At 72.0% G+C, this 57671-nt stretch carries 50 protein-coding genes and 1 tRNA gene (1 of these 51 running past the window's edge); 40 read left to right on the plus strand and 11 right to left on the minus strand.

Annotated elements, in window-relative coordinates; genetic code table 11:
- On the minus strand, positions 1-645 hold a 645-nt coding region (locus tag H7A73_RS12460; protein WP_259362872.1), incomplete at its 3' end, for a glycosyl hydrolase family 18 protein.
- A 264-nt stretch (positions 646-909) separates the two neighbouring features.
- On the opposite strand from H7A73_RS12460, the gene H7A73_RS12465 reads away from it, so the two are divergent.
- Entirely contained in the window at positions 910-1077 is a 168-nt protein-coding gene (locus H7A73_RS12465) for a hypothetical protein (RefSeq protein ID WP_182066246.1), read from the plus strand.
- A 376-nt stretch (positions 1078-1453) separates the two neighbouring features.
- A complete protein-coding gene (locus H7A73_RS12470; protein WP_220456614.1) occupies positions 1454-2035 on the plus strand; it encodes a helix-turn-helix transcriptional regulator in 582 nt (193 codons plus the stop codon).
- A gap of 13 nt (positions 2036-2048) precedes the next feature.
- Here H7A73_RS12470 and H7A73_RS12475 read toward each other — a convergent pair whose 3' ends face one another.
- The 3 genes from H7A73_RS12475 to xylA form a co-directional block, all read right to left on the minus strand.
- A complete protein-coding gene (locus tag H7A73_RS12475) occupies positions 2049-3038 on the minus strand; it encodes an acetylxylan esterase (RefSeq protein WP_182066247.1) in 990 nt (329 codons plus the stop codon).
- 82 nt (positions 3039-3120) lie between these two features.
- Positions 3121-4578, minus strand: coding sequence for a xylulokinase (gene xylB, locus H7A73_RS12480; protein WP_182066288.1), 1458 nt, complete (start codon positions 4576-4578; stop codon positions 3121-3123).
- Between the two features lie 80 nt (positions 4579-4658).
- Positions 4659-5852, minus strand: a complete 1194-nt coding sequence (xylA, locus tag H7A73_RS12485) for a xylose isomerase (RefSeq protein WP_182066248.1) — start codon at positions 5850-5852, stop codon at positions 4659-4661.
- A gap of 97 nt (positions 5853-5949) precedes the next feature.
- Here xylA and H7A73_RS12490 point away from each other — a divergent pair, with 97 nt between their 5' ends.
- The 10 genes from H7A73_RS12490 (at position 5950) to H7A73_RS12535 (ending at position 17514) form a co-directional block, all read left to right on the plus strand.
- Positions 5950-7146, plus strand: a complete 1197-nt coding sequence (locus H7A73_RS12490) for a Gfo/Idh/MocA family protein (protein ID WP_259362874.1) — start codon at positions 5950-5952, stop codon at positions 7144-7146.
- Entirely contained in the window at positions 7143-7850 is a 708-nt protein-coding gene (locus H7A73_RS12495) for a ThuA domain-containing protein (protein WP_182066249.1), read from the plus strand. The genes H7A73_RS12490 and H7A73_RS12495 overlap by 4 nt, the downstream gene beginning before the upstream one ends.
- The gene (locus tag H7A73_RS12500) at positions 7847-8947 is read left to right on the plus strand and encodes a Gfo/Idh/MocA family protein (protein WP_411469315.1); all 1101 of its coding nucleotides are present in this window, start codon (positions 7847-7849) and stop codon (positions 8945-8947) included. Before H7A73_RS12495 ends, H7A73_RS12500 begins: the two co-directional genes overlap by 4 nt.
- Positions 8948-8981: 34 nt before the next feature.
- Positions 8982-10031, plus strand: a complete 1050-nt coding sequence (locus H7A73_RS12505; protein WP_182066251.1) for a sugar phosphate isomerase/epimerase family protein — start codon at positions 8982-8984, stop codon at positions 10029-10031.
- 123 nt (positions 10032-10154) lie between these two features.
- Positions 10155-11441 (plus strand): ROK family transcriptional regulator, encoded by a 1287-nt coding sequence (locus H7A73_RS12510; protein ID WP_182066252.1) that lies wholly within the window; start codon positions 10155-10157, stop codon positions 11439-11441.
- Positions 11438-12469 (plus strand): NAD(P)-dependent alcohol dehydrogenase, encoded by a 1032-nt coding sequence (locus H7A73_RS12515; protein ID WP_111088870.1) that lies wholly within the window; start codon positions 11438-11440, stop codon positions 12467-12469. Before H7A73_RS12510 ends, H7A73_RS12515 begins: the two co-directional genes overlap by 4 nt.
- Before the next feature lie 212 nt (positions 12470-12681).
- Positions 12682-14064: an MFS transporter gene (locus H7A73_RS12520; RefSeq protein WP_182066253.1), complete on the plus strand. Its 1383-nt coding sequence runs from the start codon at positions 12682-12684 to the stop codon at positions 14062-14064.
- 129 nt (positions 14065-14193) lie between these two features.
- Positions 14194-15621: a bifunctional UDP-N-acetylglucosamine diphosphorylase/glucosamine-1-phosphate N-acetyltransferase GlmU gene (gene glmU / locus H7A73_RS12525; RefSeq protein ID WP_182066254.1), complete on the plus strand. Its 1428-nt coding sequence runs from the start codon at positions 14194-14196 to the stop codon at positions 15619-15621.
- A 61-nt stretch (positions 15622-15682) separates the two neighbouring features.
- The gene (locus tag H7A73_RS12530; protein WP_182066255.1) at positions 15683-16660 is read left to right on the plus strand and encodes a ribose-phosphate diphosphokinase; all 978 of its coding nucleotides are present in this window, start codon (positions 15683-15685) and stop codon (positions 16658-16660) included.
- Between the two features lie 74 nt (positions 16661-16734).
- A complete protein-coding gene (locus H7A73_RS12535) occupies positions 16735-17514 on the plus strand; it encodes a putative protein N(5)-glutamine methyltransferase (protein ID WP_310648860.1) in 780 nt (259 codons plus the stop codon).
- A 156-nt stretch (positions 17515-17670) separates the two neighbouring features.
- Here the strand turns inward: H7A73_RS12535 and H7A73_RS12540 are convergent, their stop codons facing one another.
- Positions 17671-19305, minus strand: a complete 1635-nt coding sequence (locus tag H7A73_RS12540) for a molybdopterin-dependent oxidoreductase (RefSeq protein WP_182066257.1) — start codon at positions 19303-19305, stop codon at positions 17671-17673.
- Positions 19306-19477: 172 nt separating this feature from the next.
- On the opposite strand from H7A73_RS12540, the gene H7A73_RS12545 reads away from it, so the two are divergent.
- Positions 19478-20152, plus strand: coding sequence for a hypothetical protein (locus H7A73_RS12545; RefSeq protein WP_182066258.1), 675 nt, complete (start codon positions 19478-19480; stop codon positions 20150-20152).
- A 76-nt stretch (positions 20153-20228) separates the two neighbouring features.
- Here H7A73_RS12545 and gndA read toward each other — a convergent pair whose 3' ends face one another.
- A complete protein-coding gene (gndA, locus tag H7A73_RS12550) occupies positions 20229-21686 on the minus strand; it encodes an NADP-dependent phosphogluconate dehydrogenase (protein ID WP_182066259.1) in 1458 nt (485 codons plus the stop codon).
- 112 nt (positions 21687-21798) lie between these two features.
- Between gndA and H7A73_RS12555 the strand changes: the two genes are divergently transcribed.
- The 3 genes from H7A73_RS12555 (at position 21799) to H7A73_RS12565 (ending at position 23086) form a co-directional block, all read left to right on the plus strand.
- On the plus strand, positions 21799-22332 hold the full coding sequence (locus H7A73_RS12555; RefSeq protein ID WP_182066260.1) for a gluconokinase: 534 nt from the start codon (positions 21799-21801) through the stop codon (positions 22330-22332).
- 122 nt (positions 22333-22454) lie between these two features.
- Positions 22455-22712 carry a ribbon-helix-helix protein, CopG family gene (locus H7A73_RS12560; protein ID WP_250892243.1) on the plus strand — a complete coding sequence of 86 codons (258 nt, stop codon included), beginning with the start codon at positions 22455-22457 and terminating at the stop codon, positions 22710-22712.
- A complete protein-coding gene (locus tag H7A73_RS12565; protein WP_182066261.1) occupies positions 22709-23086 on the plus strand; it encodes a type II toxin-antitoxin system death-on-curing family toxin in 378 nt (125 codons plus the stop codon). The genes H7A73_RS12560 and H7A73_RS12565 overlap by 4 nt, the downstream gene beginning before the upstream one ends.
- Before the next feature lie 30 nt (positions 23087-23116).
- On the opposite strand, the gene H7A73_RS12570 is transcribed toward H7A73_RS12565, so the two are convergent.
- The 3 genes from H7A73_RS12570 to H7A73_RS12580 form a co-directional block, all read right to left on the minus strand.
- Positions 23117-23716 (minus strand): class I SAM-dependent methyltransferase, encoded by a 600-nt coding sequence (locus tag H7A73_RS12570; protein WP_182066262.1) that lies wholly within the window; start codon positions 23714-23716, stop codon positions 23117-23119.
- Between the two features lie 127 nt (positions 23717-23843).
- On the minus strand, positions 23844-25283 hold the full coding sequence (uxaC, locus tag H7A73_RS12575) for a glucuronate isomerase (RefSeq protein WP_182066263.1): 1440 nt from the start codon (positions 25281-25283) through the stop codon (positions 23844-23846).
- Between the two features lie 61 nt (positions 25284-25344).
- Positions 25345-26442 (minus strand): LacI family DNA-binding transcriptional regulator, encoded by a 1098-nt coding sequence (locus H7A73_RS12580; RefSeq protein WP_182066264.1) that lies wholly within the window; start codon positions 26440-26442, stop codon positions 25345-25347.
- Positions 26443-26562: 120 nt separating this feature from the next.
- On the opposite strand from H7A73_RS12580, the gene H7A73_RS12585 reads away from it, so the two are divergent.
- From H7A73_RS12585 to mfd, 16 genes are all read left to right on the plus strand, one after another.
- Positions 26563-27918, plus strand: a complete 1356-nt coding sequence (locus tag H7A73_RS12585; RefSeq protein WP_182066265.1) for an ABC transporter substrate-binding protein — start codon at positions 26563-26565, stop codon at positions 27916-27918.
- Positions 27918-28940 (plus strand): carbohydrate ABC transporter permease, encoded by a 1023-nt coding sequence (locus tag H7A73_RS12590; RefSeq protein ID WP_182066266.1) that lies wholly within the window; start codon positions 27918-27920, stop codon positions 28938-28940. The genes H7A73_RS12585 and H7A73_RS12590 overlap by 1 nt, the downstream gene beginning before the upstream one ends.
- A complete protein-coding gene (locus H7A73_RS12595; RefSeq protein ID WP_206647628.1) occupies positions 28937-29896 on the plus strand; it encodes a carbohydrate ABC transporter permease in 960 nt (319 codons plus the stop codon). The genes H7A73_RS12590 and H7A73_RS12595 overlap by 4 nt, the downstream gene beginning before the upstream one ends.
- A 73-nt stretch (positions 29897-29969) precedes the next feature.
- Entirely contained in the window at positions 29970-30809 is an 840-nt protein-coding gene (locus H7A73_RS12600) for a sugar phosphate isomerase/epimerase family protein (RefSeq protein ID WP_182066267.1), read from the plus strand.
- Entirely contained in the window at positions 30806-32017 is a 1212-nt protein-coding gene (locus H7A73_RS12605; protein WP_182066268.1) for a Gfo/Idh/MocA family oxidoreductase, read from the plus strand. The genes H7A73_RS12600 and H7A73_RS12605 overlap by 4 nt, the downstream gene beginning before the upstream one ends.
- Positions 32014-32901 (plus strand): sugar phosphate isomerase/epimerase family protein, encoded by an 888-nt coding sequence (locus H7A73_RS12610; protein WP_182066269.1) that lies wholly within the window; start codon positions 32014-32016, stop codon positions 32899-32901. Before H7A73_RS12605 ends, H7A73_RS12610 begins: the two co-directional genes overlap by 4 nt.
- Complete coding sequence (locus H7A73_RS12615; RefSeq protein ID WP_182066270.1) at positions 32898-34181, plus strand: mannitol dehydrogenase family protein; 1284 nt, start codon at positions 32898-32900, stop codon at positions 34179-34181. The genes H7A73_RS12610 and H7A73_RS12615 overlap by 4 nt, the downstream gene beginning before the upstream one ends.
- Complete coding sequence (manD, locus tag H7A73_RS12620) at positions 34178-35530, plus strand: D-mannonate dehydratase ManD (protein WP_259362876.1); 1353 nt, start codon at positions 34178-34180, stop codon at positions 35528-35530. Before H7A73_RS12615 ends, manD begins: the two co-directional genes overlap by 4 nt.
- A 62-nt stretch (positions 35531-35592) precedes the next feature.
- Positions 35593-36513, plus strand: a complete 921-nt coding sequence (locus tag H7A73_RS12625; RefSeq protein ID WP_182066271.1) for a hypothetical protein — start codon at positions 35593-35595, stop codon at positions 36511-36513.
- Positions 36514-36597: 84 nt separating this feature from the next.
- The gene (locus H7A73_RS12630) at positions 36598-37872 is read left to right on the plus strand and encodes a sensor histidine kinase (protein WP_182066272.1); all 1275 of its coding nucleotides are present in this window, start codon (positions 36598-36600) and stop codon (positions 37870-37872) included.
- Entirely contained in the window at positions 37869-38525 is a 657-nt protein-coding gene (locus tag H7A73_RS12635; protein ID WP_182066273.1) for a response regulator transcription factor, read from the plus strand. Before H7A73_RS12630 ends, H7A73_RS12635 begins: the two co-directional genes overlap by 4 nt.
- Positions 38526-38533: 8 nt before the next feature.
- Positions 38534-39508 carry a hypothetical protein gene (locus H7A73_RS12640; protein ID WP_182066274.1) on the plus strand — a complete coding sequence of 325 codons (975 nt, stop codon included), beginning with the start codon at positions 38534-38536 and terminating at the stop codon, positions 39506-39508.
- A 330-nt stretch (positions 39509-39838) separates the two neighbouring features.
- Entirely contained in the window at positions 39839-40468 is a 630-nt protein-coding gene (locus H7A73_RS12645) for a 50S ribosomal protein L25/general stress protein Ctc (RefSeq protein ID WP_182066275.1), read from the plus strand.
- Positions 40469-40497: 29 nt separating this feature from the next.
- Positions 40498-41082 (plus strand): aminoacyl-tRNA hydrolase, encoded by a 585-nt coding sequence (gene pth / locus H7A73_RS12650; RefSeq protein WP_182066276.1) that lies wholly within the window; start codon positions 40498-40500, stop codon positions 41080-41082.
- A 156-nt stretch (positions 41083-41238) separates the two neighbouring features.
- Positions 41239-42663, plus strand: coding sequence for an SMP-30/gluconolactonase/LRE family protein (locus H7A73_RS12655; RefSeq protein ID WP_182066277.1), 1425 nt, complete (start codon positions 41239-41241; stop codon positions 42661-42663).
- Between the two features lie 86 nt (positions 42664-42749).
- Positions 42750-46358 (plus strand): transcription-repair coupling factor, encoded by a 3609-nt coding sequence (mfd, locus tag H7A73_RS12660; RefSeq protein ID WP_182066278.1) that lies wholly within the window; start codon positions 42750-42752, stop codon positions 46356-46358.
- Between the two features lie 159 nt (positions 46359-46517).
- Here the strand turns inward: mfd and nhaA are convergent, their stop codons facing one another.
- A complete protein-coding gene (nhaA, locus tag H7A73_RS12665; RefSeq protein WP_182066279.1) occupies positions 46518-47696 on the minus strand; it encodes a Na+/H+ antiporter NhaA in 1179 nt (392 codons plus the stop codon).
- 90 nt (positions 47697-47786) lie between these two features.
- Here nhaA and H7A73_RS12670 point away from each other — a divergent pair, with 90 nt between their 5' ends.
- From H7A73_RS12670 to H7A73_RS12705, 8 genes are all read left to right on the plus strand, one after another.
- Positions 47787-48482, plus strand: coding sequence for a MazG family protein (locus H7A73_RS12670; protein WP_182066280.1), 696 nt, complete (start codon positions 47787-47789; stop codon positions 48480-48482).
- Between the two features lie 303 nt (positions 48483-48785).
- Positions 48786-50030, plus strand: coding sequence for a histidine--tRNA ligase (gene hisS / locus H7A73_RS12675; protein ID WP_182066281.1), 1245 nt, complete (start codon positions 48786-48788; stop codon positions 50028-50030).
- A gap of 123 nt (positions 50031-50153) precedes the next feature.
- Positions 50154-51437, plus strand: coding sequence for a phosphopyruvate hydratase (eno, locus tag H7A73_RS12680; protein ID WP_027464494.1), 1284 nt, complete (start codon positions 50154-50156; stop codon positions 51435-51437).
- A gap of 361 nt (positions 51438-51798) precedes the next feature.
- Entirely contained in the window at positions 51799-52332 is a 534-nt protein-coding gene (locus tag H7A73_RS12685) for an FtsB family cell division protein (RefSeq protein ID WP_182066282.1), read from the plus strand.
- A 76-nt stretch (positions 52333-52408) separates the two neighbouring features.
- Positions 52409-52957, plus strand: a complete 549-nt coding sequence (locus H7A73_RS12690; protein ID WP_182066283.1) for a DUF501 domain-containing protein — start codon at positions 52409-52411, stop codon at positions 52955-52957.
- Positions 52958-52997: 40 nt separating this feature from the next.
- Positions 52998-54473: an NAD(P)/FAD-dependent oxidoreductase gene (locus H7A73_RS12695; RefSeq protein ID WP_182066284.1), complete on the plus strand. Its 1476-nt coding sequence runs from the start codon at positions 52998-53000 to the stop codon at positions 54471-54473.
- Between the two features lie 71 nt (positions 54474-54544).
- Positions 54545-54618: transfer RNA gene (locus tag H7A73_RS12700), tRNA-Leu, on the plus strand.
- A gap of 33 nt (positions 54619-54651) precedes the next feature.
- Positions 54652-55992, plus strand: coding sequence for a threonine/serine exporter family protein (locus H7A73_RS12705; protein ID WP_027464496.1), 1341 nt, complete (start codon positions 54652-54654; stop codon positions 55990-55992).
- Positions 55993-56059: 67 nt separating this feature from the next.
- On the opposite strand, the gene H7A73_RS12710 is transcribed toward H7A73_RS12705, so the two are convergent.
- A protein-coding gene (locus H7A73_RS12710) for a class I adenylate-forming enzyme family protein (RefSeq protein ID WP_182066285.1) crosses the window boundary here: on the minus strand, positions 56060-57671 show its 3' portion. The gene runs 74 nt beyond the window's last position; the window shows 1612 of its 1686 coding nt (coding positions 75-1686); the start codon falls outside the window, past its right edge; its stop codon occupies positions 56060-56062.

Genomic DNA, 57671 nt, shown 5'->3' on the forward strand with positions numbered 1-57671 from the left:
GTGCTGGTCGTACGCCATGAGCGTCAGGTGGTCGAGCGGGGCACGGAGGGCTCGCACGTCGTAGCCGAGACGGGCGTACCCGGCGGCGGTGGTCGACGCGGACAGGGCGATGTCGAGCCGGACGTCGTCGCCGACGGCTGCCCGGAGCTCCCGGGCGAAGGCGGTGAGACCGGGCTTCTCGGCCGGGGTCAGCGCCTCGAGGTCGATCATGACCGAGTCCCAGCCGCCCGTTGCCACGTCGGCGGCGAGCGAACGGACGACCCGGGCGCGGTTCGCGGGCGAGGTGAGCAGTTTCCGCGCGATCGGCTCGCTGAAGTCCCCGTCGGCCTCGGAGTAGTTGCTCACGAGCAGCTGCGCGGTGAGGCCGTTCGCGTGGGCCCGGTTGCGCTGGGCCTTGGCGGCGCGCGACGGGGCGGTGACCTTCGGCCCCGTCCTGTTCAGCAGCAGCCCGTCGACGCCGACCACGTCCATCGCGGCAGCGTTCGCGTCCACCAGTGCCGTGTCGGCGTTCTCTGGCTGGAAGCCGGTCACGTCGAACCCGTCGGCCCGGGCGGCGGTCGGGGCCGTGCAGCCGGCGAGCGCGAGTCCTGCGGTGAGCGCGGCTGCGAGCAGTACCGTCCAGCGGGCACGGTGGTCGGGAGTCATGCGGAGGGTCCGTCCTGTCGTTCGGGGTGGCCGTGCTGCCGTCGGGATCGTAGCCGTGCCTGGCCCGTACGCGGAGGGTACGAGGCGGTCGGGCGGATCGGCTTCCGACGCCACGACGCCGCCGGTATCCGGGGTGCGCGGATGTGGATCGCACCCGTTCGGGGGCCATTGTGGACCCCGGTGAGGGCGCTTATCGTCCGAGACGTACTCACACTGTCCCCCTCCGAACAGGGTCGGAGGCCCGGGGACAGATCGGAGGATCTGATGAGTGGTTACGAGCGTGCACCGGGGGTCACCCCGGTCCACATCACCTCCTACCGGGCGCGGGCACGCGCCGCCCGACGCGGGTGGATCGTGCAGTCCGAGGACGACGTCGACCGCGAGCGGTTCACCTTCGCGGACCTCCGTGTCCGGCGTGGGTCGGGTCGATGAGCAGCGACACCGTCCCGCGGGTCGCCGTCGGCCACGCGCTCCGGACGGCCGAGCGGTGCGGCCAGACCCCCGGGGACGCCGTCCGGACGGTGCGTGCCGTGTACGGCGGTCGCGACGTCCGGTTCGCGCCCACCGACCGGTTCGCGTTCCGGCACCGGACGGTGCGCCACCACAACGTCGCGCTGCTCTCGTCGGCGGTCTCGACGGCCGCCGCCGCCTCGTTCACGCCGGACGGCACGCCGGTGCTGGCGTGGTCGACCGCGGGCTGCCTCCGGGTCGACGACGATGCGCCCACCCGGCCCGGCCTGCCGGTGCTCCTGCCGACGGACCGGCCGTTCACGCTGCTCGTGCCGGCGGGACCGTCCAGGTGCTGCGGGTGGGAAGGGGATTCCTCGACGCCGTCGACGGCGTCGTGTTCGACCACCGCTTCGCCGGCCGACTGCGATCACGCCCGACCGAGGCCGAGGTGCCCCACCTGGTCGCCCGCATCGACGCGGTCGCGGTCAACGCGTTGCACCCCGACCGCAATCCGGGCGGTCACCTGTCGGCGCAGGTGCTGCTGGCCGAGTCCGTCCTGCGGGCCTACGGCGGGGCGGACGCCGAATCCGACGCCCGGCCGCTGCCCCGGACGGTGAACACCGTGCAGCTCGCGCAGGCCTGGCTCGCGGAGCACTGCGACCGGCCGCTCCAGCTCGCGGACGTCTGCGGTGCCATCGGGGTCAGCTCCCGCACGCTCCAGGAGAACTTCGTGCAGCACGTCGGCGTGAGCCCCATGACGTACCTGCTGCAGGTCCGCCTGGACCGGGTGCGGATCGCACTGCAACTCGCCGACTGTGCGCAGACGACGGTGGCCGAGGTCGCGCACCGGTGGGGCTTCCGCCACATGGGGCGGTTCTCGAGCACGTACCACCAGCGCTTCGACGAGTACCCGAAGGAGACGCTCCGGACGAGCGCCTGACACCCGACGCCCGTCAGCGCAAGCGGTCGGCCAGGAACGCCGCCTGACGCTCCCAGTGCCGGAACCCGCCACCCTCGTGCCCGTTGTACGGGTACACGACGATCTCGCGGTCGGTGGAGCCGAGGGCGTTGAACGCGGCGAAGGTCGTGCGTGGCGGTACGACGTCGTCCATCAGCGCGACCGAGAACAGCGCGGGAGCGGTGATGCCGGGGGCGTGGTTCACGCCGTCGAGGTACGCAGCGGTCGCCCACACGGTGTCGGCAGCGTCGCGGTGGACGGCGAGGTACTGCGCGAGCTCCAGGTACGGCCCACCCACCGCGACGTCGGTGCCGTTCCGCCAGTCGGCCAGGAACGCCACGTCGGGCAGCACCGCCGCGACCGGTCCGACGTGCGCCTCGACCAGGGACGCCGCGGCGATCGTGATGCCGCCGCCCTGGCTGCCGCCGGTCAGGGCGATGCGCTCCGGGTCGACCCCTGGCAGCGTGCGCACCGCCTCGACGAGCCGCACGGCGTCGGTGTAGACGCGGCGGTAGTAGTGGTCGGCGGGCGAGCCGATGCCGTTCGTCATCCAGCCGCTGGCGTGCGGTGCGGAGCCGTGCGGGTCCGGGGTGTCGCCGCCGGCCCACCCGGAGCCCTGGCCGCGGGTGTCCATCACGACGTGCACGTACCCGGCGAGGGCCCAGTGCACGCGCTCGCCCGGGCGACCACGGCCGCCGCCGTAGCCGAGGAACTCGACGACGACCGGTAGTGCGCCCGGGTCGTCCGACACCGGACGGTTGACCCAGGCGCGCACCGGATCGCCGGCGAACCCGGGGAACGTCAGGTCCTCGACGACGAGACCGGTCACCGGGGTCTCGGCCGGCACGAGGGTCGTCTCGACCCCCTCGCCCGCGGTTCGGGCGGCGACGATCGTGTCCGCCCAGAAGGCGTCGAAGTCGGCGGGACGACGGACGTCCGAGCGGTGGGCGCGGAGCGCGTCGAGGGGCAGGTCGGTCAGTGGCATGGGGGTCCTCCGGGGACGATGATGCCCCCGGTGCCCTGGTGGAGGGCGCCGGGGGCGGGGAGTGTCGGATCCGGTGCGTCGGTCAGCGCGCCGCGGCGCGGTACTGCTCGAGCACCTCGGGGTGCGGGTCGGACGGCACGGCGGTCGTCGCGGTGTCCCACGTCGGCAGTGCGCCGGTGAGCGCCCACGCGGCCTGCTTCGCAGCACCCGCGGCGACGTACTCGCCGGGCTCCGGCACCAGGACGTCACGGCCGAACACCTGCGCGGCGACGGTACGGACCGCCGGGTTCCGAGCAGCGCCGCCGATGAGCAGCAGCCGCTCGACGGTCACCCCGGTGCCCTGCACCGCGGCCAGTCCGTCGGCCAGGGCGCAGAGCATCCCCTCGACGGCCGCCCGGGCCAGGTGCGCCCGGTCGGTGGTCGCCGGCGTCATGCCGAGCAGCGATGCGGTCGCGTCCGGCCGGTTGGGCGTGCGCTCGCCGACGAAGTACGGCACCAGGACCAGGCCGTCGGCCCCGGCCGGTGCCTGCAGCGCCAGCTCGCCGAGCTCGCCGTGGTCGACGCCGAGCAGGCCGCCGATCACCTCGAGCACGCGGGCCGCGTTGAGCGTCGTCACGATCGGGAGGCGCGACCCGGTCCCGTCGGCGAAGCCCGCCACGGTCCCGCTCGGGTCACGCACCTCGGCGTCGCTGACCCCGAAGACCGTGCCGCTCGTGCCGAGGGACACCGCGACGTCACCCGGGCCGAGACCCAGGCCGAGCGCTGCCCCGGCGTTGTCGCCGAGTCCGGCGCCGACGACGAGGCCCGACCGCGCGACCGCGCCGCCGGGTAGCTCGACGTCGGTGGACAGGGTGCCCATCGCCTCGTCGGCAGCGACCACGCGGGGCACGACCACGGCGTCGTCGTCGCCCGTCGACGCCGGACGCATCGGCCGCCCGAGCGCGAGCTCGAACAGCTCCGGGTCGTACTCGCGGCGCACCGGGTCCCAGTACCCCGTGCCGCTGGCGTCGGATGCGTCCGTCGCCAGGGCGTCGAGGTCGGGGCCGAGCGGGCTCTCGCCCGCCGGGCCGTGGCCGCGGAGCCGCCACGACAGCCAGTCGTGGGGCAGCGCCACGGCCGCGACGCGGGCGGCGTTCTCGGGCTCCGCGTCGCGGAGCCACCGCAGCTTGGTCCCGGTGAACGACGCGACCGGCACCAGCCCCGTCCGGGCGACCCACGCCTCCCGGCCGAGCTCCTCGACCATCTGCGCGGCCGCATCCGCACTGCGGACGTCGTTCCACAGCAGCGCGTCGCGGACCACGCGGCCGTCGGCGTCGAGCGCCACCATGCCGTGCTGCTGCCCGGCGATGGCGACGGCACCGACGTCGTCGAGGCCGCCGGCGTCGGCGACGGCGGCACCGAGGGCGTCCCACCAGTGGCGGGGGTCGACCGACGTGCCGTCCGGGTGGGACGCGCGTCCCTCGCGGACGACCGCACCGGTCGCTGCGTCACGGATGGTGACCTTGCAGGACTGGGTCGACGAGTCGACCCCGGCGACCAGCTGGCGCTCGCCCGTGTTCTCAGCCCCTTCGGCGGCAGGCCGCCTCAGCGCGTGGAATGCAGCCGCTGGCGCGTCTGCGGTCAATTCCGCGCGCCCATCAGGTGCTCGATCGCGAGCTGCTGCAGGCGGACGAAGCCGAAGCCCTTGCCACCGAAGTAGGCGTCGGCATCGAAGTCCTCGTAGGCCGAGCGGTCGGCGAGGAACGCGTCGTACGACTCGCCGTCGTTCAGCGTCGGCGTCGACAGCTCGCCGACCTTCGAGGCCTCGAGCGCTGCCTGCACCTCGGGGTCGGCGCGGAACGCCTGCGCACGCTCCTTGAGGAGCAGGTACATGCGCATGTTGGCGGACGCGGAGTCCCAGACGCCGGTGATGTCCTCGGTGCGGCTCGGCTTGTAGTCGAAGTGGCGGGGGCCGTCGTAGGCCGGGCCGCCCTGCGGTGCGCCGTGCTCGAGCAGGTCGACGAGCGAGAACGCGTTCTGCAGGTCGCCGTGACCGAACACCAGGTCCTGGTCGTACTTGATGCCGCGCTGGCCGTTCAGGTCGATGTGGAAGAGCTTGCCCTGGTAGAGCGCCTGGGCGATGCCCGCCGTGAAGTTCAGGCCCGCCATCTGCTCGTGGCCGACCTCGGGGTTGATGCCGAACAGCTCCGGACGCTCGAGCGTCTCGGTGAAGGCGATCGCGTGGCCGAGGGTCGGCAGCAGGATGTCGCCGCGGGGCTCGTTCGGCTTCGGCTCGATGGCGAAGCGGATGCCGTAGCCCTTGTCGGTGACGTACTGGGCGAGCAGGTTGACGGCCTCGCGGTAGCGCTCGAGCGCGGCCTGCACGTCCTTCGCGCTGTCGTACTCGGAGCCCTCGCGGCCGCCCCACATCACGAACGTCGACGCGCCGAGCTCGGCGGCGAGGTCGATGTTGCGCAGGACCTTGCGGAGCGCGAAGCGGCGGACCTGCCGGTCGTTCGAGGTGAAGCCGCCGTCCTTGAACACGGGAGCGGAGAACAGGTTCGTCGTGACCATGGGCACGACGATCCCGGTCGACTCGAGCGCACCCTTGAGGCGGTCGATCTGGGTCTGGCGCTCGGCGTCGGTGGAACCGAACGCGAACAGGTCGTCGTCGTGGAAGGTCAGGCCGTAGGCCCCGAGCTCGTCGAGCTTCTCGACCGCCTCGACCACGTCGAGGGCGGGTCGGGTCGGCCCGCCGAAGGGGTCTGAGCCGTTGTAGCCGATGGTCCAGAGACCGAAGGAGAACTTGTCTGCACGGGTGGGCGTCGTTGCCATGGTGGTCACCGTTCGTCGTCGAAACAAAATGTTGCCGCGCCCAACATAAGCGGTAGTGTTGGCTGTGGCAAGCACGTGATCGCAAAGGAGCGAGCGGATGGCAAGTGAGTCGACGGTGCAGCAACGACTGCGGGTCGCGATGGTGGGGCACGGCTTCATGGGAGCCGCACACTCACAGGCGTGGCGGACCGCCCCCAGGTTCTTCGACCTCGGCGCCGAGCCGGAGATGGCGGTGATCGTCGGGCGTGATCCCGGACGCACCGAGGCTGCCCGTCAGCAGTACGGCTGGCAGGCGGCGTCCACCGACTGGCGTGCCGTCGTCGCCGATCCGGACATCGACGTCGTCGACGTCGTGTCCCCTGGCTCCTCGCACGTCGAGATCGCGATCGCTGCGCTCCAGGCCGGCAAGCACGTCCTGTGCGAGAAGCCGCTCGCGAACACCGTCGCCGAGGCCGAGGCGATGACCGCCGCCGCCGACGCCGCCCGTGCACAGGGTGTCCGGGCGATGGTCGGGTTCAGCTACCGCCGGGTGCCGGCCATCGCGTTCGCGCGGCAGCTGGTGCAGGCCGGCCGGATCGGCACCGTGCGCCAGGTCCGCGCGCTCTACCTGCAGGACTGGTTGGCGGACGAGGACGGCCCGATGACCTGGCGCCTCGACAAGTCGCTCGCTGGCTCCGGTGCGCTCGGGGACATCGGCGCGCACGCCATCGACCTGGTCGAGCACGTCACCGGTGCATCGCTCGCCACCGTCTCCGGCACGCTCGAGACCTTCGTGACGGAGCGTCCGCTGATGGCCGAGGGGGTCGGGCTCTCCGGTACCGCGTCGAGCGAGCGCGGGCAGGTCACCGTCGACGACGCCGCGTTCTTCACCGCCCGCCTGGGTGGTGGCGCGGCCGACGGTGCGATCGGCACGTTCGAGGCCACGCGCTACGCGACCGGGCGGAAGAACGGTCTGACGCTCGAGATCAGCGGGTCCGAGGGCGCGATCCAGTTCGACCTCGAGGCGATGAACGAGCTCCGGCTGTACGAGTCGAACGCCCCGGCGGGGGAGCAGGGGTTCCGCCGGATCCTGGTCACCGAACCCGAGCACCCCTACACGGCCGCGTGGTGGCCGACCGGGCACCTCATCGGGTACGAGCACACCTTCAGCCACCAGGTGAAGGACTTCGTCGACGCGATCGTCGCCGGCACCGACCCGTCGCCGTCGTTCGCCGACGGCCTGCACGTGCAGCGGGTCCTCGACGCGGTCGAGCGCAGCGCCGCCGCCGGCAGCACCTGGACGGCGACCTCGTGAGCGCCGCCGACGGCACACGCCAGGCCCTGGTGGTCCGCGGCGGGTGGGACGGCCACCAGCCCGTCGAGACCACTGACCTGTTCGTGCCGTTCCTGCAGGACAGCGGCTTCGCGGTCCGGGTGTCCGACTCGACGGCCGTCTACGCCGACGAGTCCGTCATGGACGAGGTCGACCTGATCGTCCAGGTCGTCACGATGTCGACCATCGCCGACGACGAGTTCGCCGGGCTGCAGCGCGCCGTGCTGGGCGGTGCGGGCCTGGCCGGGTGGCACGGCGGCATCGCCGACGCGTTCCGGAACACCGCCGACTACCTGCACATGATCGGCGGCCAGTTCGCGCACCACGCGGGCAAGCACCCCGACGAACGGGTCGGCGAGCAGTCGGACAACTACATCCCCTACACCGTGCACATCACCGACCTCGGGCACGAGCACCCGATCACGCAGGGCATCGAGGACTTCGACCTCGTCACCGAGCAGTACTGGGTGCTCAGCGACGAGTACAACGACGTGCTGGCGACCACGACGCAGGAGGCCCGGGACTTCGACGCCTGGAACCGGCCGGTCACCGCGCCCGCGATCTGGACCAGGCAGTGGGGCGAGGGACGGGTGTTCGTCTCGGCTCCGGGTCACCGGCTCGAGGTCGTCGAGTCGCAACCGCTCCGCACCATCATCGAACGGGGACTCCTGTGGGCAGCACGGTGAACGAACGAGCACTGCGGGTCGGCGTCGTCGGCGTCGGGGTCATCAGCCAGCAGTACTTCGAGCACTTCCCGGCGCTGTCCGGGCTGTCGCTCGTGGCGGTCGCCGACCTCGACGTCGCCCGCGCCCAGCAGGTCGGTGCGGCACAGGGCGTTCGCGGCACCACCGTGGACGACCTGCTCGCCGCCGACGACGTCGACGTGGTGCTCAACCTGACGATCCCGGCCGCGCACGCCGACGTCGCCACCCGCGCGATCGCCGCGGGCAAGCACGTCTACGGCGAGAAGCCACTCGCGATGTCGACCGACGAGGCCGCACCGGTGCTCGAAGCCGCCCGCGCCGCAGGCCTGCGCGTCGGCAGCGCCCCGGACACCGTCCTCGGCACCGGCATCCAGACCGCGCGGGCCGCCCTGGACGACGGCGCGATCGGCACCCCGGTCGGTGCCGCCGTCGCCTGGAGCGCACCCGGGCACGAGCTCTGGCACCCCGCCCCGGCGTTCTACTACCAGCCGGGCGGCGGACCGCTCCTCGACATGGGGCCGTACTACCTGACCAGCCTCGTCACGTTCTTCGGGCCGGTCGTCCGGGTCAGCGGCAGCGCCACCCGCTCCACCCGCGAACGGACGATCGCGACCGGGCCGAACGCCGGCACGTCGATCCCGGTCGACATCGACACGCACGTCGTGGCGATCCTCGAGCACGAGAGCGGCGTGGTCTCCACCGTCACCGTCTCGTTCGAGGTCTGGGCCACCCGCGCCCCGCTGTTCGAGGTGTACGGCACCGCCGGCACCCTCGGCGTCCCGGACCCGAACCGGTTCTCGGACACCGTGTCGATCGCCACCGCCGACGACCGCTCGTGGCGGGACCTGCCGGTCGCCGCCGGGTACGCCGACGCCGGCCGCGGCTACGGCCTCGCCGACATGGCACACGCGATCGCGACGGACCGGCCGCACCGAGCCTCCGGCGACCTCGCGTTCCACGTGCTCGAGGTCATGGAGGCGGTCTCCGCCGCCGCCCGAGACCACACGGTCGTCGACGTGCACTCACGCGTCGAGCGACCCGCCACCGTCGCCGCCGGGTCCGCACCCGGATCCTGGTGACGGAACCCGACCACCGCGAAGAAGGACGACGACGATGACGACGACGGACGCGAGCGACACGACGGAGACGACCCGGGCCTCCAGGCCGGTCACCCTGTTCACCGGACAGTGGGCCGACCTGCCCTTCGAGGAGGTCGCCCGGCTCGCCGGGGGATGGGGCTACGACGGGCTGGAGATCGCCTGCTGGGGTGACCACCTGGACGTCCGGCGCGCCGCGACGGACCCTTCGTACGTCGCCGAGCGCAGGGCGATCCTGGAACGCAACGGGCTGCAGGTCTGGACGATCGCGAACCACCTGGTCGGCCAGGCCGTGTGCGACGACCCCATCGACCAGCGGCACGAGGACATCGTCCCGCCGCACGTGTGGGGCGACGGTGACCCCGAGGGCGTGCGGCAGCGTGCGGCCGAGGAACTGCAGTGGACCGCCCGTGCCGCCGCGGCGCTCGGTGTCGACACCGTCACCGGCTTCTCCGGCTCGTCGATCTGGAAGACCGTCGCCGGGTTCCCGCCCGTGCCCCCGGGGATGATCGACGCCGGGTACCAGGACTTCCACGACCGCTGGTCACCGATCCTCGACGTCTTCGAGGAGGTCGGGGTCCGGTTCGCGCTCGAGGTGCACCCGTCCGAGATCGCCTACGACTACTGGACCGCTCGTCGGGCGTTGGACGTCTTCGCGGACCGGCCGGCGTTCGGGTTCAACTTCGACCCGTCGCACTTCGTCTGGCAGGACCTCGACCCGGCCGCGTTCCTGCTCGACTTCGCCGACCGGGTGTACCACGTGCACTGCAAGGAGTCGGTGAAGCAGCTCGACGGGCGCAACGGTCGACTGGGCTCACACCTGCCGTGGGGCGACCCCCGGCGCGGATGGGACTTCGTCACCGCCGGCCACGGGGACGTGCCGTGGGAGCGGGTGTTCCGCGTGCTCAACCACATCGGTTACGCCGGCCCGACCAGCGTCGAGTGGGAGGACGCCGGCATGGACCGGCTCGTCGGCGGGCCCGAGGCGCTGGCGTTCGTCCGGCGGCTCGGTGCCATCGCGCCGCCGGACGCCGCGTTCGACGCCGCGTTCTCGCGGTCGCGCTGACCGGGCCGTCGCGGTCGCCGAGGTCTCGCGCTGCGCGACCGTCCACGGGCCGGCCGGTGCGAGACTCGTCGCGCAGCCCGGAACCCCACCCACGACCCCACCCACCACCACCGAGGAGGATCCATGGCACGGCAGCCCACGGCCACACCGGGCAACGCCGCGCGCGTCCTCCGGCTCGTCCACGAGGACGGCCCCGTCACCCGCGCCGAGCTCACCCGGCGCACCGGCCTGAACCGCTCGACCATCCTCGCGCTCGTCGGGGAACTCGTCGACGCCGGTCTCGCGCACGAGGAGACCCCCGCCGCGGGAACCCCCGGTGCCGGTGTCGGACGGCCGAGCGGGGTCGTCCGGGCGTCCGGCGACGTCCTCGCCGCCGCGGTCACGGTCGAGATCGACGCCGTCGGTGTCGCCCTCGTCGGCCTCGACGGCACCGTCCGCGACCGGCTTGTCGAGCCGCAGACCACCGTGCCCACCGCGGCGCAGGCGATCGACGCCGTCGCCCGGGTCCTCGCAGCACTCCTCGCCCGCACCGGACCGGCGGTCCGGGTCGTCGGGGTCGGCGTCGCCGTGCCCGGCATCGTCCGGGTCGAGGACGGCACCGTGCGCGACGCCCCGCACCTGGGATGGCGCGACGAACCCCTCGCCGCACCGCTCGCAGAACGCCTGGGTCTGCCGGTCCGGGCCGCGAACGACGCCAACCTCGGCGCCTGGGCGGAACGGCTCTACGGCAGCGCGCGCGGCGTCGACGACCTCGTGTACCTGAACGGTGGCGCGAGCGGCATCGGCGGCGGGATCGTCAGCGCCGGCCGGCCCTTCAGTGGCGCCGACGGGTACGCGGGCGAGCTCGGGCACACCTTCGTCGCGGCGAACGGGATCCGCTGCCACTGCGGTGCGGTCGGCTGCCTGGAGACCGAGGCCTCACGCTCCGCCCTCACCGCGGTGACCGGGACGCCGCCGGACGACCTCGACGCGCTCGCGGCGGCGCTCGCCGAGGGCCGGCCCGAGGTCGAGCTGGTCGTCGACCGACAGGTCACCGCACTCGCGACCGCCCTGCGGAACGCCATCCACACCGTCGACCCCGAGGTCGTCGTGCTCGGCGGGTTCCTCGGTGCGCTGCTCGGGCACGTCGGTGACCGGGTCGAGACCGACGTCCGGGCGCAGACGATGGCCGCCATGACCGACCGGCTCCGCATCGTCCCGGCGGCACTCGGCCGCGACGTCCTGGTCCGTGGCGCCGCCGAGATCGGCTTCGCGGAGCTGCTGCGCGAAGCCGCGATGCCGTCGGCATCGGCATCGGCGCCGGCACCGGCACCAGTGCCAGCGACCACGCCCGCGGCACCCGCAGCCGCCCCCTCCACCACCCACACGTCCGGCCGCGACGACGCGACCGAGGAAGCGAGAACCGCATGACCTCCACCCAGCGCACCAGCGTCCTGCTCGGCACCCAGGACCTCACCGTCGAGGACCGCCCCGTCCCCGCCGTCGACCCCGGCGACGTGCTCGTCCGGGTCGCCGCCGTGGGCGTCTGCGGCTCCGATGTGCACTACTACCGCCACGGCCGCATCGGCGACTTCGTCGTCGAGGAGCCCCTCGTCCTCGGGCACGAGCTCTCCGGGACGATCGAGGCCGTCGGCGAGGGCGTCGACCCGTCCCGCGTGGGGGAGCGCGTGGCCATCGAGCCGCAGCGTCCGTGCCACCGCTGCGCGCAGTGCCTGGCCGGCCGCTACAACCTCTGCCCGCACATGCGCTTCTACGCGACGCCGCCGGTCGACGGGGCCTTCACCGAGTTCGTCACCATCGAGGCCGAGTTCGCGCACGTCCTGCCCGACGCCGTCTCGTTCGAGGCCGGCGCGCTCCTCGAGCCCCTGTCCGTCGGCATCGCCGCCGTCCGCAAGGCCGGCATCGTGCCCGGTTCGTCGGTGCTCATCGCCGGCGCCGGTCCGATCGGCATCATCTGCGCCCAGGTCGCGAAGGCCTTCGGCGCCTCGCGCATCGTCGTCAGCGACCTGGTGCCGGAGCGCCGTGCGCGGGCTCTGGAGTACGGCGCCACCGAGGTCGTCGACCCCACCGCCGTGTCCGTCGCGTCCGACATCGTCCCCGTCGACGCGTTCATCGACGCCAGCGGTGCACCCCGAGCGGTGTCGGACGGCATCAAGGCGGTCGGCCCGGCAGGTGCCGCGGTGCTGGTCGGGCTCGGCAACTCCGAGATGACGCTGCCGGTCGAGCACATCCAGAACCTCGAGGTCACGGTCACCGGGATCTTCCGGTACACGAACACGTGGCCGGTCGCCATCGAGCTGGTCGCGTCCGGGCAGGTCGACCTCGACTCGCTCGTCACCGGTCGCTTCGGGCTCGACGACGTCCGCGAGGCCCTCGAGAGCGACACCGACCCGGAGTCGCTCAAGTCCGTCGTCTACCCCGGTGGCGTCCCGGCCTGAACAGGCACGGTGCGGGTCCCGCCAGCCCGGGCCGCGTTGCGGACCTGGTGCGGCGTTGCAGCCGGGCGCGGTGCGTGGAAGCACGCACGGGGTGGCGACGGACGCACGGTGCGGACGGGAGGCGCGGGGCTGGGCCGCCCCGTGCCTCCCGTCCGGCACGTGACCCGGAACGGGGCCACCGCCGCGTCACCGGGACGCGCTACGGTTCGCGCATGACCGCTTCACCGGCCGCCGTCGTGCCGCAGCGCACCGACCGGCGCGCGCTCGTCTCCTGGGCGCTCTGGGACTGGGGGTCCGCCGCGTTCAACGCGGTCGTCACCACCTTCGTGTTCAGCACGTACCTGGCCAGCCGGGCGTTCGTGGACCCGGCGCTCGTCGGCGACACGTCCGCGGCCGGCAAGGCGATCGTGGAACGCGAGCTCGCGCACAACGCCGCCGTCGTGTCCACCGCACTGACCATCGCGGGCATCGTCGTGGCCCTGGTGGCACCGGCCATGGGGCGGCTCGCGGACTCGTCCGGACACCGCCGCAGGTCGGTCCTCATCGCCACGATCGGCGTCGCGCTGTCCATCGGTGGCATGGTCTTCGTCGCGCCGAGCCAGCCGTACCTGTTGCTCGGAGCGGCGCTGCTCGGCATCGGGACCGTCGCCTACGAGATCGCGAGCGTCGGCTACAACGCCATGATCGGGCAGATCGCCTCCGGGGAACGCACCGGCCGCGTCTCCGCCATCGGGTGGGCGGCCGGGTACTTCGGGGGGATCGTGCTGCTCGTCCTGCTGCTCGTGCTCTGCATCCAGGACTTCCGGGGCGACGGGGTCGTCGGCGGGCTCCTGCAGCTGCCGGCCACCGTCGCCACCGGCCAGTGGGACGTCCGCGTCGCGATCGGCATCGCCGCCGTCTGGCTGGCCGTCAGCTCGATCCCGCTGTTCCTCACCGTGCCCGAAGCGGTGCCCGACCGCACCCGCGGCGGCGGGGTGTTCAGTGCCTACGCGGACCTCGGCCGGGACATCGCACGGCTGTGGCGCGAGCGGCGCAACGTCCTCGCCTTCCTGCTCGCCAGCGCGGTGTTCCGCGACGGCGTCGGGGCCGTCTTCACGTTCGGCGGGATCGTCGCCGCGCAGGTGTTCGGGTTCACGCCGTCACAGGTCATCCTGTTCGCCATCGCCGCGAACGTCGTGGCCGGCATCGCGACGTTCGTCTCGGGTCGCCTCGACGACCGGTTCGGGTCGCGTTCGCTCATCATGGTCTCGCTCGTCGGACTCGCCGTGTGCGGGGTCGGGGTCTTCGCCGCCGGCAACGAGACGCAGTGGTTCTGGATGCTCGGGCTGACCCTCGCCGTGTTCGTCGGCCCGGTGCAGTCGTCGTCCCGCGCGTACCTGGCGCGGCTGGCGACCCCCGGCCGCGAGGGCGAGCTCTTCGGCCTCTACGCCACCACCGGCCGGGCCGCGTCGTTCCTCGCGCCGGCGCTGTTCGGCGTCGCGGTGACCGTCGGTGGGTCGACCCGGTTCGGGATCCTCGGCGTGGTGGTCGTGCTCATCGCCGGGCTGGTGCTGATGGCGTTCGTCAAGCGGGAGCCGCAGGGCGCGCGGGCCTGATCCACGGCGTGCCGTCGGCGCGGCCCGGAGGCGCGGTGCTCCGTCCACAGGCTGCGGTTCTGCGCACGGTTCCGCACAGTGCCGTGGTCGCGTCGGGCGGCCCGGGCCGCGGTGCGCCAGGATGGGTGCATGACCGACCAGCGCATCGCCGTCGTCGTCCTCGCCGCCGGGCAGGGCACGCGCATGAAGTCGTCCACGCCCAAGGTGCTGCACCGGCTCGCCGGACTGCCGCTCATCGGGCACGTCCTGCGCACGGCGTCGTCGCTCAGCCCCGAGCACGTCGCCGTCGTCGTGCGGCACGAGCGTGACCTCGTCGCGGCCGAGGTCGTCGAGCGCGCCCCCGACGCGATCATCGTCGACCAGGACGACGTCCCCGGCACCGGCCGCGCGGTCGAGGTGGCGGTCGAAGCACTGCCGGCCGACTTCGACGGCGCCGTCGTGGTGCTGTCCGGCGACGTCCCGCTGCTCGACGCCGCATCGCTCCGGCTCCTCGTCGACGCCCACGTCGGCGGCGGCAACGGGGCGACCTTCGTGAGTGCGATCGCCCCGGACCCGACCGGCCTCGGACGGATCGTGCGGGACGCTTCCGGCGCCTTCGTCAGCGTCGTCGAGCACAAGGACGCGACGGCCGAACAGCTGACCATCACCGAGGCGAACGCGGGCATCTACGCGTTCGACGTGGCACGCCTCCGGGCGGCCCTCCCGTCGCTCACCACGGCGAACGCCCAGGGCGAGAAGTACATCACCGACGCCCCCGCGCTGATCAGCGAGCGGGGCGGCCGCATCGACGTGGTCACCCTGACCGATCCGTGGCTCGTCGCCGGCATCAACGACCGGGCGCAGCTCTCCGACGCCGCGCGTGAACTCAACGCCCGCATCGTCCGCCGGCACCAGCTCGCCGGCGTCACCGTGCAGGACCCGGCGACCACCTGGATCGACCTCGACGTCACCATCGAGCCCGACGCCGAGGTGCTGCCGGGCACCCAGCTCATCGGCGCCACCGCGATCGCGGCCGGCGCCGTCGTCGGGCCGGACACCACGCTCCGCGACACCGAGGTCGGGGCCCGCGCCACCGTGAACCGCGTCGACGCCACCCTCGCCGTGATCGGGGACGGCGCCTCGGTCGGCCCGTTCGCCTACCTGCGGCCGGGCACGATCCTCGGCGACGACGGCAAGATCGGCACCTTCGTCGAGACGAAGAACGCCCGGATCGGTCGCGGCAGCAAGGTCCCGCACCTGTCCTACATCGGCGACGCCGAGGTGGGCGAGGACTCGAACATCGGCGCGAACACCATCACCGCGAACTACGACGGCGTGCACAAGCACCGCACCGAGGTCGGCTCGAACGTCCGGACAGGCTCGCACAACGTGTTCGTCGCCCCCGTTAGGATTGGTGACGGTGCGTACACCGGCGCCGGGACCACCGTCCGCAAGGACGTTCCGGCAGGATCGCTCGCGATCAGCTACGCCCCACAGCGCAACACCGACGGATGGGTCGAGGAACACCGACCCGGCACACCGGCGGCCGAGGCTGCTCGGCTCGCGAACGGCGAATAGATCCCGGCGACCACCCGTCGCCGACATCGACCCCTCGTGGGTCAGGGAGTGAGCACCGCACTTGTCCGGAATCAAGACAACCGGCCAGAAACGACTCGTCCTCGTCTCGGGGCGAGCACACCCGGCGCTCTCTGCCGAGATCGCGGAGGAGCTCGGGGTCGACCTCGTGCCGACCGATGCCCGGACGTTCGCGAACGGTGAGCTCTACGCCCGCTTCGACGAGTCGGTCCGTGGCTGCGACGCCTTCGTCATCCAGTCGCACACCGCGCCGATCAACGAGTGGCTCATGGAGCAGCTCATCATGGTCGACGCGCTGAAGCGTGCCTCGGCGAAGCGCATCACGGTCGTCGCGCCGTTCTACCCCTACGCCCGCCAGGACAAGAAGGGCCGTGGCCGCGAGCCGATCTCGGCCCGCCTCGTCGCCGACCTGTTCAAGGCCGCCGGCGCGCACCGCATCATGAGCGTCGACCTGCACGCCGCGCAGATCCAGGGCTTCTTCGACGGCCCCGTCGACCACCTGTTCGCCATGCCGGTGCTGCTCGAGCGCTTCCGCCAGATCCTCGACCCGGAGACGCTCACCGTCGTGTCGCCCGACATGGGCCGCGTCCGTGTCGCCGACATCTGGTCCGAGAAGCTCGGCGCCCCGCTCGCCATCATCCACAAGCGCCGCGACCCGCTCGTGCCGAACCAGGTCTCGGTGCACGAGATCGTCGGTGACGTCAGCGGCCGCGTGTGCCTGCTCGTCGACGACCTCATCGACACCGGCCGCACGATCGCCAAGGCTGCCGAGGCGCTCAAGAACGCCGGCGCCACGGGTGTCGTCGTCGCCGCGACCCACGCCGTCTTCTCCGACCCCGCCACCGAGCTGCTGCAGAGCGAGTTCATCGACCGCGTGGTCGTGACGGACACCCTGCCCCTGCCGATGGAGAAGCGCTGGGACCGCCTCGAGGTCCTGCCCATCGCCCCGCTCATCGCCCGTGCCATCCACGAGGTCTTCGACGACGGCTCCGTGACGTCGATGTTCGACGGCGCAGCGTAGCGGAGCCGGCGAACCATGGGCACAGCCGACGGCGTAGGACGACCTCCGCGACGTGACGTGTCCCGTCGCCCGTGGTGACCCACCCCGCGCGTGACGCCCTCGCGGCCCGGCTCCGGGCCGCGGGGAGCGTCTTCGCCGAGGACGAAGCCGACCTGCTGCTCGAGGCCGGTGACGGCGAGCCGGTGCGACTCCGCACCCTCGTGCAGCGTCGGCTGGCCGGAGATCCGCTCGAGTACGTACTCGGCTGGGCTGCCTTCGACGGGCACCGCATCCGGGTGACCCCCGGGGTCTTCGTGCCGCGAGCTCGCACCACGGTCGTCGTCGAGCAAGCTGCGCGTCGGCTGCAGCGCTACGACCGCGTGGTCGACCTGTGCTGCGGCGCCGGTGCGATCTCGGTGGCCCTGTTCGGTCGGGTCGGCGCGCTCGACCTCGTCGCCACGGACATCGACCCGGACGCCGTCGACGTCGCGGCCGAGAACATCGGCGACCGCGGCATCGTCGTCGCGGGTGACCTGTTCGCGCCGTTGCCCGATCGGTTCCGCGGCGCCGTGGCGGTCATCGCGGTGAACGCCCCGTACGTGCCGACGGCCTCGATCGAGCTCATGCCGGCAGAGGCCCGCGAGCACGAACACCGCGTCGCCCTCGACGGTGGTGCGGACGGCCTCGACCTGCACCGGCGGATCGCCGCGGGTGCGGGGGAGTGGCTCCGCCCCGGTGGTGCCGTCGTCATCGAGGTGTCCGAGGCCCAGGCCGAGACGTCCGCCGCTGCCTTCACGGCCGCGGGCTTCTCCACCGTGGTCGAGCGGGACGCCGAGGTCGACGGCACCTGCGTCGTCGCGACCCTTCCCGTCTGACCCCGCTCTGCCCGCCTGGTCCGGTGCCGAGCCGTCACGACATGCCGCTCAGATTCGCCGAGGCGGCACGAAGTGTCGCTCGCGCGTCTGCGAGCCGACACGTTCTGCGACCTCGACGGCAGGCAGCGGGCGTGTCGCCGACCCGCTCCCGGACGGTCAGCGCGCGTCGACCGTCACCGTGTGCCAGCCCGTCGCACCGTTCGGCGCCGGCGGCCGGTCCACGCTCGTCTGCACCTCGCCGTCCGCACTGGTCGCACGCACCTCGATGCGGTGCGAGCCGGCGGTCGGCGTCCACCGCACCACCCACTGCCGCCAGGTGTCCGCGGAGACCGAGTCGGCGAGTTCGGCGCGCTGCCAGTCGCCGCCTCCGACGCGGACCTCGACGGCCTTCACACCTTTGTGCGGCTGCCACGCGACCCCCGCGATCGCAACCGGCGTGCCCGCGGTCACGGTCGAACCGTTCCGGGGTGTGTCGATGCGGGACTCGAGCTTGACCGGGCCACGTTCCGACCAGCCGCGCGGTGTCCAGTAGCCCTGCGCGTCGGCGAACCGGGTGACCTCGAGCTCGGTGACCCACTTCGTGGCCGAGACGTACCCGAACAGGCCCGGCACGATCATGCGTACCGGGAACCCGTGCTCGGTCGGCAGGGGCTCGCCGTTCATCCCGACCGCGAGCAGCGCCGCGGTGCCGTCGTCCTGCAGCACGTCGAGCGGGGTGCCGGCGGAGAACCCGTCGATGCTCCGTGAGAGCACCATGTCGGCGTCGGCCGTCGGACGTGCCCGGGCGAGGAGCTCCCGGATCGGGTAGCCCAGCCAGCGGGCCGTGCCGATGAGGTCACCACCCACCTCGTTCGACACGCAGCTCAGGGTCGCCACGTGCTCCTCGAGGGGCAGCGCGAGCAGCTCGTTCCACGTCAGCGTGATCTCGTTCTCGACCGCGCCGTGGATGCGGAGCGACCAGTCGGCCGGATCGACCTGCGGGACGCGCAGGGCCGTGTCGATCCGGTAGAAGTCGGCGTTCGGTGTGATGTAGGGGGTGATGCCGTCGACGTCGAGCGACGCGCCTGCGGGGACCGCCGGTGCAGCGGTCGCCGCGGCTGGCAGCCGGACGGCCCGCCTGGCAGCAGCGGCCGCCTGCATCGCGGACGACCCCAGCCGGGAGGCGGTGCCCACCACGATCGCGAGGGTCGCCGTCGCGACCCCCCAGACCAGGAACGTGCGGCGCTCCGCCGAGGCGGGTCGCGGTGCCGCCGTCGGCACGGTCGCCGCGGCCTCCCATCGGCGCAGCCGCTGGAGCAGCAGGCGCAGGACGACCACGGCCGCCGCGATGCCGAGGACCGTCGGGGCGCCGTCGAGCGTCCCGCTGCCCGAGCGGGTGCTGACGGCGAGCAGCGCCAGCACACCCCCGGCGGCGAACACGAGGGCGCCGAAGGGTGGCCGCACACGTTCGAGGACCCCGGCACCGGCACTGATCGCGATGACGATCATCGTCATGAGCACGAAGAGGGCGACCTTGTCCCCGGTGCCGAACACGGCGACCATGAAGTCCTTGGCACCCGGGGGAGCGAGGTCGATGACGGCGGACCCGACGGCGACCAGGGGGCTGCCCGCTCCGCCGAGCAGCAGCGCCCCGAACTCGGCGACACCGAGGAACGCGGCGACGGCCAGGACGCCGACGATCGCGGCGATCAGCGTCCAGCGTCGGGCCACAGGGCCGTCGGGCCTGTTCGGGCCGTCCGACGGACCCGCCGTCGATCGACCGATCGGTTCGTCCGTCGTCTCGGTGGTCACCGCCCGAGCGTAGGTCGCCCGGCCGCTCGTGGGCTGTGTGTGCGTGCTTCCCCGCGCGTTCATCGGGATCGGCCAGCAGGTGGCGCGCGGCTCGTGGGAGGATCGGACCGTGCTGCAGCGTCCGGATGGTGTCCCGCGGTCCGGTCGCGCCCGCGGTGCACGGCGGACACCGATGTCTCCGGCGCGTCGACTCGCCACCCTGCGCTGGGTCATCGTCGCCGTCTGGCTGGCCCTCCTGATCACCCGGATCGTCGTCGTCTCGACGGCGCCGGGTGTCGACCTCTCCTGGTACGGCATCGTCGAGTTCGGCGCGATCGCCCTCGGCGTCGTGGTCATCGTGGTCGCTGTCGTGCGGACCGCGAGGGCACGGCGGCGGCAGGCGGACGAGGCGCTCGCGCTCGCCATCCGGCGGATCGACCCGACGGTGTGGCTCGTGCCGGCGGCGCCGACACCGGAACTCCGAGGCGTCGTCGACGAAGTCCGTCCGGACACCCACCTCGGTTCGCGCGTGACCTGGGCCTTCGGCGCCACCGAGGCCTCCCTGTGGGAACTCGACGAACGGCGGGCGACCCGGCTGCTCGTGATCCGGTGGAGTCGCGTCGTGCACGTCGGGCTCGAAGACGTGGCGGACGGCGTCGACGGCTCGGACGGCCCGGGGCGACCTGGCCGTTCCGGTGGTGCTCGCCGCGCGTGTGCGGTGGCGATCCACCACGTGCGGCCGGACGACACCCCCGCCGTGGCGACCTTCTTCGTCCGGACGGCCCCTGGTTCGCGTCGGCTGCTCGGGCGCGGTCCGCGGCTGGACCGGCTCGTCGCCGACCTGGCACGGGAACGCATCGTCGCCTGACGCGACGGAGGGCCCCGCGGTCAGCGAGGCCCTCCTCGAGAGCCCGCACCGACCGCCATGGCAGCGGGTGCGGCCGTCAGTGCGTGGACGGCTCCTGCTCGACCTCGCGGCGGTCGTCGTCGGACCACAGCGTGTGGAAGGTGCCGTCCTTGTCGATGCGCTGGTAGGTGTGCGCGCCGAAGAAGTCGCGCTGGCCCTGGATCAGCGACGCGGGCAGACGGTCGGACGCGAGCGAGTCGAAGTACGACAGCGCGGACGAGAAGCCCGGCGCGGGGACGCCCGACGCGGCCGCGATGCCGACGATGCGGCGCCAGGCGGCTTCGCCCTCGGCGACCGCGTTCGCGAAGTACGGGTCGACCAGCAGCGACTCGAGCTTCGGGTTCTCGGCGTACGCGTCGACGATGCGGTTCAGGAACTGGGCGCGGATGATGCAGCCGCCCCGCCAGATCTTCGCGACGTTGCCGAGGTCGATGTCCCAGCCGTACTCCTTCGCCCCGGCGATGATGAGGTCGAACCCCTGCGCGTACGCGACGACCTTCGAGGCGTACAGCGCCGCACGGACGTCGTCGGCGAAGGTGTCCGGCACCTCCGCGATCTGCGGACGGTTCTTGATCGACTGCTGCACGGCGGCACGCTGCGTCGGCTTCGACGAGACGGCGCGGGCGAACACGGCTTCGCCGATGCCCGAGACGGGGATGCCGAGGCCCACGGCGTTCTGCACGGTCCAGACGCCGGTGCCCTTCGAGCCGGCCGCGTCACGGATGACGTCGACGAGCGGCTTGCCGGTGTCGGCGTCACGCTGCTTGAGGACCTCGCCGGTGATCTCGATCAGGTAGGACTCGAGGTCGCCCTTGTTCCACTCGTCGAAGACCCGCACCAGGTCCTCCACCGAGAGCCCGCCGACGCGACGGAGCAGGTCGTACGACTCGGCGATGAGCTGCATGTCGGCGTACTCGATGCCGTTGTGCACCATCTTGACGAAGTGCCCGGCGCCGTCGGTGCCGATGTGGGTCACGCACGGTTCGCCTTCGGCCACCGCGGCGATCGACTTGAGGATCGGCCCGAGCGTCTCCCAGGCCTCCTTCGAGCCACCGGGCATGATCGACGGGCCCTTGAGCGCGCCCTCTTCACCACCGGAGATGCCGGTGCCGACGAAGTTCAGCCCCTGCTCGCGCAGGTCGTGCTCACGTCGGATGGTGTCGTGGAAGTTCGCGTTGCCGCCGTCGACGATGATGTCGCCCGGTTCGAACCGTTCGGCGAGCTGGCCGATCACGGCGTCGGTGCCCTTGCCGGCCTGCACCATGATGATGGCGGTCCGGGGCTTCGACAGCGAGGCGACGAACCCGTCGATGTCCTCGGACGCGATGAACCCGGCGTCGCCGTGCTCCTGGAGCAGCTCCTCGGTGCGGGCGTACGTGCGGTTGTAGACCGCCACCGTGTTGCCTTCGCGCGATGCGAGGTTGCGGGCGAGGTTCGAGCCCATCACTGCGAGTCCGACGACTCCGATGTTCGCCTGACCGTTGTTGTCTGCCACGAGGGCCTCCTTTGTCCTGACGTTGGCGCCCAACCTACGACCGGTGGTCTGGGATCGCACAGGTGTTGCGGGAACTGGGGATCAGAGTGCAGCGAATCAATACTGTGGAGGGATGAGCGAGCTCGCTGTCCACCCGCCCGTCCTCGTGATGGGCGTCTCCGGCTCCGGCAAGTCCACCATCGGCCAGGCGTTCACCGACGCCCTGGTCGCGCAGGGCGAACCGTGCGTCTTCGTCGACGCCGACGACCTGCACCCGGTCGCCAACAAGGAGAAGATGCGGCAGGGCATCCCGCTCACCGACGATGACCGCTGGCCGTGGCTCGACGCCTGCGCCCAGCGGATCGAGGCGGTCGAATCGGAGGGCTCCCGGTGCGTGATGGCGAACTCGGCGCTCAAGCGCGCCTACCGGGACCGTCTGCGCGAGTCCGTGCCGGGTCTCGTCATCGCCTTCCTCGACGGGTCGCGCGACCTGATCGCCGAACGGCAGTCCCACCGCCAGCACGAGTACATGCCGACGACGCTGCTCGACTCGCAGTTCGCGACCCTCGAGCGGCCGCAGCCCGACGAAGCCGCCGTCGCGGTGCCGATCGACGGATCGGTCGACGACACCGTGCGGAAGATCCTCGCCGCGCTCGCGGCCGACTGACGAGCGTCGACGACTTGCAACGGATCCTGGCGGTTCCTCCACAGGGCGCAGCACGGCCGTCGCCATCCCCAACCGATCCCCGGTCCCGTCTACTTCGAGGCGGACGCTCGTACCGTCGTTCCATGACCACGATCACTGCAGCCCGTTCAGATACCACCCTTGGTACCATCGACCCCATGGCCATGACCCTCCGACTCGACGATGCCGAGGCAGCGGCGTTGCGCAAGCGTGCTGACCTAGAGGAGCGCTCGATGCAGGAAGTCGCCCGCGCCGCCATCCGCGAGTACGTCGAGCAGCACAGCCGCAGCGATCTGATCGACGGCGTCCTCGACCGAGAACTCCCGCGCTACGCAGAGGCGCTCGAACGACTCGGCAAGTGATCCACCTCACGACCGACGAGGCGTTGCACGTCGCTCGTCGGACCCTGGGGGCTGACTACGCGATCCGCGACGTCGGACTGCTCGAGGCGGCGGTCGCGCGACCCGCCGCGTCGGTGGGTGGGAACGATGCCTACCCGACGCTGGTCGAGAAGGCGGCGGCGCTCGTCCACTCCGCTGTCCGGAACCATGCCCTGGTCGACGGCAACAAGCGCCTCGGGCTGATGCTGCTCGTGGTCTTCCTCGGCGTGAACGGGGTCCGGCTCCACGCCTCGAACGATCAGGCGTACGACTTCATCATCGCGATCGCCGAAGGGGAACTCGATGCCGTACCGGAGATCGCTGCGGCTCTGAGCTCGATGGTCTCGGACGCCTGAACGGCCGCTTGGACGGGGAACGGTCAGCGATCAGCGGCGCACCGCACTGATCGCCCCGTGCGGCCGGTGCCCCGGGTCCGTGCGGGTGTGGACGTCCACCACGTCGAAGCCCGCTTTGCCCAGCAGCGCCACCAGGGACGCGACCGGCCAGCGGTAGGCGGTGACGACCGCGTGGTCGAAGGCCTCGACCGCGGCGCCCTCGAAGAACCCGAGCAGCAGCCCACCGCCGGGGGTGAGCACCCGACGGAACTCGGCGAGTGCCCCACCGATCTGCGACGGTTCGTGGTGGATCACCGAGTACCAGGCCAGGACCCCGTCGACGCTGCCGTCCGCGAGCGGGAGCGCGTCGAGCGATCCGACCCGGAAGTCGACCGAGGCGCCGTGCGTCCGTCGTGCGTGCTCGACGAACTCCGGCACCGCGTCGATGCCGCTGACACGGTGCCCCTGCCGTGCGAGGTACGCCGTCCAGTGACCGGGGCCGCACCCGGCGTCGACCAGGGGACCGCTGCGACCGGCTGCCCAGGCCTCGACGAGGGCTCGGTCGTCGGGATGGACGGCGTCCATCGACCCGAGCAGCGCCGCGTACTCGTCGGCTCGAGCGCTGTACGCCGCCGTCACCCGCTCCGTCATGCGCCCGACCGTACCGCCGTACCGCCGCAGCGCCGAACCGTGCGAGGTTCCGTGTTCCGTGCGACCCGGCAACCCTCGCACCAGGCACGGAACCTCGCACCACGGGGTAGCGCCGCGCCCGCCAGCGTCAGAGCTTGAACGTCGCCCGCGGGATGTCGGACACGATGCGCCGGGCGGTGCGGACGGCGTCCTCCTCGGAGACCTGGTGCGTGACCACGAGCGACGCCAGGTACGCCGCGTCCGCCCGCCGCGCCATGTCGTGCCGCGCGGGGATGGAGCAGTACGCGCGGGTGTCGTCGATGAACCCGGAGGTCTTGGTGAACGACGCCGAGTCGGTGACGGCCGCCCGGTAGCGCCCGATGGCCGCCGGGGTGTCGATGAACCACCACGGCGCGCCCGCGTACACGGCGGGGTAGAAGCCCGCGAGCGGCCCGATCTCGCGGGAGAAGACGGTCTCGTCGACGGTGAACAGCACGAGGTGGAAGCCCGGAGCGGTGCCGAAGGACTCGAGCAGCGGCCGGAGCGGCTCGGTGAAGGACCCGACGGCCGGCAGGTCGTGCCCGGTGTCCGGCCCGAAGCGCTCGAGCGTCGGGGTGTGGTGGTTCCGGATCACCCCGGGGTGCAGCTGCATGACGAGGCCGTCCTCGACACTCATCTCCGCCCAGCGGTAGAGCATGTCGTGCCGGTACGCCGCCGCCTCGGCCTCGGTGACCGACGACGCGTCGCGCAGCGCCGCCGCGTGGATGCGTTCCCGCTCGTTCGAGGGCAGGGGAGCGGAGCCCGCGTCGAGCACCCCGGTGTCCGTGGCGGTCGCGCCGTGCTCGATGAAGTGGTGGCGACGTGCGCGGAGCGCCGCCAACAGCCCTGCGTGGGTGCCCGTGTCGATGCCGGCCGCCTCGCCGATCGACGCGACCACGGGCCTCCAGTCCGACCGCGTCGGGTCGAACACGGCGTCCGCGCGGAAGGTGGGGAGCACGCGGCCGGTGAAGCCGGGGTCCGCCGCGAGCTGCGCGTGCGCAGCGAGGTCGTCCGCCGGGCCGTCCGTGGTGGCGAGGACCTCGATGCCGAAGGCGTCGAAGAGCGCGCGTGGCCGGAAGGCGGGGGAGGCCAGCAGGCCGGCGATGTGGTCGTACTGGTCGTCCGCGTTCGCAGCTGACGGCGCCTGGTCGAGCCCGAACACGTCGTGCAGCTCCGTCTCGAACCAGTAGCGCACGGGGGTTCCGAGGAAGTCGTCCCAGTGCTCCGCCAGCTGCCGCCAGACGGCGCGGCCTGGAGGAACGGGGGTGGTTCCCGACAGGTCCGCGCGTCCCAGCGCGGCCAGGTCCACCCCGTTCGCGTGCAGCAGGCGGAGCACGTAGTGGTCGGGCGTGATGAGCAGCGACGCGGGGTCGCTGAACGGCTGGTCCGAGGCGATCAGCGCCGCGTCGACGTGCCCGTGCGGCGAGATGATCGGGGCGTCCTTGACCGCCTCGTACACGGTGCGTGCCACGGCTCGCGCTCCGGGGTCGGCGGGGAGCAGCCGGTCGGGGTGCGGTGCGAGCCGGGTGGGGGTGCTGGTGCGGGTCATCATCGACTCCTTCGGGGGCGGCGAGTTCGGGTCTGCGAGAGCGGGGGCTGCTCGTTCGGGATCAGCCGGTGCCGGTGCCGGCGCCGGCGCGGGCCGCCGGCCCGGTCGACTCCCGCACGGTCAGGTGGGTGGGCAGGGCGACGGCGCCGGACATGTGCTCCCCGGGCAGTTCGTCGGCGGGCAGGGCACCGAGCCGTCCGAGCAGCATCCGGATCGCCACCCGGCCGGCCCGTTCGATCGGCGAGGTCATCGTGGTGAGCGGCGGGTTGCAGAAGTCGGCACCGAAGATGTCGTCGCAACCGACGATGCTCATGTCCTCGGGGACGCGGACCCCGCGCTCCCGCAGCCGGGCGAGCATCCCGATGGCGATCAGGTCGTTGAAGGCGATGCACGCGGTCGCACCGGCGTGCACGGCGGCGTCGGCGGCCGCGGCGCCGGAGTCGACGAAGGGGGCGTGCGGTCCGACCCGGGCGACGCGGATCCCCAGGCGCTTGGCGACCTGCACGAGCGCGCGCCACCGACGCTCGTTCGACCACGAGCTGTCCGGCCCGGCGACGTACAGGATCTCCCGGTGTCCGAGCGACACCAGGTGCTGCACCGCCTGCTCCACTCCGCCGGGGGTGTCGATGAGCACCGACGGCACGCCGGTGGGCCGACGGTTCACCACGACGAGGGGGATCCGCTCGGCGAACCGCGCGATCTGCGCGTCCGACAGTCGTGAGGCCGTGAGCACGACCCCGTCGGCCTTCGCCCCCACGGCGGTGAGCGCGGCCATCTCGGCGTCGGCGGACTCCTCGGTGTCGACGAGCAGCTGCGTCCAACCGGCCCCGGCGAGCTGGTGCTGGGTGCCGCGGATGACGTCGAAGTAGAACGGGTTCGTGATGTCGGACACGAGCACCGCGACGGCGCGGGTACGGCCCGAGGTCAGTGCCCGGGCCTGTGAGTTGGCGACGTAGCCGAGCTCGCGGGCCGCCCGCTGGATGCGCTCCTGGGTGACGGCGTTGACCCGGTCGGGCAGGGACAGGGCGCGGGAGACGGTGGACGCAGCGACCCCGGTGGCGTCGGCGATGTCGCGGATGGTGACGCGACGCGCAGCGCCCGTGGCACCGCCCGTGGCGCCGCCCGTGCGCCCGCCGCCGTCCGTCGAGAGGTCCTTCACGAGGCCGAACGTATTCGCGTTTGGCAACAAGTGGCAACCGGTTGCCGCATGTTGCCAACGGCGGAACAGTGGTGCCACCGAGCAGCGCCGCTCGGAGGAGGTCTCGAGGAGGAAACCCCCGTGAAGACGCGAAGACTGCAAGTCCGCACCCTCGTCGGTGCCGTCGCCGTGGTCGCCCTCGCCGCACTGTCCCTGCAGGGATGTGCCGTGGTGAACGGCAGCGGCGACGACCCGAACACCCTCCGCGTGATGATGGGCGCGGACACCACCTACCCCGAGGAACGCAAGCAGTGGCAGCGGGAGACCGCCGCCGAGTTCGAGCGCACGACCGGTGCCGACATCCAGTGGGAGACCTACTCGTCCGCGCAGGAGGAGTTGACCGCGATCCAGACGAGTGTCATCTCCGGGCAGGGCCCCGACGTCTACGCGATCGGCACCACCTTCACCCCGACCGCGTACGCCACCGGGGCCTTCGTCGAGATGGGCACGAAGGAGTGGGACGCGATCGGCGGCAAGGACCAGTTCGACCCCGCGTCGTTCGGCATCTCCGGTCCGAGTCCGTCGAAGCAGATCGGGATCCCGTTCGCCAGCCGTCCGTTCGTGATGGCGGTGAACAAGGACCTGCTCGCCGAGGCGGGGATCACCGACATGCCCACGACGTGGGACGAGCTCACCGCCGACGCGAAGGCCACCACGGGTGACGGACGCCACGGCATGGCGATCGCCTACGCCGACGGCTTCGACCCCTGGAAGTTCGTCTGGGGGATGGCCCAGAACGCCGGCAACACGATCGTCGACGGCTCGAAGGCCGAGATCGACAGCGAGGCCGTCGAGAACGCCTACCGCACCTACTTCGACTGGGTGACGAAGGACGGTGTCGTCGACCCGGCCGCGATCGGCTGGAACAACGCCCAGGCCCTCGCGCAGTTCACCGAGGGCAAGGCGGCGTTCTTCCCGATGACGACCACCACCGCCATCAACTCGTTCCAGGACACCAAGGTCGACGGCAAGTACGAGTTCGCACTGCTGCCCACCGTCCCGCCGGGGGCGTCCGAGCGGCCGTCCGACGGCATCGAGGCCGCCAGCATCCTGTCCGGCGACAACTGGGTCGTCGCCGACTACGGCACCAAGCAGGAGCTGTCGTTCGCGTTCGTCAAGCAGCTCAGCGCCCCGAAGGCCCAGCTCGAGTACTACGACCTGTTCGGCAACCTGCCGACGAACGCCTCGGCTGCCGCCGACCTGGCGGCCGACAACCCGCAGCTCAAACCGATCATCGACGCCGGCCGCCTGTCCAAGCCGACCGCGTTCACCGGCGCCTGGTCCGACATCCAGCTCGCCCTGGTCGACGTCGTCGTGCAGTCGATCCCGTCGCTGAAGTCCGGCGAGGTCACCGACGACCAGCTCCGCAAGCGACTGCAGGACGCCCAGCAGGACGCCCAGGCCACCCTCGACCGTCAGAAGAACGGAGGTCTGTGATGACCAGCACGCAGACCAGGCCCCGCACCGACGCGGCGCCGCCCCGGCCGGTCCGCCCGGTCGGCGGGACGCCCCTCTACAAGCGCGAGCGTCCGCTCTGGATGCTCATCCCCGGCGGGGTCCTCATGCTCGCCGTCATCGTGGTGCCGCTCCTGGTGGGCTTCTGGATCGCGATGCTCGACCTCGACCAGTACACGCTCCGCCAGTGGTTCAGCGCCCCGTTCGTCGGGTTCGCGAACTTCACCGAGGCCTTCACGAACTCGCCCCTGCTCCACTCGATCTGGATCTCGGTGTCGCTGTCGGTGCTGGTCACCGCGGTCACCGTGCCGATCGGGGTCGCTGCGGCGATCTCCACGCAGAACCGGTTCCCGGGGCGCGGCCTCGTCCGGTCGATCTACCTGATCCCCTACGTGCTGCCCGCGTTCGTCGTCGGCACCTTCTTCCGCACGATGCTCCAGCCGCAGGGCGTCGTGAACTCGATCCTGCACACCGACGTGCTGTGGCTGAACGGCTCGGCGTCGTACTGGGCGCTCGCCGGCGTGATGATCTGGACGAGCTGGCCCTTCGTCTACCTGCTGTCCCTTGCCGGGCTGCAGGCCGTGGACAACGAGGTGCACGAGGCCGCCGCGCTCGACGGGGTGACCTGGTGGGCGAAGCTCCGCTACATCATCTTCCCGTACCTGCGCGGACCCCTCAGCCTCGCCGTGATCATCGCGATCCTGCACAACATCAACAACTTCACGCTGCCGTTCGTGCTGTTCGGCATCCCGCTGCCGTCCAGCGTCGAGGTGATGCCCGTCCTGACGTACATCGCGAGCTTCCAGTCGTTCCGCTTCGGTCTGTCCGCAGCGATGGCGATCTGCTCGCTCGTGATCGTCGCGATCCCGCTGTTCGTCTACCTGCGAGCCGTCAAGCTCGACACCGGTGACGACGCCGGGCCCAGCCGGAAGCAGCGTCGCGCCGACCGCGCCACGCTCGCAGCCGCCCCGACCGCCGCCGACATCGACGGAGCACGCGCATGACCACCCCGAGCACGTCCTTCAGCACCCGAACCCGCCCCACCGCGACGCTCACCGAGAGCATCACGACCGGCAGCGGCGGGCGACGGAGCAAGCGCCCCTACGACACCGACGTCACCCGGCTGCTGCCGCGCTGGCTGCTCGTCACCGTCATCGCGGTGATCATCGCCTTCATCGCCGTCCCGGTGCTCTACATCCTGTTCGGCTCGGTCAACTCCGACGTCGCGGTCGCCCGCGGCGAGTACTTCCCGTCCGAGTTCACCCTGTCGAACTACGTGGAGATCTGGTCCACCGTCGCCCTCGGCGAGGGACTGGTGAACTCGATGCTCACCGCCGGTGCCGTCGCCGTCGCGAGTGCCGCGCTCGCCGTGTCGACGGCCTACGTGCTCGTCCGGTTCCGGTTCCTCGGGCGGCTGACCATCCTGCGTGGGCTCCTCGCCCTGCAGTCGATCCCCGGCACGCTCCTGCTCCTGCCTGTCTTCGTGGTGTTCTCGAACATCGCCAGCGCCACCGGCGTGCAGATCATCGGCACCCGGTGGGGCCTGTTCGTCACCTACCTGACCTTCGCCCTGCCGTTCTCCACGTGGGTCATGGTCACGTACCTGCGCGGCCTGCCGAAGGAACTCGAGGAAGCGGCCCGCATCGACGGCGCCAGCTCGACGAAGATCCTGACGAAGATCGTGCTCCCGCTGTCGTGGCCCGGCATCGTCGTGTCCGCGATCTTCGCCTTCCTGCTCGGCTGGAACGACGTCCTGTTCTCCACGATCATGACGACCCCGAACACCCGGACGGTCGCCGTCGTCCTGCAGGTGCTCGGCACCACCCAAGAGGGCGGCGCCGTCCCGATCTACGGCCAGATGATGGCCGCCTCGATCGTCTGCGCCGTCCCCGTCGTCGCCCTGTACCTGATCTTCCAGCGCTACCTGGTCGGCGGGCTCACCGCCGGCTCCGTCAAGTAGGCCGCAACCCAGAACCGGACGGGAGGCCCGTGGCGGCCCCGCCACGCGGCTCCCGTCCGAACGAAAGGACACCATGACCGACCAGCCCAGTTGGGAACTCTCCGGCTTCGGCGACGAGATCGACGCCGACCCCGTCGTCCAGGTCGCGGTCCTGCAGGCGCTCGGCGCGAGCGCCATCGAGGTCCGCAGCGCCTGGGGCGTGAACGTCGTCGACCTCGACGAGGACCAGCTCGCCGGACTCCACCGCCTGCTCGAGGAGCGCGGACAGACCGTGTCCGCGATCGCCTCGCCGATCGGCAAGGTGCCCGTCGACGAACCCGTCGAGCACGAAGTGTCCCGACTCGCCCGTGCGATCCGTGCCGCGCACGCCCTCGGCACGACGAACATCCGGATCTTCTCGTTCTACTTCGAAGGCCGGCAGCCGGAGGACGTCCGCGACGACGTCCTCGTCCGGATGCGCGCCCTGGCCGACCTCGCCGCACGCGAGGGCGTGACCCTGCTGCACGAGAACGAGAAGGACATCTACGGCGACGTCCCCGCGCGGGTGCTCGACATCGTCGAGAGCGTCGGGTCCCCGGCGCTCCGACTGGCCTGGGACAACGCGAACTACGTGCAGTGCGGCGTCAAGCCGTTCACCGACGGGTGGGCGCAGCTCGCCCCGTACGTCGACTACCTGCAGGTCAAGGACGCACTGGCCGCCGACTCGTCGGTGGTGCCCGCGGGCGAGGGCGACGGCGAACTGCTCCAGACCCTCAGCGCGCTGCGCGACGCCGGGTACTCCGGGTACGCCTCGCTCGAGCCGCACCTCAGCGACTTCACCTCCCTCGGCGGGTTCTCCGGCCCCGCGGCCTTCGGTCGTGCCGGACGGGCCTTCCGCACCCTCACCGACCAGATCGGAGTCACCCTGCGATGACCGACCCCACCAACCCGCTCCGCCTGGCCGTCGTCGGCACCGGCGTCATCGGACGCCACCACGCCACCGTCGCCGTCCGCCACCCCGACCTGCAGGTCGTCGCCCTCGTCGACGCCGTGCCCGAAGCCGCCACGAGCGCCGCGGACGCGGTCCAGGAGCTGGGTGCCGCCCGCCCGCTCACGACGTCCACCATCGAGGAGGCGATCGAACAGACCGACATCGACGTCGTCGCGATCTGCTCGCCGTCCGGCATGCACGTGCAGCTCGCCGAGGCCGCCCTGGCCGCCGGCAAGCACGTCGTCATCGAGAAGCCGCTCGACACCACGATGCCCCGTGCACGGCAGATCGCGGCGCTCGCCGCAGCCGCTCGTGACCGCGGGCTCGTCACGAGCGTCATCAGCCAGCACCGCTTCGACCCGGCGTCGGCAGCCGTCGCCCGGGCCGCGCACGACGGCGGGTTCGGCACCGTGACCTCGGGGCTCGCGAGCGTCGCGTGGTACCGGTCGCAGGGGTACTACGACTCCGGTGACTGGCGCGGCACCTGGGCCCTCGACGGCGGCGGGGCGGTGATGAACCAGGGCGTCCACACCGTCGACCTGCTCGTCTGGGCACTCGGTCGCCCGGTCGAGATCTCGGCGCAGACCGGGCTGCTCGCGCACGACCGCATCGAGGTCGAGGACACCGCCGTCGCCACCGTCCGGTTCGCCGGCGGCGCGCTCGGCGTCGTCCACTGCACGACCGCCGCGTACCCGGGGCTGTCCGCGCGCTACGCCGTGTACGGCACGCACGGGTCCGCCATCGTCGACGACGACCGGCTCGCGTACTTCCACATCGCCCCGGACACCGCCACGCTCGAGTCCGCCGCGACCACGTCGAACGCCACCGCGGTCGCCGGAGCCGTCGACCAGAAGGACGACGTCGTCCCGCCCGAGCACGTCGTCGGCGGCCCCGCTGAGCCCGACCACTTCGCCGCGGGGCACGCTCGGCAGTACACGGACATCGTCGACGCGATCCGGCACGGACGCGAACCGGGTGTCACCGTCGACGCAGCCCTGGTGTCGCTCGCCACCGTCCGCGGGCTCTACGTCAGCGCGACGCTCGGACGACCCGTGCGCATCGACGACGTGATCGAGGGGACGTACGACGACGTGGTGCCGGTCGTCGGCACACCCGCAACCGCCCCCACGACCGAAGGAGCCACCCGATGAAGTTCTCCGTGTTCACCGCCTCGACCCCCGACTGGACCCCGTCCGAAGCCGCCGAGACCCTGGCCGCACAGGGCTGGGACGGCATCGAGTGGCGCATCGTCGACGACCGCCCGGCCGACGGCGCCGAGGTCCCCGCCGAACGGTCGTTCTGGGCGGGCAACAACTCGACGTGGCAGTACACCGGCATCCGCGACCGGGTCGGTGAGATCGCCCGGGTCACCGACGCCGCCGGGCTCGAGTACTCGGGCATCGGCGGCTACCAGCCGGCCGCCGACCACGACGGCGTCGAGACGATGCTGCGCGTGACCAGCGAACTGGGTGCCCGGCAGGTCCGCGTCACGATGCCGAACTACCGGGCCGAGAAGGAACGCGCCGGCGAGACCTACCCCGAGCTCTTCGACCGCACCCGCACCGACCTCGAGTGGGCGGCGGACCGCGCGGCCGAACTCGGCGTCAAGGTGTTGGTCGAGCTGCACCACATGACGATCACACCGTCGGCCTCCGCAGCGCTGCGGCTGATCGATGGTCTCGACCCCGCACACGTCGGCGTCATCCACGACCTCGGCAACCTCGTGATCGAGGGGTACGAGGACCACCTCGCCGCGTTCGAACTGCTCGGGCCGTACCTGGCACACGCCCACGTGAAGAACGCCCGCTGGGTCGACAGCGGCGACACCCGGGCCGACGGCAGTTCGATCTGGCAGCACGAGTGGGCACCCCTGCGCACCGGCCAGGCGTCGGTGTCCGAGTACCTCGACGCGCTCCGCCAGGTCGGGTACGACGGGTGGGTCACCATCGAGGACTTCTCCACCGACCTCCCGCTCGAGACCCGCACCGCCGACAACCTCGCCTACCTCCGCTCCCTCGTCCCCGTGTCGGCATGACCGATCGCCGTCCGGGGATCGTCCACCTGGGGGTGGGCGCCTTCGCGCGCGCCCACCTCGCCTGGTACACCGCCCACATCACGGGGGAGCCGTGGGGCATCACCGCCTTCACCGGCCGCTCGCCCGCGGCAGCGGACGCGTTGGCCGCGCAGGACTGCCGGTACACGCTGGTCATCCGAGCCGCGTCCGGCGACGACGCCGAGGTGCTCGACACGATCGTGGCCGCCCACCCGGGCAGCGACGTCGCGGCCTGGAGGCACGTGGTCGCGTCGCCGGCGACGACCATCGTCACGCTGACGGTCACCGAGCAGGGCTACCGGGCCGGTTCCGACGTCCCCGCTCGGTTGGTCGCGGGGCTCGACGCCCGCCGTGCCGCCGGCTCCGGGCGCATCGCCCTGGTCAGTCTCGACAACCTGACGCACAACGGGGTGGTCCTGCGCGGTGCCGTGCTCGACGCCGTCACCGACGACGACCTGCGCGACTGGATCGAGGCGAACGTCGCGTTCCCGAGTTCGATGGTCGACCGGATCACCCCGGCCACCACCGACACCGACCTTGCGGACCTGTCGGAACTGCCGGGTGCGCTCGCCGGAGACCGGGTCCCCGTCGTCACCGAGCCGTTCGCGGAGTGGGTGCTCGAGGACGCCTTCGACGGGATCGACCGCCCGGCGTGGGAGACCGCCGGGGCGCGCGTCGTCGACGACGTCACCCCGTACGAGCAGCGGAAGCTCTGGCTGCTGAACGGCTCGCACTCGCTCCTCGCCTACCTGGGGCTGCAGCTCGGCCACGACACCGTGGCCTCGGCGATGGAGGACCCGGTCTGCCGCACCGCCGTCGAGCAGCTCTGGGACGAAGCCGCACTCGAGCTCCCGCTGCCCGAGGCCGAGGTCACCGACGCCCGCGCGGCCCTGGTCGAGCGGTTCGCCAACCCGCGCATCCGGCACACCCTGCGGCAGATCGCGTCCGGCGGCTCGCAGAAGCTGCCCGTCCGTGTCGTCGACGTCGTGCGCCACCGGCTCGCCCGCGACCCCTCGGTCGGCATCGGCACCGGAGCGGCCACCGCCCTCGCCGCGTGGTGGTTGCACGTCACCCAGCAACCCGACCTGGTGGACGACCCCGGTGCCCCCGGGCCAGACTCGGACGTGCACGACGTCCTGGCCGTCGTCGCGCCCGAGCTCGACGCCACCCCCGTGGTCGTCGCCGTGACGGCGGCGGCCGACCGCATCCGCACCGCCGCGGCACGCGCCCGCGAACGCTCCAACGGAGGAGTCCACGCATGACCGACACGAACACCACCAACCCTGCGGCCCCGGTCCCCGGCGCCACCGACAGCGGGCCGGCCGAGACCACCGCTGGCCGTCCGGACACCTGGGCCTCGGCGGACCGCGGCCAGCTGATCGAGCGGGCCGAGGTCATCGTGACCAGCCCGAACCGGAACTTCGTGACGCTCAAGCTCACCACGGCCGACGGCGTGACCGGACTCGGCGACGCCACCCTGAACGGCCGTGAGCTCGCGGTCTCCGCCTACCTGTCCGAGCACGTCGTCCCGCTGCTCGTCGGCCGTGACGCCAGCCGCATCGAGGACGCCTGGCAGTTCCTGTACCGGTCGTCGTACTGGCGCCGTGGTCCGGTCACGATGGCCGCGATCGCCGCCGTCGACATGGCCCTCTGGGACATCAAGGCGAAGGTCGCCGGCATGCCGCTCTACCAGCTGCTCGGCGGGGCGTCGCGCACCGGGCTCATGGCGTACGGCCACGCCTCGGGCAAGGAGCTGCCCGAGCTGTTCGACTCCATCCGCGAACACCAGGAGGAGGGCTACCGCTCGATCCGGGTGCAGACCGGTGTCCCCGGCCTCGAGTCCATCTACGGCATCGCGTCGAACAGGACCACCGAGGGCAACGCCGGCGTCCGCTACGACTTCGAGCCCGCGCAGCGCGGTGCCCACCCGGCGATGGAGGACTGGGACACCCGCGCCTACCTGCGCCACGTCCCCACCGTGTTCGAGGCCGTCCGCAACGAGTTCGGTCCCGAACTGCCGCTGCTGCACGACGGGCACCACCGGATGACCCCGCTGCAGGCCGCCAAGCTCGGCAAGTCGCTCGAGCCGTACGACCTGTTCTGGCTCGAGGACTGCACCCCCGCCGAGAACCAGGAGGCCCTGAAGCTCGTCCGGCAGCACACCACGACGCCGCTGGCGATCGGCGAGGTCTTCAACACCATCTGGGACTTCAAGGACATCATCCGCGACCAGCTCATCGACTACGTCCGCGGAGCCGTCACGCACATGGGCGGCGTCACTCCGCTCAAGAAGACGATGGAGTACGCGGCGCTGTACCAGGTCAGGTCCGGCTTCCACGGGCCGACCGACATCTCCCCGGTGGGACTCGCCGCGCAGATGCACCTCGGGCTCGCGATCCACAACTTCGGCATCCAGGAGTACATGCAGCACGGGCCGCAGACCAACCAGGTGTTCCACCAGACGTTCACGTTCACCGACGGCTACCTGCACCCGGGCGACGAGCCGGGCCTCGGGGTCAGCCTCGACGTCGACGAGGCCGGCAAGTACCCCTACGAGCAGGCGTACCTGCCGTTCAACCGCCTGGCCGACGGCACCGTCCACGACTGGTAGTCCTCGACGCGTGGCGGGCGCGGTGTTGAACGGGCCTGGTGTTGAACGGGCACAGTGGTCGCGTGGAGTTCGCCGACGTCGCCAGGGAGCTGCTGCTCGTCGCACCGCAGGACTTCGTCGCCGAGCGCACCGCCCGACAACGCGCGGTGCGGAGGGACGACCGTGCCCTCGCCACGGCGATCGGGAAGCTCCGGAAGCCCGCCCCGGCCGCATGGGTGATCGACCTGCTCGCCCACGACGGTGCGCTCGACGACGCCGTCGACCTCGGACCGGCGCTCCGCACGGCCCAGGCCGACGCCGACCCCGACGCGATCCGGACCCTCCGTCGGCAGCGCACCGAGGTCGTCGACGCCCTCGCGCAGGCCGGTGCGGACCTGGCGTCCGACGCCGGACACCCCGTGACCCCGGCGGTGCTCGAGCAGGTCCGGTCGACGATCGAGGCGGCGATGGCGGACCCGCACGCCGGCGCGGCCGTCCGGTCGGGGCTGCTCGTGACGGCGCTCGAGAGCGTGGGGTTCGACGCGGTCGACCTCGACGGGGCACTCGCGGACCCGGACGCGGTCCCCGATGCCTGGTCCGGCAGCGATGCCCCACCCATCCCCATCTCCCAGGCGAGGGGTGCGCGGCAGGCGAGCCGTGCCTCCAGGGCCGCGCAGCGCGATGCCCCGGAACCGGACGCCGAACCCGAACCCGAGCCCGAACCGGAACCGGCCAGCGACCCGGCCGCCGACCGGAAGGCCGCGCGCCAGGCCGAGACCGCTGCGCGCACGGAGTCCCGCGACGCCGACGCCGCACTCGACACCGCCGAGGCTGACCTCGAACAGGCTGAGGAGCGCCGCGCGGAGCTCCAGCGTGCCCTCGAGCAGGCCGAAGCCGACATCACCCGCCTCGAGGCAGCCCGCGACGAGGCCGAGGCTGCGAGCGACCGGGCCCGCGACGTCCTGCACGCCGCGCAGGAGCACCGCCGCAGGGTCGGCCGCTGAGCCGTCCGGTCGGACCTCATCACCTCGGATGAAAAGCGGCCGCACGGCTCGGTCCCCGTCTCGCGCGGCCCATACGCTCGCGTCATGACCTCCCTCCTCCGCCGGTACCGGCACCTGCTGGCCCCCGCCACCGGCGCCGTGTACCTCGTGCTCTGGATCATCGCCGAAGCCGGACGCGCGGAGCTCGCCGATCACGTCGTCGTGGTGTCGGCCTTCGCCGTCGCCATCGGCCTCGCCGCGTGGATGCCCGGGACCGCGCTCGGACTGGTCGTCGGCATCCCGCTCCTGCAGGCGGCCCGACTGCTCACCCGGCCGACCGACACGACCTGGCCGGAGTACCTGGCGATCGCGATCGTCGTCGGCGTCGTCGGCGCCGGCCGGTCCGACCTGCTCCGCTACCTGGCCGTCCCCGTGCTCCTGCTCGCGAGTGCGGCGGCCGCCTGGGCGATGGCGGTCCCGACCGCTGCCGACCAGGATGTCTGGAGCAGCTGGGTGGGGCACTCGGGCGGGACCCGGTCCGACCTCGTCACGATCGCGTTCGCGTTCATGGGGGTCAGCGGTGTCGCCTGGGCGGTCGGCGTGGCCATCGGTGCCGCGTGGCGGATCGGCCTCGCCCGGGTCCGGGTGGTCGAGGCACAGCGCCGCACCGAGGTGACCACGACAGAGCTCCGGGCCGAGCAGGACCGCGCGCGGATCGCCCGTGACGTGCACGATTCGCTCGCCCACTCGCTGGCGGTCGTCGTCTCCCAGGCCCAGGGTGCCGCGGCCATCGCCGTGCGGGACGACCACGCCGCCCGAGCGTTGCAGGACATCGCCGACGTGAGCCGATCGGCACTGGGCGACGTCCGCGCCCTGGTGGAACGCATCCAGGCGAGCGACGACGCCGATCACCACGGGCTGCGCGACGTCCCCGACCTGGTCGAGGACATGCGGGAGCTCGGTATGACCGCGACGTTCGAGGAGCACGGGGCCGGGCTGTTGCCCGCGGGCGGCGCCAGCGCGGTGCACCGGATCGCGCAGGAGAGCCTGACGAACGTGCTGAAGCACCAGGGCCGGACAGCGACGGCGCGGGTTGCGCTCGACTGGCGCGGACCGGGGCTCGGCGTCGTCGTGTCGTCGCGCGGGAGCGAACCCCTCGTGGAGCTCGACGGCACGGGGTCCGGTGTGGCCGGGATGCAGGAGCGCGCCCGACTGGCTGGCGGCTGGCTGCGCGCCGGTGTCGGCGACACCCCGGACGAGTGGGTGGTCACGGCGTGGTTCCCGACGACCGCGGTGGTGCCGACCGCGGCGACGGCCGGTGTGCTGCCGACCGCAGCGACGGCTGAGACCAAGACCGGCCTGCCGGAGCACGTCCGATGACCGCCGTCCGCGTCGCAGTCGTCGACGACCAGCGACTGTTCGCCACCGGGATGCAGATGCTCGTCGACGCCCAGGACGACATGTCCTGCGTCGGGACCGCCGGTGACGGTGCCGCCGCCCTCGAGCTCTGCGCCGCCGAGCACCCCGACGTGCTGCTGCTCGACCTGCGGATGCCGGTCATGAACGGCATCGAGACCTTGACGCGTCTCGCCGACTCGACCCACGACCGCCCGCGGGTCGTCGCGCTCACCACCATCCGCCGCGACGACGCCGTCCTCGCAGCACTCCGTGCCGGAGCCGCCGCCTTCCTGACGAAGGACGCCCTGCCCGATGTCGTGACCGCGACCATCCGCGACGTGCACGCCGGCCGACCGGCACCGACCGAAGCCGAGGCGCTCGACCTGCTTCGCGCGCAGGGCACCCCGGCCGTGACCGATCGGCGAGAAGAGGTCCTCGACGCGTTGACTGCCCGCGAGCGCGAGGTCTTCCTGCTCGTCGCGAAGGGGCTCAGCAACGCCGAGATCGCCGAGTCCGTCTTCCTGAGCGACGCCACCGTGAAGACCCACGTCCGCGCCGTCCTGATGAAGCTCGGACTCCGGAACCGGATCCAGGTCGTCATCACCGCACACGAACGCGGCCTCGTCCGAGCCTAGGGGGAACCATGCAGATCACCGACCGCATCGCGAAGACCGGCTCCCTCGTCGTCGTCCTCGCCGGACTGGCCAGCGCCGTGGTCCACGGGCTGCCCGATCGCGCCGACGTCGCGGTCGCACCCACCGTCGAACAGGACAGCACGGCGTGGACGATGCCGCTCGACGCCTTCGCCGCACCGGCCTCGTCGAAGAGCACGTACGCGGAGAACCTGGTGGCACAACCCTGCCTGCGGAAGGCTGGCATCGACGACGCGGCTCCCTGGGCGACCGGGGCTGGGCTGCAGGCCGACGACGACGCTGGCGACACCGCCGCTCGGGCGAACCCGTCACCCGCACTCGCGACCACCCGGCCCTTGACCGCGGCGCTCGCCGAGACCCGCGGCTACCACGGGCCGTCCACCGCCGGTGCGAACCAGGAGGGCATGCGGAAGTGGGGGTACGACCCCGACCGTCAGGCGGCTTTCGCCGCGCTCCCGGACGGCGTGGCCGCCCGCTGCTGGAACGCGGCCCGGAAGACCCTCGGTACCATGCTGCGCGGCACCGAGCAGGCGGCGTCAGAACTGGCCCAGCGCCTGACGTACCTGGCGGCGCTGGACGCGCGCCAGGACGACCGGGTCCGTACAGCCGCGGCCGGGTGGCGTACCTGCATGGCGCCGTCCGGTGTGCCGGACCTGCCTGAGGGTCCGGAGGGCATGCCGACCCCCTCGATGCACGTCAGCGCACGTGACGGCGACCAGGTCGTCCTGTTCTCGGACGATCCGGGGAAGGCCGAGATCGCCGTCGCCGGACGGGACGTCGCGTGCCAGGGGTCCTCCGGCTACCGCAACGCGCTGTACGCGGCGGAGTGGGAGCGGCTGCTGCACGTCACCGCGACCGATGCGGTCGTGCTCCGGAAGGGCTCGACGAGGCAGCTGCAGGTCGACGCCCGCCTCGACAGGGCGATCGCGCGGCTCGCGCCGGCGGCGCCTGCAGACGTCGACTGACCCGGCAGTCGCGGGGAGCGGTCCTGGGGGGAGCGCCCCCCGCGCCCGCCGCGCGGGGCGACGGACGGGAGGCCCGTGGCGGGACCGCCACGGGCCTCCCGTCCGTCACTGGTGTGCGTCCGGACCGTGGCGCGCGACACGCCCGGACGGTCCTGCTAGACTCAGTCCCTGACTTCGGCGAGGGCTGCGTACGCGCGGCCGTGATCGACGCGGTGGGATACCCGGCAAGACCCTGGGATCGTTCCTCACGCGTGCACGCGTTCGAGTTGCAACACCACAGACCCCCACGATGCCGGCACCCCGGCGTCGTCCCCGACACCAGGAGGCACCATGGCCGACTACACCAAGCTCGCAGCGGAAGTCCGCACCAAGTTCGGCAAGGGCGCTGCTCGCAAGCTCCGCGCGGCCGACAAGATCCCCGCGGTCGTCTACGGCCACGGCACCGAGCCGAAGCACATCTCGCTGCCCGGTCACGAGACCATGCTGCTCGTCCGTACCGCCAACGCGGTCGTGGACCTCGACATCGAGGGCGCTGCGCAGCTCGCCCTCGTCAAGGACGTCCAGCGTGACCCGGTGCGCCAGATCATCGAGCACATCGACCTCGTGGTCCTCCGCCGCGGCGAGAAGGTCACGGTCGACGTGCCCGTCGTCGTCGAGGGCGAGTCCTTCTCCGGCACCATCCACGTGCAGGACCTCAACACGGTCTCGCTGCTCGTGCTCGCGACCGACATCCCGGAGCACGTCACGGTCGATGTCGAGGGCCTCGAGGACGGCAAGCAGATCACGGCCGCCGAGCTGACCCTCCCCGAGGGCGCCGAGCTCGAGACCGACGGCGAGGCGCTCGTCGTGCAGATCGTCACCCCGCGTGGCACCGCGGACGACGACGCCGCGGACGAGGCATCGGCCGAGGCCGGCGCCGAAGCGGGTGCCGAGGGCGGCTCCGAGCCGGTCTCCGAGTAACACCCCTCCGAAGACATCTGGTCGACGCTGTGACGGATCGAATCCTCGTCGTGGTCGGGCTCGGGAACCCCGGGCCCGACTACGCCGGCAACCGCCACAACGTCGGCCAGATGGTCCTCGACGAACTCGCCTCGCGCATGGGTGCGACGTTCAAGAAGCACAAGACGCCGAACCAGGTCGCCGAAGGGCGCCTGGTGCCCGGCGGCACGCGACTCGTGCTGGCGAAGCCCGGGTCGTTCATGAACACCTCGGGCGGACCGGTCTCCTCGGTGCTCGGTTTCTACAGCGCCACCCCGGCCGACCTCGTCGTCGTGCACGACGAACTCGACCTGCCGTTCGACACCGTCCGCCTGAAGGGCAACGGCGGGCACGGCGGCCACAACGGTCTGCGCGACATCATCAAGGCCACCGGCACGAACGAGTTCACGCGCGTCCGGGTCGGCATCGGACGTCCGCCCGGTCGGCAGGACCCGGCCGACTACGTGCTGCGTGACTTCTCCGCAGCCGAGAAGAAGACCCTCCCGATCCTGTTGGCCGACGCCGCCGACGCGGTACAGGCGATCGCCGAGGTCGGGCTGCTCGCCGCACAGCAGCGCGTGCACGCCCCGTCCTGATCCGGTCCGTCAGCCCGGCGCACGCGCTCGCGCGGGCTCGGTCCCGTCGCTGTCCTGTTCCCGCGCAGTCCCCGAACTGGGGGACCGACGGCGTACCCCGCCGCGGGTAGGTTCTCGTCGGGGCGACGGGTCCCACGACGAGGGCCGGGGGCACGGATGACGCAGGGCACGACGATCTCCGGCGGTCTCCGGGCCGCCGTGCTGCCGGGCGGCGTCGCCGTACTCGTCGCCGGGTTGGTCACCGTCGGTGTGCTCAACGGGTTCACCGTCCCCGCGGTCGGCGCCGTGCCGGACGAGTGGGCTCCCCAGACCGCGGAGACCACAGCACCGCCGGTGGCGGCGTCCTTCTCGGCACCGAACGACGTCGACCACGACGCACTCGGACGCCTCGTCGTGGCCGACTTCGCGGCGAACGGGGTCCTGCGTCGTGACGTCGACGGCACCTGGGAGACCGTCGCCGGGTTCGGCACGCACGACGCGGCGATGTGGAACCCATCGGCCGTCGTGGCCCTGGCGGACGGGCGCTTCGTCGTGGCGGAGGCCGGTCGACGCACCGTCGCGGTGCTCGACGGTGGCTCGGTCCGACGCATCCCCGCACCACCCGTCCGCCGGTCGGTCTCCGAGCTCGCCGTGGACGGCACGACGGTGTGGGCTGCCGTCCCCGGGAGCGGCGAACTGTGGACCGCGGACCTGGGATCGGGCGACTGGACGACGGTCACCGGCCCCTGGACGGACCCGGGCGGGGTCGCCCTCAGTGCGGACGGCAGCGCGCTCGTCGTCACCGATGCCCAGCGCGACGAGGTCTGGCGGATGCAACTTTCGGACGGCAGCGTCGAGGCCCTCGGGTTCCCGGCCACCGAGCGCGCCCGTCTGCTCGGGGTCGCGGTGGACGACGACGACGACTCGGTGTTCGCCGTCGACAACAGTGGCGGGAGGGTGTGGTCGTACGACGGCGAGGCCTGGACGGTGGCACTCGACGCAGCGCCTGACGGGTCCCCGCTCGCGAACCCGACGGCGGTGTCCGTCGACGGACCCCGGATGGCGGTCGCGGACTACAACCGACGTCGTGTCGTCACGGCCACGCGCTCCCTCGCGGCCGAGCCGACCGCGAGCACGACGGTCGTGGGGCCGCCGACGACGCAGGCCCCGGAACCGGTGCCGACGACCCCTGCACCCGAACCGACCGGTGCGCCGACGCCGGTTCCGGTCCCGACGGCCACGGTCACCCCGACGGAACGGCCGACGACCGCCCCTGTTCCGGTACCGACCGTGCCCGCCCCCACGACCGGGCCCGTGCCACCGACCCCCGAGGTCTCCACGCCGGTCGCTCCGACGCCCGGGGCGACGGCCCCCACGGCGCCGGTGGTCACCGGGGGCGCGGCAGCCGCGGGTCCCACCACAGCCGGCGGTGCTGCCACTCCGACCACGGCCGCCGGGACCGCTGCCCCTGCCGTTCCTCCGACACGGTCGGCCCTCGCCGTCACCGGTGCCTCCGTCGCCGGTCCGCTCCTCGCCGCCGCGGTCCTGCTCGGGCTCGGGCTCGTGGTCCGCAGCTCTCGCACCCGCCGGAACCGCGGCTGACCGCACCACCACCCCGCACACCGGCCCCTGTTCGCCCGCTGCGCACACCGGTCCGGGTGTCGGACCTCGCCGGTACCATGGGCGGAGTGACGATCTCGGGCATCATCCCTGCGCTCTCGCGCGCCTCCGCCTTCGATCGCGTGCTGCGCGCCGCACCGCGCGACGCCGACTTCTCCGTCGTGGACGGCCTGCGGGTGCCGCTGCTCGGCGCGCTGCTCGCCGAACGCAACGGTCCGCAGTGCGTCCTCGTGATCACGGCGACCGGGCGTGAAGCCGAGGCGGTCCGAGAAGCGTTCGGCAGCTACGTCCCCGACGCCGACGTGCTCGAGTTCCCGGCTTGGGAGACCCTGCCGCACGAACGCCTCAGCCCGAGTGCCCAGACCGTCGGCACGCGCATCGCGACGCTCCGGAAGCTCGCGGCGTGGCAGGCGGCGGACCCGGCCGAGCGTCGCCAGACCATCGTCGTCGCGAGCGTCCGCGCCGCGCTGCAGCCGATCGCGAGCAACCTGACGTCCCTGGCGCCGGTGGTGCTGCGGACCGACTCGCGGGGCAACGACCTGGCGGCGATCGCGTCCCAGCTGGTGGACCTCGCCTACTCGCGCGTCGACCTCGTCACCCGCCGTGGTGAGTTCGCGGTGCGCGGTGGCATCCTCGACGTCTTCCCGCCGACGGCCGACCACCCGGCACGCGTCGACTTCTTCGGCGACGAGATCGAGGCGATCAAGGCGTTCTCCGTCGCCGACCAGCGCACCACGGAGGACGACCTCGGCTCGGTCGAGCTGACGGCCTCGCGCGAACTCCTGCTCAGCGACGACGTCCGGCAGCGGGCGCGCGAGATGCTGCACGAGTTCCCGAACCTGTCCCAGATGCTCGCGAAGATCGCCGAGGGCATCCCGGTCGAGGGCATGGAGTCCCTCGCACCGGCGCTCGTGCAGGACCTCGTGCCGATGACCTCCTACCTGCCGGACGACGCCACCATCGCGGTGTTCTCGCCCGAGCGGGTGAACGGCCGCGCGAACAGCCTGGCCGAGACGAACACCGAGTTCCTGCAGGCGGCCTGGAGCGCCGCGGTCGCCGGTGCCCAGGCCCCGATCGACCTCGACGCGGGCAACTTCCTGACCGTGCAGCAGCTCAAGAACACCCGCGGCCAGCGCACCTGGTGGACGGTGTCGCCGTTCGACTCCGGCCTCGACGAAGGGGACACGGAGCGCGTCCTCACCGACGCCGAGGCCGCCGCCGAGGCCGGCGAGTACATCCGCGTCCGGGCCGAGGCCGTCCCGAGCTTCACCGGCAGTGCCGACGGGGCGATCGCGCACGTCAAGTCGCTGACGGACGACGGGTGGGCGGTCGTCGTGACCGCGCAGGGCCAGGGCCTCGTCGAGCGTGCGGTGCAGGTCCTCGCCGACGCCGGGGTCGCCGCACGTGCCGACGCCGTGACCGCGCCGCCCGAGCCCGGCGTCGCCGTCGTGACGACGGCGAATGTCGAGCACGGCTTCGCGATCCCTGACCCCCGCATCGTGGTGCTGAGCGAGGCCGAGTTCTACGGCCGCAGCGTCCAGCAGGGTGCCCGCACCGTCAAGAAGCTTGCGAGCCGGCGCAAGAACGTCGTCGACCCGCTGCAGCTCAAGCCGGGGGACGTCGTCGTGCACGCGACCCACGGCATCGGCAAGTTCGTCGAGCTCGTCAGCCGCGAGGTCTCCAGCGGCGGCCGCAACGCCGTGAAGACGCAGCGCGAGTACCTCGTGCTCGAGTACGCGCCGTCGAAGCGCAACTACCCGGGCGACAAGCTCTTCGTGCCGACCGACCAGCTCGACCAGCTGTCACGGTACGTCGGCGGCGAGTCCCCGACCCTGTCGAAGATGGGCGGCTCGGACTGGTCCGCCGCCAAGTCGAAGGCGCGCAAGGCCGTCCGCGACATCGCCGTCGACCTGGTCAAGCTGTACTCGGCGCGCATGGCGTCGAAGGGGCACGCGTTCGGTCCGGACACCCCGTGGCAGCGCGAGCTGGAAGAGGCGTTCCCGTTCGCCGAGACCGCCGACCAGCTCACCACGATCGACGAGATCAAACGTGACATGGAACGCCCGATCCCGATGGACCGCCTGCTCTCCGGCGACGTCGGCTACGGCAAGACCGAGGTCGCGATCCGTGCCGCGTTCAAGGCCGTGCAGGACGGCAAGCAGGTCGTCATGCTCGTCCCGACGACCCTGCTCGTCCGCCAGCACATGGAGACGTTCCAGGAGCGCTTCGCCGGGTTCCCCGTGCACCTGCGCGCCCTCAGCCGGTTCCAGACCGAGAAGGAGTCGAAGGAGACCATCGCCGGGCTCGCCGACGGCACGGTCGACATCGTCATCGCGACCCACCGGATCCTCTCGCAGGGCATCACGTTCAAGGACGTCGGGCTCGTCATCATCGACGAGGAACAGCGGTTCGGCGTCGAGCACAAGGACCAGCTCAAGAAGTTCAAGACGAACGTCGACGTCCTGGCGATGTCGGCGACCCCGATCCCGCGCTCGCTCGAGATGGCGGTCACGGGCATCCGCGAGATGTCGACCCTCGCCACCCCGCCCGAGGACCGCCACCCCATCCTGACCTTCGTCGGGCCGCAGTCGGACCTGCAGGTGGCGGCGGCGATCCGCCGCGAGCTGCTGCGCGAGGGGCAGGTGTTCTACGTGCACAACCGCGTGAAGGACATCCAGTCGGTCGCCGCGCACCTGGCCGAGATCGTGCCGGACGCCCGCATCGCCGTGGCGCACGGGCAGATGTCGGAGAGCACCCTCGAGCAGGTCATGGTCGACTTCTGGGAGCGCCGCTTCGACGTCCTCGTCTCGACGACGATCATCGAGACGGGCCTCGACATCGCCAACGCGAACACGCTCATCATCGACAAGGCGGACAAGTACGGTCTGTCCCAGCTGCACCAGCTGCGCGGTCGGGTCGGCCGCGGGCGGGAGCGCGGGTACGCGTACTTCCTCTACGACTCCGAGAAGCCGCTGTCCGAGACCGCGCAGGACCGCCTCGAGACCATCGCCGCGAACAACGAGCTCGGCGCGGGCATGCAGGTCGCCATGAAGGACCTCGAGATCCGCGGGGCCGGAAACCTGCTCGGCGGGGAGCAGTCCGGCCACATCGCCGGCGTCGGCTTCGACCTGTACCTGCGGATGATCGGCGAAGCGGTGTCGCAGTTCCGTGGCGACGTCGCCGAGGGGCAGACCGAGCTCCGGCTCGAGATCCCCGTCGACGCGCACATCCCCGAGGACTACGTCGAGTCCGAGCGGCTCCGGCTCGAGGCGTACCAGAAGCTCTCGGCCGCCTCGGCCCCGACGGCGCAACCGAACGCGATCGACATGGTGCTCGATGAGCTCACCGACCGCTACGGACAGCCGCCGCAGGCCGTGCAGACCCTGGTCGAGGTCTCCCGCCTCCGTCGCATGGCGCAGCAGGTCGGCCTGTCCGACGTCGTGGTGATGGGCTCGAACCTGCGGGTCGCCGGCAAGGAACTCGCCGACTCGTCGCAGGTGCGGCTGAAGCGCATGTTCCCGGGGGCGCGCTGGTTCCCGCAGCAGAACGCGACGAGCATCCCGATGCCGCGTCCGCACGACCAGGCGCTGCCGGACGACGCCCTCATCCGGTGGGTGGAGAGCATCCTCACCGCCGTGTACGGGGCGACGACCCCGGCCGAGGCGCCGGCCGCGTAGACGCGAGCGGAGACGGACCGGAGGCACGGTGCCAGCTGGCACCGTGCCTCCAGTCCGTCCGTCGCCGCGTCCACGGCGTGCACGCCGTTTGCGACGATCCACGCGTCGAACGACGCGTGGATCGTCGCAGAACGGGTGCGAACCCCGGCCCGCGAGTCGCTACTCGGTGTCCTCGGCCTCGGACAGCTCGCGGCGTGCGCGGTAGGCGCGCGCCCGGAGGGTGACGACGACCGCCGACGCGACGATCGCGATGCCCGATCCGACGAGCACGGCGAGGACGCCCTCGTCGAGGATCTCCTCGTTGCGGGCGAACGCCAGTTCGTTCATGAGCAGCGACACCGTGAACCCGATGCCGCCGAGCACGCCGACGGTGATGATCGAGAAGAACGACAGCGACGAGCGGCCGGGCGAGCGGAAGATCCGCGTGGCGACCGTGCCGAACAGCGTGATGCCGATGACCTTGCCGACCGGCAGGGCGACGACGACCGCCCAGAACGTGGGGGAGAGCTCGCTGATGCCGACCGCGGGGATGACGACGGCGGCCGATGCGAACGCGAACACCGGCAGCACGACGGCATTCGACCACGGTTCGACGTTCTCGTGCAGGGTGTGGCCAGGGCGGCGGGGGAGCACGAGACCGAGGGCGACGCCGGCGATCGTGGCGTGCACACCGGAGTGGTACACGAGCCACCACGTCACGAGCCCCACCAGGACCATCGCCACGATGATCAGCGTCTGGCCGCTGCGCCCCGGGCGGAGCATGCGGCCGAGCAGCCAGAACGCCGCGAGCGCGACCACGGCACCCACGAGGGCCAGGAAGTCGGTGTCGTGCGCGAACACCACGGCGATGATGATGATCGCGATGAGGTCGTCCAGCACAGCCAGCGCGAGCAGGAACACCCGGATGCCGCTCGGCAGCCCGCGACCGAACATGGCGAGCACCCCGAGCGCGAACGCGATGTCCGTCGCCGTCGGGATCGGCCACCCGTGCGTGTACGGCGTGCCCGCGGTGACGAGCAGGAAGACACCGGCCGGGACGAGCACCCCGCCGACCGCCGCGATGGCGGGGATGATCGCGGTCTTGGGGTTCGACAGCTCGCCGTCGACGAGTTCCTGCTTGAGCTCGATGGCGACGAGCAGGAAGAAGACCGCGAGCAGCCCGTCGCTGATCCAGTGCGCGATCGACAGGTCGAGGCCCAGGGCACCGAGCGGCAGGTGCGCGTCGAGCAGCCGTTCGAGGCCGGGGCCGATCGGGGAGTTCGCCACCACCAGGCCGAGCACGGCGGCGGTGAGGAGCGCGATGGCGCTGAAGCGGGGGGAGCGGACGAGGGACGACATGGATCTCCGTCTCGAGGGGTCGGGTGATTGTCCGTCGACCAGACTTCCCGACACACCACGGCCAGTCTACGCGGGTGGCACGATGACCAGATGACCGCCGTACCCGACCTCGTGACCGTCGTCGACCGCCTGCTCGCCGAGGACGGCGGGTGCGTCTGGAACCGGGCGCAGACCCACGCCTCGCTCGCCCGCTACGCCGTCGAGGAGTCGTACGAACTCGTCGACGCCGTCGACGACGGCGACCCGGACGACGTCCGCGAGGAACTCGGCGACCTGCTCTACCAGGTGGTCCTGCACGCGGGGATCGCCGCCCGGGCGGGGGACTTCACCCTCGAGGACGTCGCCGCCGGGGTCCGGGACAAGATGACCCGGCGGCACCCGCACGTGTTCGGGGACGCGACCGCGGACACCGTCGAGGACGTCGTCTGGGTCTGGCGTGCGGCCAAGGCCGCCGAGAAGGCGAGTCGGCGGAGTGCGTTCGACGGGGTGCCACGGGCGATGCCGCCCCTGGAGCGTGCGGTGAAGCTGCTGGAACGCCTGGAGGAACGTGGGGACGCCGACGCGGTCGTCGCGTCCGTCGTCGGCGTCGGTTCCGGCGCTGGCCTGGAGGCCCGTGGTGCGTCCGCCGCGCCGGCTGCGGACGACGGGGTGGGGACGGTCGACGCCGAGTGGGGGCGAGCGGTGCTCGGGGAGGTCGCGGCGGCGGCAGGACGCGGGGTGGACCCGGTCGCGAGTCTGCGGGCCGCCGTGTCAGCGCTGGAGGAGGCCGGTCGCGCTGTGGAGTGATCCCCGGCGCGCGACGTCGTCCCGGTGCGCGACGTCGCCTCGGGGCTCGGAGGATCCGGGCAGGGGAACGGGCGCCCTCCCAACCCGAAAAAGAGAGGGCGCCCGGGAGCGGGCGTCGGCTCCACCAGGGAGAGGGGCCGACAGGGAAGCCCGCTCGAACCGCGGGACGCACTGCAGCACGTCGCCCCGCGAATCGGTCCGGAGCGCGGATCAGGCTCGATCCGGACCGAGGTTCTGCATGCAGTATGTCAGTGGGTCGGAGGATGCGCAAGGCCGGGACGCCCATCTGCCAGGATTGACCGCATGGCAACGACCGTGACGGCACCCCGTGGCATGCGTGACTTCCTCCCGGCGGACAAGGCCCGGCGCGAGCACGTGCTCGGTGTCGTGCGGGACGTCTACTCGCGACACGGTTTCGACGAGATCGAGACCCCGGTGGTCGAGGACGCTGCGCGGCTGCACTCCGGACTCGGCGGTGACAACGAGAAGCTGGCCTTCGCGGTGATGAAGCGCGGGCTCACCACCGACGACCTGCGGGCGGCCGAAGCACCGCTGGACCTCGCCGACCTCGGTCTCCGGTTCGACCTGACGGTCCCGCTGGCCCGGTTCTACGCCTCCCACCGCGCGGAGCTGCCGTCGGTGTTCCGATCCGTGCAGATCGCCCCGGTCTGGCGTGCCGAGCGCCCGCAGAAGGGCCGCTACCGCCAGTTCGTGCAGTGCGACATCGACATCCTGGGTGAGCCGGGGCAGCTCGCCGAGATCGAGCTCATCCGCGCGACGACCGCGGCCCTCGACGCCCTCGGGGTCAGCGGGACGACGATCCGGATCAACGACCGCCGGATCCTGCTGGCGCTCCTCGCGTCGTGGGGGATCACCGGGACGGCCGCCGCCGACCGCGCACTCATCACGATCGACAAGCTCGACAAGATCGGCGCCGACGGCGTCGCGGCGGAACTCCGCAGCACCGTGGGCGCCGACCTGCCCGGGCTCGAGGACACCATCCGCGCACTCGAGGCCGCCGACTGGACGTCGGTCGAGGGGGCGCCCTGGCTCGACACCGAGGCCTTCGCCGACCTGCTCCGCCTGCGCGAGGCGCTCCCCGGGGTCGACCTGCGCTTCGACCCGACGCTCGTGCGCGGCATGGGCTACTACACGGGCACGATCTTCGAGGTCGCGCACCCCGACTTCGGCTACAGCCTCGGTGGCGGCGGCCGGTACGACGGGATGATCGGCCGGTTCCTCGGGCAGGACGTCCCCGCGGTCGGGTTCTCGCTCGGGTTCGAGCGGCTCGTCGACCTCGTGACCCTCCCGGAGTCCGCCGAGGCCGACGCCGTCGTGCTCGTGTACGACAAGGACGTCGACCCGGTCCGGCTCGCCGCGCTGAAGACCGAGGCGATGGCGTCCCACCGACGCGTCCGGCTCGAGCGCCGCACGAAGAACACGAAGAACCTGCTCGCCGGCCTCGCCGCCCAGGGCTTCACGGCGTTCGCGACCGTCTCGGCGGACACCGCGTCGCTCGAGGGCGTCGAGTTCCGCCCGCTCGACTGAGCACCCGGTCCTCGTTCCAACGCGGACTCGTCCACGGCGGGGCGTCACGGCCGACGTCGTGTTCACCTCCGCTCGCTAGGATCGACACCGCAATCACCACAACCAATGTGTAGGGAGTACCCCGTGGCCCTGATCGATGCCGTAGGCGCACGCGAAGTCCTCGATTCCCGAGGCAACCCGACGGTCGAGGTCGAGGTCCTCCTCGACGACGGCGTCGTGTCCCGCGCGCTCGTCCCGTCCGGTGCATCCACCGGCGCGTTCGAGGCGTACGAGCTGCGCGACGGCGACGCCTCGCGCTACGGCGGCAAGGGCGTGCTCAAGGCCGTCGACGCCGTCCTCGACGAGATCGGCCCGGCGCTCGAGGGCTTCGACGCCACCGACCAGCGCCTCGTCGACGCCGCGCTCATCGAGCTCGACGGCACCGAGAACAAGTCCCGCCTCGGCGCGAACGCGATCCTCGGTGCCTCGCTCGCCGTCGCCCGTGCCGCGGCCGACTCGGTCGACCTGCCGCTCTTCCGCTACCTCGGCGGCCCGAACGCGCACACGCTGCCCGTCCCGCTGATGAACGTCGTCAACGGTGGTGCCCACGCGGACACCAACGTCGACATCCAGGAGTTCTTCCTGGTGCCCTACGGCGCCGAGTCCTTCTCCGAGGCACTCCGCTGGGGCGTCGAGACGTACCACGCCCTCAAGGGTGAGCTGAAGAAGCAGGGCCTGGCCACCGGCCTCGGCGACGAGGGCGGCTTCGCGCCGGAGCTCGCGTCGAACCGCGCGGCGCTCGACTTCCTGCTCACCGCGATCGAGAAGGCCGGCTACACGCCCGGCAAGGACATCGCCGTCGGCCTCGACGTCGCGTCCACCGAGTTCTTCTCGGACGGCAAGTACCAGTTCGAGGGCAAGCAGCTCTCGAGCCAGGAGTTCACCTCCTACTTCGCCGAGCTCGTCGCGAACTACCCCCTCGTCACCATCGAGGACCCGCTGGCCGAGGACGACTGGGAGGGCTGGTCGCACCTGACCGCCGAGCTCGGCGACAAGGTCCAGATCGTCGGCGACGACCTGTTCGTCACCAACCCGAAGCGTCTGCAGCGGGGCATCGACGAGAAGGCCGCGAACTCGATCCTCGTCAAGGTCAACCAGATCGGCACGCTCACCGAGACCCTCGACGCGGTCTCGCTCGCGCACCGTCACGGCCTGACCTCGATCCTGTCGCACCGCTCCGGCGAGACCGAGGACACCACGATCGCGGACATCGCGGTCGCGGTCGACGGTGGCCAGATCAAGACCGGTGCCCCGGCCCGCTCGGACCGTGTCGCGAAGTACAACCAGCTGCTCCGCATCGAGGAAGAGCTCGGCGACGCCGCGGTGTACGCCGGTCGCTCGGCCTTCCCGCGCGCCGCGTCGCTGTAACCAGCCCGGCCAGCAGCACCCGCACCACCGAGACGCCGTCCTCCTCCGGGAGGACGGCGTCTCGTCGTGCTTGTGGCCCCGGAGTGCCGAGCGGTCAGGACGTGCCGAGCGGTCAGGACGTGCCGCGCGTGCTGCGTCGAGTGGTCACCAGTCGTCGGCTGGACCGGGTCTGGCCGACGGGACGTGACCACCGGACGTGCACCGGGCGGTGTGTGGTGACCACTCCAGGTGCGGGACGGGAGGGACGGGCCGGAGCCGTGCCTCCCGGCTGCCTCGGCGTGACGAGGCGGGACGCTGGGAGGGCGCCGAACGGCCGCGTGCCGGGCGGCCCCGACCGACCGTGCCGGGTTATCGTCGGACCGTGCCCAGCCAGAAGCCCCGCGTCCGCCGCGTCCCCGTGGCGTTGCCCGACGGCAGCACGCCCGCGCAGCCCTGGTACCGCTCGATCCACTTCTCCGGGTTCAGCCTGCTCATGCTCGCGATCATCGTGCTCTTCGTGGTGGTGCTCGCGCCGTCGCTCCGGACGCTCATCCAGCAGCAGGAGCAGATCGCCCAGCAGCAGCAGGAGGTCGCGAGCCAGAAGGCCGACGTCGCGCAGAAGAAGCAGGACGTCGCGCGCTGGGACGACCCGGCGTACATCGAGGCACAGGCCCGCGATCGGCTGCTCTACGTGTACCCGGGCGAGGAGAGCTACCTCGTGATGGGCGCCGAGGACGAGGCCGCCGACACGACCCCCACCACCGACTCGGGCACCCCCGTGAGCGCGAAGGTGCAGACGCCCAAGGTCGACTGGGTGCAGGCGATGCTCTCGTCGGTGCTGCAGTCCGGGCTCACCGACGAGCGGGCAGCCGACCTCGTCGCCCCCGACGTCTCCGGGACGGGCGAGAGCAAGTAGTCCCGGACCGCGGGGCGCGGAGCCGTCCGGCCCGACGGTGCGAGGGGTTCCGCTTCTCCGGTAGGCTCACGTTCCCGTGACGACCCCTCCCTTCGACCCGCCCTCCGACCACGACGTCCAGGTCGTGTCGGCGCAGCTCGGCCGACCGGCACGCGACGTCATCGGGATCGCGGCACGCTGCGTCTGTGGCAACCCCACCGTCGTCTCCACGAAGCCCCGGCTGTCGAACGGCACCCCGTTCCCGACGTTCTACTACCTGTGCCACCCCGCGGCCACCGCTGCGGTCAGCACCCTCGAGGCCAACCAGGTCATGCCCGAGCTGGCAGCCCTGCTCGAGGACCCCGAAGTCGCCGCGCAGTACCGCGCGGCCCACGAGTCCTACCTGGCCGATCGCGAGTCGATCGAACACGTCGACGAGATCGACGGCATCAGCGCCGGTGGCATGCCCACCCGCGTGAAGTGCCTGCACGCCCTCGTCGGCCACGCCCTCGCCGCCGGACCCGGCGTCAACCCCATCGGTGACCTCGCGCTCGAGCGCGCGGACTGGTCGCCCTCCCGGTGTACATGCCGGGCGTATGATGACGGTGCAGACGCTGGAGTCGGGGCGGGTGGCGGCGAAGTCTGACTCGACTCCCGCACACCCCCATCCAAGGAGATCATCCCCCGTGCCCAAGATCCTCGTCGTCGGCGGCGGTTACGCCGGTTTCTACACCGCATGGAAGCTCGAGAAGCACCTTCGCCAGGGCGAAGCCGAGGTCGTCATGGTGGACCCGCTGCCGTACATGACGTACCAGCCGTTCCTGCCCGAGGTCGCCGCCGGTTCCATCGAGCCGCGTCACGCGGTCGTCGCGCACCGTCGTCACCTCAAGAAGACCCGCGTCGTCACGGCGAAGGTCACCGGAGTCGACCACGCCACCAAGACGGCGACGATCACCCCGACCGAGGGCGAGGCGTGGGAGGAGTCCTACGACCAGATCGTCATGACCGCCGGCGCGGTGTCCCGCACGTTCCCGATCCCGGGCGTCGCGGACGAGGCCATCGGCCTGAAGACCATCGAGGAAGCCGCGTCGATCCGCGACCGCATCCTCAGCAACTTCCACAAGGCGGCGAACCTGCCGGCCGGTCCCGAGCGCGACCGCCTGCTCACCGTCGTCGTCGTCGGTGGTGGCTTCGCCGGCATCGAGGTGTTCGCCGAGCTCCGCTCCTTCGTCACCGACCTGCTGAAGAGCCACCCGCAGCTGTCCTTCGACGACACGCACTTCCACCTGGTCGAGGCGATGGGCCGCATCATGCCCGAGGTCTCGCTCGAGACCTCGCACTGGGTGCTCAAGAACCTCGCCGAGCGGGGCGCGACCGTGCACCTCGAGACCCAGCTGGCCTCGGCCGTCGGTGGCGTCTGCGAGCTCAAGACGAGCGACGGAGCGATCGAGACGATCCCGTCCGACCTCATCATCTGGACCGCCGGTGTCATGGCGAACCCGATGGTCAAGGGCACCGACTTCCCGCTCGAGCAGCGTGGCCGCATCCGCGTGCAGCCCGACCTGCGCGTGGTCGACGACAACGGCGTGATCGCCGACGCATGGGCCTGCGGCGACGTCGCAGCCGTGCCGGACCTGACCGGTGGCGGTGTCGGCGGGTTCTGCGTGCCGAACGCCCAGCACGCCGTGCGCCAGGCCAAGCAGCTCGCGAAGAACGTCGTCGCGACCATCCGTGGCGAGGCGACGACCGACTACAAGCACGAGAACCTCGGCGCCGTCGCCGGCCTCGGCCTGGGAACGGGTGTGTTCCAGTCCGGCAAGTTCGCCATGAAGGGCTTCCTGGCCTGGGGTGCACACCGCGGCTACCACGGCCTGGCCATGCCGTCGTGGGAGCGCAAGTGGCGCGTCATCGGCGACTGGGTCGGTGGCTTCTTCCTCGGCCGCGACATCGTGTCGCTCGACGACCGCGAGACCCCCCGTGCCGCGTTCGAGGCGTTCGCGTCCCGTCCGAAGCCCGCTGCCGAGGCTCCGGCCGCGCCCGCCGCAGCCCAGGCTCCGGAAGAGGGCAAGGTCGCCGGTGCCGCCGGCCCCGTCTACGGCGAACCCGCGAAGGACGTCTCCAACGCCGCCGAGCCGGTGACGGCCCCGGCCGACGCCAAGTAGCACCACTCGTCACGAAGGCGGTCACCTGCGAAGGGTGACCGCCTTCGTGCATCGGTAGGCTGTTGCGGCCCGCCCCCGTGGCCCAACCGGTAGAGGCATGCGACTTAAAATCGCCGAGTTGTGGGTTCGAGTCCCACCGGGGGTACCGAACACCGCGCGCCCAGTAGCATCGACGATCGTGGTCGGACTCGGAAGCGCACTCGCCAACCTGCAGAACGCCCTCCGCCGACCGGAGGCCCACGTCGAGGTCGTCGACGGCGAGAGCGTCCCGGTCGGCATGCTCCTCGGCACCCTCGGAGCCCTGCTCCTGGACGCCGGCAGCTCCGTCACCGACGTCCGGTCGGCGCTCGAGAAGGCGCGGGACGCCGCCGGGGTCGGACCGACGCTCGCGATCGGCGTCCTGCCCGCCCTGGTGATGGTGAGCGAGGTCTCGACGGGCGCCGCCACCATCGTCAACGCCGAGGGCGTCGAACTGTCCTCCCGCCAGGCCGCCCGCGCCAACCGCGTCGTGCTCGGGCTCGAGAGCGGCTCGATCGCCCTCGCCGAGATCCCGGCCCGCGTCCGGGCCATCCGCGCCGGCACCGTCCCGCCACCCGCCCTGCCGTGGATCCTCGGCAACGCCCTGACCTCCGCCGGCCTGGCCGTCGTCTTCCGGTGCCCGTGGTGGGCGATCGTGCTGGCGCTGGTCGTCGGTGGCCTGGTCGGCGTGATCGGACTGGTGCTCCGACGCTTCCGCGAGGCCGTGGCGATCATCCCGTTCCTGGCCGCGTTCGTGTCGACGGCGATCGTCGGCCTGGTCGCCGCGGGCACCGGGTTCGAGCAGGTCCCGCTCTTCGCGGTCTGCGCCCCGGTGGCGGTGTTCGTCCCGGGCGCGCTCATCACCAACGCGTTGCTCGAACTCACCGCCGCGGACATCGTCACCGGGTCGTCGCGGCTGGTGCAGGGCCTCATCATGCTCGGCTTCATGGCCGCCGGCATCGCGTCCGGCAGCGCCCTGACCGGGTTGCACGTCGACCCGTCGTCGGCCGCGCTCGTCGGCGAGGTCGCGGGGGTCGGCACGGACCTGGCCGGCTGGGAGTCCGTGCCGGCGTACTGGGTGTCGTGGGTCGCCGTCGTGGTGCTCGCGGTCGGGCTCGGTCTGGTGTTCCGGTCCGGGTGGCGCCTGACGCTCGTGTCGGTGGCGGTCATGGTCACCGCCTACGCCGTGGTGAGCACGACGACGCCGCTCTGGGGCAGCGTCGTCGCGACCGGTGCCGCAGCGGCGCTGCTGTTCGTCGCGACCCGGTTGCTCGAGCGGCTCGTGCCGGCGATCCCGGCGACGGTGTCGTTCTTCCCGGCGTTCCTGCTGCTCGTGCCGGGGACGGTCGGGCTCGTGGCGGTGGCCACCTTCGATCCCGAGGCGCTCGCGACCCCGCTCGCGACCTTCGTCAGCCTGTGCATCGGGACGAAGATCGGCGGGCTCCTACCTGGGCTCTTCGCCCGCAACGCGCCCCGGCGCGCGGTGGACGCGACCAGCTGACGGACCGGAGGCCCGGTGCGGCGCCGCCACGGGCCTCCAGTCCGTCACCGGTCGGGTACCGGGCCCGCTACGGCTCGATCAGCCGGCCGGCTGCCTGGTCCGCCGCGGCCGTGTCCTTCGCCAGGTAGTGCACCTTCTTGCCGGTGGCGTTGTAGGGGACGTCCGTGACGAAGCGGTACCGCCGCGGGCGCTTGTACCGGGCGAGGCCCGGATGGGATCCGGTCCACTCCTCGAGCACGGCGGCTGCCTCGGCGTCGTCGGCCGGCAGCCGATCGCCGGCACGGACGACGTACGCCGTGACGACCTCGCCCCACCGCGGGTCCGGCACGCCCACCACGATGGAGTCGGCGACCCCGGGGTGCTCCTGCAGCACCGCCTCGACCTGGACGGGGTGCACGTTCTCGCCGCCGGAGATGACCATGTCGTCCTTGCGGCCCACTATCGTCACCCGCTCGTGTTCGTCCCACGTGGCGAGGTCGCCGGGGTAGAACCAGCCGTTCGCGAACTTCTCGGCCTCGAGCCCGGGGTTCCGGTACGAGTAGCCGGACTTCACGGTCCGCACGGCGAACTCGCCGATCTCGGCGCCGTCCTTCGCCACCGTGTCGGTCGGGTCTGCCAGACGGTCCTCGTGCACGCGGACGACGGCGACGTCGTCGTCCGTCGATGCGCGACCGGTCGAACCGGCGCCGTCCGGGAAGTCCTCTGGCCGGAGGAACGTGTTCCAGAAGGTCTCGGTGGTGCCGTAGCCGTTGAAGATCCGCGGCGACAGCAGCTCCTGGTAGCGCAGGGCCGCGGCGCGGTCGAGCGGTGCGCCCATCGTGACGATGCCGTTCAGACTCGACAGGTCCCGCGCCTGACGTTCCTGCGCGTCGGCGAGCTGCACCAGGTTCGGCGGAGCGCCGATCAGGAACGTCAGGCGTTCGGACTCGACCAGGTCGAGCACCCGGTCGGCGTCGAAGTGGCGCAGGGTCGTGAGTTCCGCGCCGACGTAGAACACCGGGTTCGGGCCGCCCGAGTACAGGCCGCCGCGGTGGAACAGCGGCGACATGTTGAGCGTCTTGTCGAACGGACTGAGCGGGAAGTGCATGACCACGTCGTGCGCGCTGAGCACCTCGACCAGGCTCGGCAGCGGGACGGGCTTCGGACGACCGGTGGTGCCCGAGGTGTAGAGCCGGGTGGACTCGTCGTAGGTGCTGCGCGGACCGATCGCCGCGAGTTCCTCGGGGGAGAGGGGCTCGGACGCGAGCAGCTCGCCGAACCGGTCGTGGTCGCCGCCGACCGGGACGACCTGGTCCGGCCGGTGCGGCGACGACCCCAGCGCAGCGGCGATGGCAGTCGTCCGCTCGGTGTCGTGCACCAGGACGGCGGGTGCGGAGTCCTCGATGATGAACGCGACCTCGTCGGGGGCGAGCCGGAAGTTCGTCGGCGAGAACACCGCGCCGATGCGGTGGCAGGCCAGGTAGAGCATCGCGAACTCGGGTGTGTTGAACAGCTCGACCATCACGACCGAACCCCGTCCGCCACCGTGCCGGACGAGCCACCCGGCGATCCGGTCGACGACGTCGCCGAGCTCGGCGTAGGTCCACGAGCGGTCCGACTCCGGCTCGCGCAGAGCGAGTCGGCCGGCGAAGCGGTGGGTGTTGCGGACGAAGCCGTTCGCGTAGGTGAAGCTGCCCTCG

Origin of the sequence: Curtobacterium sp. ME12, assembly GCF_903970855.1 — a bacterium.
Taxonomy (GTDB): domain Bacteria; phylum Actinomycetota; class Actinomycetes; order Actinomycetales; family Microbacteriaceae; genus Curtobacterium; species Curtobacterium poinsettiae_A.

What these genes read in the sequence shown, in the direction of transcription:
- manD (WP_259362876.1), top strand. Translation starts at nt 34,178, where the DNA reads ATGACCGACACGAACACCACCAACCCTGCGGCCCCGGTCCCCGGCGCC.
- H7A73_RS12515 (WP_111088870.1), top strand. Translation starts at nt 11,438, where the DNA reads ATGACCTCCACCCAGCGCACCAGCGTCCTGCTCGGCACCCAGGACCTC.
- H7A73_RS12475 (WP_182066247.1), bottom strand. Translation starts at nt 3,038, where the DNA reads ATGCCACTGACCGACCTGCCCCTCGACGCGCTCCGCGCCCACCGCTCG.
- H7A73_RS12520 (WP_182066253.1), top strand. Translation starts at nt 12,682, where the DNA reads ATGACCGCTTCACCGGCCGCCGTCGTGCCGCAGCGCACCGACCGGCGC.
- H7A73_RS12670 (WP_182066280.1), top strand. Translation starts at nt 47,787, where the DNA reads ATGACCGCCGTACCCGACCTCGTGACCGTCGTCGACCGCCTGCTCGCC.
- H7A73_RS12555 (WP_182066260.1), top strand. Translation starts at nt 21,799, where the DNA reads ATGAGCGAGCTCGCTGTCCACCCGCCCGTCCTCGTGATGGGCGTCTCC.
- H7A73_RS12465 (WP_182066246.1), top strand. Translation starts at nt 910, where the DNA reads ATGAGTGGTTACGAGCGTGCACCGGGGGTCACCCCGGTCCACATCACC.
- H7A73_RS12635 (WP_182066273.1), top strand. Translation starts at nt 37,869, where the DNA reads ATGACCGCCGTCCGCGTCGCAGTCGTCGACGACCAGCGACTGTTCGCC.
- H7A73_RS12640 (WP_182066274.1), top strand. Translation starts at nt 38,534, where the DNA reads ATGCAGATCACCGACCGCATCGCGAAGACCGGCTCCCTCGTCGTCGTC.
- H7A73_RS12645 (WP_182066275.1), top strand. Translation starts at nt 39,839, where the DNA reads ATGGCCGACTACACCAAGCTCGCAGCGGAAGTCCGCACCAAGTTCGGC.
- H7A73_RS12600 (WP_182066267.1), top strand. Translation starts at nt 29,970, where the DNA reads ATGACCGACCAGCCCAGTTGGGAACTCTCCGGCTTCGGCGACGAGATC.
- H7A73_RS12630 (WP_182066272.1), top strand. Translation starts at nt 36,598, where the DNA reads ATGACCTCCCTCCTCCGCCGGTACCGGCACCTGCTGGCCCCCGCCACC.
- H7A73_RS12605 (WP_182066268.1), top strand. Translation starts at nt 30,806, where the DNA reads ATGACCGACCCCACCAACCCGCTCCGCCTGGCCGTCGTCGGCACCGGC.
- H7A73_RS12560 (WP_250892243.1), top strand. Translation starts at nt 22,455, where the DNA reads ATGACCACGATCACTGCAGCCCGTTCAGATACCACCCTTGGTACCATC.
- H7A73_RS12510 (WP_182066252.1), top strand. Translation starts at nt 10,155, where the DNA reads ATGGCACGGCAGCCCACGGCCACACCGGGCAACGCCGCGCGCGTCCTC.
- H7A73_RS12655 (WP_182066277.1), top strand. Translation starts at nt 41,239, where the DNA reads ATGACGCAGGGCACGACGATCTCCGGCGGTCTCCGGGCCGCCGTGCTG.
- hisS (WP_182066281.1), top strand. Translation starts at nt 48,786, where the DNA reads ATGGCAACGACCGTGACGGCACCCCGTGGCATGCGTGACTTCCTCCCG.
- nhaA (WP_182066279.1), bottom strand. Translation starts at nt 47,696, where the DNA reads ATGTCGTCCCTCGTCCGCTCCCCCCGCTTCAGCGCCATCGCGCTCCTC.
- uxaC (WP_182066263.1), bottom strand. Translation starts at nt 25,283, where the DNA reads ATGACCCGCACCAGCACCCCCACCCGGCTCGCACCGCACCCCGACCGG.
- H7A73_RS12615 (WP_182066270.1), top strand. Translation starts at nt 32,898, where the DNA reads ATGACCGATCGCCGTCCGGGGATCGTCCACCTGGGGGTGGGCGCCTTC.
- H7A73_RS12490 (WP_259362874.1), top strand. Translation starts at nt 5,950, where the DNA reads ATGGCAAGTGAGTCGACGGTGCAGCAACGACTGCGGGTCGCGATGGTG.
- H7A73_RS12610 (WP_182066269.1), top strand. Translation starts at nt 32,014, where the DNA reads ATGAAGTTCTCCGTGTTCACCGCCTCGACCCCCGACTGGACCCCGTCC.
- H7A73_RS12590 (WP_182066266.1), top strand. Translation starts at nt 27,918, where the DNA reads ATGACCAGCACGCAGACCAGGCCCCGCACCGACGCGGCGCCGCCCCGG.
- xylA (WP_182066248.1), bottom strand. Translation starts at nt 5,852, where the DNA reads ATGGCAACGACGCCCACCCGTGCAGACAAGTTCTCCTTCGGTCTCTGG.
- H7A73_RS12505 (WP_182066251.1), top strand. Translation starts at nt 8,982, where the DNA reads ATGACGACGACGGACGCGAGCGACACGACGGAGACGACCCGGGCCTCC.
- H7A73_RS12545 (WP_182066258.1), top strand. Translation starts at nt 19,478, where the DNA reads ATGTCTCCGGCGCGTCGACTCGCCACCCTGCGCTGGGTCATCGTCGCC.
- H7A73_RS12595 (WP_206647628.1), top strand. Translation starts at nt 28,937, where the DNA reads ATGACCACCCCGAGCACGTCCTTCAGCACCCGAACCCGCCCCACCGCG.
- glmU (WP_182066254.1), top strand. Translation starts at nt 14,194, where the DNA reads ATGACCGACCAGCGCATCGCCGTCGTCGTCCTCGCCGCCGGGCAGGGC.
- H7A73_RS12570 (WP_182066262.1), bottom strand. Translation starts at nt 23,716, where the DNA reads ATGACGGAGCGGGTGACGGCGGCGTACAGCGCTCGAGCCGACGAGTAC.